Here is a 57,671-nt window from a genome sequence, read left to right as displayed (position 1 = left end):
ATGCTTCGCACGGAGCGTATGACGAACAGATCAAACCTCACGGAAAATCTTTACAGGGAGAGCATACAGCAAAATATACGCTGGATTTTCATGATTTCTCGATCCGGAAAATAGATGCTGAATTTGAAATGCAGATAGCCGGTTATGAGAAAAAATTAACCTTCAGGCTGGAAAAATTAACAGAATAGCCTGGAAATCATTAAATAAATCAACACAGATGTTATGTCAGAAAACAGATCAGCCCATGAGGGCAAGCATTTCGTTATTCAGAAAGGGAAGGCTCAATGTGATCAGGGCAGTCAGTTTCCCCGGTTTAAAGTAACCTCTCATCGGAAGCATTACTGGAACAGTCAGGAAGTATTACCGGATTATCTTGCGGTGACGGAAGATGATGTTCAGTTCAACCCTCCGGGACCCAGTTTTGGAACCTGCAGGCTGAAGCCTTCTCCGGGCGGTTATTTGCCCTGTACATTCGCTCCTGCAGGAAAATGGCAGAAAACGTATGAGAGCACAAAAGTGATGGGGAAAAGCTGTCTTTCCGAAATTGCTGAACTGATGTGCAGTACAGGCGGAAAGATTACAGTGAAAGATCACGGGCAGACTTCCGTGATGAACAGACAGAATATCACTCTGGCCGATTCCAGGGATTATCATATGATTAATCCTTTTATGGATTTGAGGGAGACTCAGGAAGAATTGGACGAACAGGATCAGATTTATGAATAATTATCTTTAAAACCGACAGCCATGACAAAATTAACGATTACAGGAAATACCCGGCCTGTTGTTGGAAATACAGAGGTTTATTCACTTTTGGTGCTGGATCATGCAATGACCTCCGGTCCATTTTCTGTTCCTCAGCCGGAAATACGGTGGAATATTTATGTACAGGACAGAAAGGGCTGGAGAATAGCCAATGGAAATGGAAAAGAGGGAGAGCGGGTTACTTACAAGTTTACGAATAAAAGTCTCAGGTATAAAGCATTAAAAATTGAAGCGGTCCGGGGAAAGGACAGAGGCGAGCTGTATATAAAACCAGGAGAAGCAGAAGAGCCTAAAATACTCAGTGTGGAACTGCTGGACATTAATTCTGCAAAACTCTCCAGGGGAAAACCGCTGCATTATACGGATACCATTGTCGCTAAAGCCTATTGCGTAGGAATGCTCGGATATAAAGTGTGTTTTACATTGTGGGAAGATGATGCTGTGGGAAAAGGGCATGATCCGGTTATTAACAGAATGAACAGAATCAACCTGGTTCCTCTGGTTGCGGAGGTGGATGATGAAGGAGTTGCCAGAGGGGTTTTCAGACTTCCGGTGTATACTATGGCAGCCCGGATCGCCAATATGGGAATTGCAGAGGGAGACAGGGATGAAGGCAGAACCCATGAATACTACGTGACTGCGGAAGTGATATCAAAGCATATCAGCAAAACAAGTCCCAACGTGAATGTAGTCAACCCTGCCTATATTCCTCCATCAGGTGAAAAGCCTGGGAGAAAAGAGAATACTCCTTCAACCGGAAACCTTCCGGCAATACCGGGAAAGCATGGTGCAAAATACAATAGACCGAAACCTGAAGACCAAACGGCCAAGTTTCCGCAGACTTCTGCTGCAAAAAATCAGGCTGACCCTGATGGCAAAATTCTGAATGCGGAATTTACAGACTCCACAGGAAAACCTCTGAAGAATGCACTTACAGGAAATGTGGTCTCCATCAGAATAACCTCCAGGAATATGAAAGGACAGAATGTAAAAGTAAGGATCTGGGAAGAAGACCTGTCCCGTTACAGCAATGACCTTCTGTACGAAAAATCTGTCATGCTGGCTTATCCTGCTACCAATTTTATCAATGGAATCTACCTGACAAAAGAGATGTATGCCCAAAGCAGTGATTGGGGCGAAGGAAAAGACCGTGAATATTTCATAGAAGTGGAACATCTCAACACTTCAGTTACTTCCAGGGTAATCCGGGTAAGCCCTGATGCGGAACCTGTGAAAGCAGAGGCAAATGATTCTGTTGCGGTTATTAAAGAAAATAAAAGAGACCTGAAAAATTGTGGTGGTACATACTGTATTGATAAAAACTCCCCACCAGGCGAACTGATCAGAGAAATCAATATACGGTTGGCCGGTTTCGGAGGAAACGTACCCACTGATCAATTTACGGACAGGACTGAAAAGATGATAAAACAGTTTCAAAGGGATTATATGAAAGTTCCTGAAACAGGAAGGGTTTGTGGGAATGTTCTGAAGGCAATTGATGAATTTCAACAAAAATATATTATAGATTTTGATGATGTAAAATGTTCTTGTGGAAAATGTAAGGGATTTGGGAACGATAAATTTCCGGAACAAAAACAAAATTCAAAAATTGCAGAACTTAAAAGAAAATACGAGTATCCGGGAATTCACAGGAGCTTAATTTGGGCATTAAGAGCTGCAATGTTTTATACAACGGTTATTGAAAAAAACATGAAATATTCTGTTAAATGTATTTTTTCGGGATATAGATGCTGGGTAGATAATGATATTCATAATAGGAGTTCCACGAATCATATGGGTAAAGCTTTGGATCTGCATTTTAACAAAAATGGAAAACGAACACAGATACTTAAAGAAGTAGAAGAAATAAGACAGAAAATATTTGTTAAATATTTAGGAAATCAAGTTAGATGGAACGAAACCAATAAATTTTCATTAGAACCGGGAGTGGCAGCTTACAAAGGAGAGTTTATAGCAAGCACCTGGATTCATTATGATGTGAGGCAATTTGAATTAAAATATTTAGCAGACCAATATTTAGCAAAGAATATAAATCAAGTTAATGGGGAGAGCATTATCACTGTGGCAAGCAAGATATATCCCAATATATGTAGCTGTATGGGAGAAGGAGAGGTAAAGCAAAATTCATTCTTCAGCAGTTGTGCCTAAAAAACAGAATAATGGTTTTACAATTAAAGATGCCGAAGCTGCATTAAAAATTATAAATGCTCGCTACGGAAAAGAAATGGCGCAAACAATAGAAATGATTTATAGATGGGAAACAGGACATTTTAAATCCGGACAATATGTAAACTGTGGTTCTCCTGGAATGGAGGCGTTTGGAGAGGCTTCCAGCTATGGGTGGAACAGCGAAATTTATACTGAATATCCTGAATATATTCCTGTTGGGTTATGGGAAAGATACGAAAATAAAGGCAAAAGCGGGCAGGGAGGTAACAAACAAATTACAGACAGAGCTAAGAAATATATTATGTTTCCATCCGTAGAAGCAGGAATGTCTTATATCGCAGAGTTTATTTTAAGGTATAACGGAAATGTAGGAAGGTGGCACTCCAAAGATCTTACAATTCAAAAAAATTATATTAAAGATATTAATACAACGATACCTAAAATTTCTAACAATTTTTAAAATGATAAGTAAAAAAACATTTACTATTTTATTGCTGATATTGTTAAACAATATTTTAAGCTGTAAACAAAATTCTGATAAAAGGTTGTCTGATATTCCTGAAAAGGAAAAAGGAGCCATAAACACACACAAATTGACATGTCAGGAAATAGTTGAAAAAATAGTAAAATCAAGTGATTTGAATCTTAAGGATTACAAAAATTATTTTATTGATATAGATAAAATCGAGAGTGATAGTATTTCAATTCATGTTTATTTTGAAAATAACCTTTCTGATGATCCTGAACAAAAGCAAATTGTTGAAAGTACAATTGCCTGGTTGCTGCTGATTCCCAGTGAGCAGATTTTGTATAATGTAACCGTAGATCCAGAGAAACCGGTAGCCTTAAAATTTGATAAACACCTATTGGCTCAGAATGATATTTTTCGGGCATGTGAAATATCAGAAAAAAAATTTCCTCTAAAAGGTGATATAAATGATAAAGCAGCCATTTTACCTTTTAATTTTGAAGATTTTTATGCGGTTTGTGTTTATCCTTCTGATGAAAAAAAATGTAGTGAAAATTATCCCAAATATGATTATAATGAAAAAAGTGAATTATTTAAAATTATTGGAAGTGAATTTTATTTTTCAGAATATATTTATTTGCCGGCAATAAATGATTTTAAACCAGTTATATTGTGCGATAATACATCAGATATTGAGAATTACTATTTAATTGTTATTAAGGATGGAAAAATAATATCTAATTTATTAATAGGAAAAATGGATGGTGAGGGTATTCAGGATTTTAACATATTGAAAAATTATAACATTACACTATATAAAAGGAAAAATAGAAAAGATGCCAGAAAAGAAACGGGAAAATACAAAATATCAAATGATGGAACTATTATAAAACTATGAGTTACTAATTGACCGTTTTTATAGGTAATTATTTCAATCCTTAACTGAAGCTGTATGCAATCAAACTCAGCAATGATGCAAAAGGTTGTGTATATTAAAGGTCTAATACCGTAATATCATTACAAAAAACAAAAGATTTTGGAAGCATGCCTTTTGATGGAACCAGGTATCTTTGGAAATGCCCCTATATTGATGAAAGCTTTACAAAAGGGAAAAAGAATACGTATGTTTTGAAAAAGAACAGCAGCCGATAAGATTAATAAAATTCAGATCATTAAATATAATTTTTTAAATCCGGAAATACAGAAACAGAAAAAACGTTTTCCTGAGTATCCAGCTTTCCGAAACCATATTCACAGAAGATGAAATCCAGGTTATTGGATTTTGCTGAACTGTAATCTGTCTGTGTATCGCCGATATACACCGCATTTTCTGTATTTATCCCGTTTCTTTCCATGATGAGCTGTATATTCTCTGCTTTCGGTTTTCCCGTACGTCCGTGAGATTCAAAATCGGTAAACAGGCTGCCGAACCGGTAGAAATCCAGGAAGGCTTCAATATATCCGTCCTGACAGTTGCTCACAATGAAAAGGTTGTGGGTTTCAGACAGGCTTTTTAACGTATCTTCAACTCCTTCATAAAGAATTCCGCCCCGGGTACGCAATACTTTGCTTTCCTGTTCCGAAATTTCGGCAAGAATCGTTTTCACGTCCTGCCCGGTAATTCCCGGTGCGATTTCTCTGACGATGTCGTCTGTCAGCAATCCCATATACTGATCCATATCCTCCGGCTTCAGCTCTTTTTCAATAAGCCGGTGCCGCGTGAGAACCGTATTCCATATATTAATAATAGAAGCCCTGGAATCCCACAGCGTTCCGTCTAAATCGAAAATTAAATTTTTATATTTCAAAATATGGTATTTATATTTTAAGTTCTAATCATAAACTTGTCTGCGGCACATTAAAAGCATAAAATATGTCTTTTAAAACTCATTTTAAAATTAACCGCAAACCGAAGGTCCTGCATAGTCAAAAGACCAAAATTTTTATTTAAAATACTTTAGAGAGTATCATAACCTCTGTACAAACAGCTTTGTGCCTTATCATAATGAATGCGATAGAAACTACAAAATCATGCTTAGTTGAACTCTTTTTCTCGCCTCATCCACTTCCGTCACTTTTACCCTTACGTGCTGGTGAAGTTTTACTACTTCATTCACATCAGATACAAAACCGTCTTTCAGCTGGGAAATGTGTACCAGACCGCTTTCTTTGATACCTAAATCCACAAAGCATCCGAAAGCTGTAATATTATTCACGATTCCCGGAAGGATCATGCCTGTTTTTAAATCTTTAATGCTCTTGACGTTCGGGTCGAATTCAAAAACTTTAGCCGCTTTTCTTGGATCCAGCCCCGGTTTTTCAAGCTCTTTCAGAATGTCTTTGATCCCTAAAATTCCTATTTCTTCCGTGATATAGGCTTCCGGTTTTACCAAAGCTATTTTTTCTTTATTGGCGATCAGTTCATGGGTTTTAATGCCGAGATCTTTAGCCATTTTTTCCACGATCCCATAGGCTTCAGGATGTACGGCAGAATTGTCAAGCGGATTCTTAGCATTAGAAATTCTCACGAAGGCTGCAGCCTGCTGAAAAGCTTTCTCTCCCAGTCTCGGTACTTTTTTCAGTTGTTTTCTGTCTTCAAAAGCACCGTTTTCAGCCCGGTAATTCACAATGTTTTCGGCCATTTTCTCTCCGATCCCGGAAACATAACTTAATAACGATTTACTGGCCGTATTCAAATTGATCCCTACGGAATTTACACATTTCATTACCGTGGAATCCAGTTCATTTTTAAGCTGAGTCTGGTCTACATCATGCTGATACTGCCCGACACCAATAGATTTAGGGTCAATTTTCACTAATTCGGCCAACGGATCGGAAAGCCTTCTTCCGATTGAAACCGCACCACGAACCGTCACATCATAGGTAGGAAACTCATCCCTTGCAATTTTACTGGCAGAATAAACAGAGGCTCCCGCTTCCGAAACCACAAAAACCTGCAATGGTTTATCAAAAGCAATCTTTTTAATAAAGAACTCGGTCTCACGGCTTGCTGTCCCGTTTCCGATAGAGATCGCTTCGATATGATAAGCACTGACCATTGATCGGATCTTTTTCATAGCCATTCCGCTTTCATTCTGAGGAGCGTGAGGGTAGAGGGTCTCATTGTGGAGAAGATCTCCTTTCTCATCAAGACATACCACTTTACAGCCACTTCTGTATCCCGGATCTATGGCCAGAATTCTCTTTTCTCCCAAAGGCGGGGCCAACAGCAATTGACTTAAATTTTCAGAAAAGATCTCAATTGCTTTCTGATCCGCTTTTTCCTTAGCTTCCTGCAGGGCTTCATTGGAAATGGCAGGTTCTAAAAGTCTTTTATAACTGTCTTTTATCGCCAATGCGATCTGCTCAGAACTCTCATTATCCGATTTAATAATGGCTTTTTCTATGAAATCAATTGCTTCTTCTTTGTCAATTCCTACATTCGTTTTTACGAAACCTTCCGCCTCAGCTCTCAGCATAGCCAAAAGCCTGTGGGAAGGAGTTCTCCCAAGATTTTCTTCCCATTCAAAATACTGAGAAAATTTCTGTGCATCTTCTTCATCCTTTTTAGCCTTTACAACCTTTGAAGTTACCATAGCTTTACGCTGGAATATCCGGCGGAGGTTTTTGCGGACATACATATTTTCATTGATCCATTCCGCCATAATGTCTCTCGCTCCCTGAAGAGCTTCTTCCTCAGAGGCAACCTCATTGTTCAGGTATTTTGAAGCCAGAAACAGAAGGTCATTATTCTTCTGACTCATGATGATTTTGGCTAAAGGTTCCAGTCCTTTTTCTTTGGCAGCATCCGCTTTGGTTTTCTTACGTTTTTTGAAAGGCAGGTAAAGGTCTTCCAGTTCCTGAAGATCAAAACTGTCTTCAATTCTCTGTCTGAGCTCGGGAGTTAAAGCACCCTGTTCTTCTATGGATTTTAAAATAGATTCCTTTCTCTTTACAATCTCTTCAAACTGTCTGCTGATTTTTGCAATCTGCTCAATCTGAGTTTCATCCAGATTCCCGGTCTTATCCTTCCGGTAACGGGAAATAAAAGGAATCGTACAGTCTTCTGCTAATAATTGTAAAGTATTGCTGATGCTCTTCTCAGAAATATTGAGCTGCTTCTGTATAAATGCTACGGTCGTCATTGTTCTGTTTTCGGATGGCTAAAATAGGGTTTTGGAATGAGAAAATCCAGTCCAACCCAACCCATAAAGCAAAAAAAATCCCCCGTATTGGAAGACGAGGGGGCTTAAATGTTTTCACAACGGAATAATCCTTATTGTGAATTGCTTTCAAAATTTATAAGTCAAAGATAATAAAATACATTTAATACCGCAATGCGGAAACCCGTAATTCAAATTATTTTTTTCTTCCTATTTTTATGTAATTATGAAAAACTAGATCATTATGACTAAAAATATACTTGGATTGGATTTGGGGACAAATTCTATTGGCTGGGCTTTGGTTCAACAGGACTTTGAAAATAAAAAAGGAGAAATTCTTGGGATGGGAAGCCGGATTATCCCGATGTCTCAAGACGTTTTGGGAGATTTTGGAAAAGGTAATTCTGTTTCTCAAACAGCTGAGCGGACGGGATACAGAGGTGCCAGAAGATTAAGAGAACGGTTTTTATTACGAAGAGAAAGGCTTCACCGTGTGCTTAATATCTTAAACTTTTTGCCGGAGCATTATGCTTCTCAAATTGATTTCGAGAAAAGATTCGGGAAGTTTAAAGAGGAAACAGAACCGAAACTGGTCTATAATAATGGTGGATTTATTTTCAAGAACTCTTTTGAGGAAATGCTTACTGATTTTAAAAATCATCAACCTCAACTTTTAGAAACAGACAAAAAGATTCCATACGACTGGACGATTTATTATTTGCGTAAAAAAGCACTTTCTCAAAAAATTGAAAAAGAAGAATTGGCTTGGATTCTTTTGAACTTTAATCAGAAACGTGGATACTATCAATTGCGTGGTGAAGATTTTGAAGAAGAGAAAGATAAAGTGTTTGTCAGACTGAAAGTAGACAGAGTTATTGATTCTGGAGAAAATGTTAAAGGAAGGATTCTTTATGATGTATATTTTGAAAATGGATGGAAATATGAAAAACAGATTGTAAAAACTGAAGATTGGGTAGGACGTACAAAAGAGTTCATTGTTACAGAATCTATTCTAAAAAATGGTGATACAAAGAGAACCTTTAAAACTGTGGATTCTGAAAAAGATTGGATTGCAATAAAAACAAAGACTGAACAGGAAATCGACAAATCCCACAAAACTGTTGGAGCATACATTTATGAAACACTTCTTCAAAACCCGAAACAGAAGATCAAAGGAAAGCTGGTTCGTACTATTGAAAGAAAATTTTACAAAGAAGAGCTCAAACAGATTTTAGAAAAACAGAAAGAATTTCATGCGGAATTGCAGAGTGATGATTTGTACAGTGATTGCGTGCGTGAACTGTACCGGAATAATGAAGCCCATCAACTGACTTTAAGTAAAAAAGAATTTGTACATCTCTTTATGGATGATATTATTTTTTACCAAAGGACTTTGAGAAGTCAAAAGTCATCTATTTCCAATTGTACTCTGGAGTTCAGAAAGTACAAAGATGAAAATGGAGTAGAGCATAAACAATTTTTAAAAACCATACCAAAATCTAATCCGTATTACCAGGAGTTTCGTATCTGGCAGTGGATTTTTAATCTGAATATTTATAAAAAAGATGATGACTCAAACGTTACAAAAGGATTTTTAAGCACAACCGAAGATTTTGAAAATCTATTTGAGTTCTTGAATAATAGAAAAGAAATCGAACAGAAACCGCTGCTTAAATTTCTGTTGGAACAAAAAGAATTTAAAGGAAAATTACTAAATGCTGAAGTTGAAAAGTTTCGCTGGAACTATGTAGAAGATAAAAAATATCCTTGCAATGAAACTAAGGTGATGATTTTGACCAGGCTGGAAAAGGTTGAAAACTATCAGCCTGATTTTCTTACAAAAGAAATGGAACAAAAGATCTGGCATATTATTTTTTCCGTGAATGATAAAGCAGAATATGAAAAAGCATTAAAATCCTTTGCGAAAAAAAATAATCTGGATGAAAGTTCATTTTTTGAAGCATTCAGAAAGTTTCCACCATTCAAAAGTGAGTATGGCTCATTTTCTGAAAAAGCTATTAAGAAACTTTTACCATTGATGCGTGTGGGGAAATATTGGAAATGGAAAAATATTGATATGAAAACTCAGGATAGAATTAAAAAAATCATTACCGGTGAATTTGATGAAAATATAAAAGATAGAGTTCGGGAAAAAGCTTTACATCTCATACAGGAAGATCACTTTGAGGCTTTACCATTATGGTTAGCTCAATATGTCGTTTATAGTCGCCATTCAGAAGCTTCGGCTGCTGGTAAATGGAATTCTGCAGATGATCTGGAAGAGTTTTTAAAAGAATTTAAACAGCATTCACTGAGAAATCCAATTGTAGAGCAAGTTGTAACGGAAACATTACGTGTGGTGAAAGATATTTGGACACAGTATGGAAATGGTAGAAAAGATTTTTTTAATGAAATTCATATTGAACTTGGGAGGGAAATGAAACTTCCGGCAGTAGAAAGAGAGAAGATGACACGTAAAATCTCAGAGAACGAAAATACCAATCTCCGTATCAAAGCCTTATTGGCTGAAATGATGAATGATAACGAAGTGGAAAATGTTCGTCCTTATTCTCCAATGCAACAGGAAATTTTAAAGATTTATGAAGATGGAATTTTAAAATCAGATATAGAAATTGACGAAGATATTCTAAAAATCAGTAAAACAGCTCAGCCTTCTTCATCCGATTTAAGGAGGTACAAACTTTGGCTGGAGCAAAAATATAAATCACCTTATACAGGACAGATTATTCCATTAAATAAGTTATTTACACCGGAATATGAAATTGAACATATCATTCCACAAAGCAGATATTTCGATGACAGTTTTAACAATAAAATCATTTGTGAATCAGCAGTTAATAAATTGAAAGATAATTATATTGGTTTAGGATTTATTAAACAGTTTGGAGGAACGATTGTTGAATGTGGCTTAGGGAAAAGTGTAAGGGTTTTTGAAACCGGAGAATATGAAGATTTTGTAAAAAAACATTATGCCAATAACAGGGCGAAAAGAAGTAAGCTTCTTTTAGAAGAGATTCCTGAAAAAATGATTGAACGTCAACTGAATGACACCCGGTATATCAGTAAATATATTTCTGGAATTCTGTCTAATGTTGTTCGTGCAGAAGATGGAACTGATGAAGGTATAAACTCTAAAAATATTGTTCCCGGAAACGGAAAAATTACAACGGAACTGAAACGGGACTGGGGATTGAATGATGTATGGAATGAATTGATACTTTCCCGTTTTGAAAGAATGAATCAGCTGACCAATTCAAACGATTTCACAGTGTGGAATGAGAAGCATCAGAAATTTTTGCCAACAGTTCCGGTCGAATTTTCAAAAGGGTTTTCCAAGAAAAGAATAGATCATCGTCACCATGCTATGGATGCCTTGGTTATTGCCTGTGCTACAAAAGATCATATCAATCTTCTTAATAATCAATCGGCAAAATCTGATATAAAAAGATATGACTTAAAAAGAAAATTGATGAAGGTTGAAAAAGTCGTTTACAGCCATCCGCAAACCGGTGAAAAAGTCGAAAAAGAAGTTTCTAAACAGTTTTTGAAACCATGGGATAATTTCACTGTTGATGCTAAAAGCAAATTAGAGATGATTATTGTCAGTTTTAAACAAAACTTGCGGGTAATTAATAAGGCTACTAATAATTACGAAAAATGGGTTGAAAAAGATGGGATTACAACAAAAGAATTAGTAAGGCAGGAGGGAACAAACTGGGCGGTCCGAAAACCTATGCATAAAGAGACTGTTTCAGGAAAAGTTGATTTACCCCGGATAAAAGTTCCGAAAGGAAAAATATTAACAGCAACCAGAAAAAGTCTTGATACTTCTTTTGATCTGAGGACAATAGAAAGTGTTACAGATACAGGTGTTCAGAAAATTCTGAAAAATTATCTTGAATACAAAGACAATAATCCCGAATTAGCATTTTCGCCTGAAGGAATTGAAGATATGAATAAAAATATCGAAAAATTTAACGATGGAAAAGCTCATCAGCCTATCAGTAAAGTCAGAATTTTCGAATTGGGAAGTAAATTTCCTGTTGGACAAACAGGCAATAAAAAAGATAAATATGTAGAAGCGGCTAAAGGTACAAACCTGTTTTTTGCTGTGTATGAAAATAAGAAAGGGAAAAGAAGTTATGAAACAATTGCATTGAATGAGGTAATTGAAAGACAAAAGCAGGGATTATTGTCTTGTCCCGAAACTAATGAAAAAGGGGAGAAATTGTTATTTCATTTGTCACCAAATGATTTGATCTATTTAGCTCAAGAAGGAGAAAGGGATAATATAATTGACTTTGAACAGTTTAGTAAAGAGCAAATTAATAATTTATATAGAATTGTAAGTTTTACAGGTAGTCGTCTTTATGTTATTCCTTTGTGTGTTGCAATAGCTATAGTAAACAAAATAGAGTACAGTCAGCTCAACAAAATTGAACTTACCAAAGAAAAAGAATTAATTTCTAAGCTCCGATTTGATAGATTGGGAAATATTATAATTTTTACTCCAAATGATGTCAGAAAAATTTTTTACAGTTAATAATATTGGTTCTGAGAATATAAAGTATTCACTTGATACAAATATTTTAGTTTATGCATATGAAAAATCAGATTATAATATTTCAGAAATAGCAATTAATTTAATCCGACCGGAAGCATCAATTTCCAATTATGTTTTTCAAGAATTTTTATTTAAGTTGACAAAAAAAGGAATTTTAAAAAAAGATATTTCTAAAATGGGAATTGCTTTATTAAGCATATTGAATTTAAATAGAGTTGATAAAGACACCTATCGATATGCTTATTACTTAATGGTTAAACATAATTTTCAATTAGGGGATTCTATTATTTTAGCTGATGCAATTTTAAATGATTGTAATGTTTTATATTCCCAAGACGATATGGGGCATCATGGATTAATTGATAAAAAATTAAGAATTATAAATCCCTTCAAATGATTATTTATGATAACCCGCTCTATTTATATTGGAAGTTCTGCAAATTTAAAGCTCAAAGACGGACAAATGAAAATCCTTTGTCCTGAAACAAAATCAGAGAAAGGAAGTGTTCCTGTTGAGGATTTGGGTTTATTAATGTTGGATCATTTTCAGATTACACTTTCACATCAGCTGATTCAGAAAATGATGGCAAATAATGTAGTGGTGGTTAGTTGTGATGCTCAGCATTTACCGCATGGGATTATGCTACCTCTTTACGGACATACCGAGCATTCTGATAGAGTTAAAGACCAATTAGAAGCAAGTGAACCACTGAAAAAGCAACTTTGGAAACAGACTGTTGAATGTAAAATTGAAAATCAGAAAGAAGTTTTAAAACGCTTAGGAAATTATTATGAACCTATGGTTGATTACGAGAATAATGTGAAAAGCGGTGATATTACGAATATGGAAGGCATTGCAGCGCAACATTACTGGAAATACCTCATCAGCCTGGATTTTCTGAGACAGCGTTTTGGTGATTCTCCCAATCAGTTTTTCAATTTTGGGTATTCGGTTCTCAGAAGTATTGTCGCAAGATCGATTGTAGAAACCGGATTGCTTCCCGTTCTCGGGATTTTTCATAAAAATAAATACAATCCTTATTGTCTGGCTGATGATCTGATGGAGCCGTACCGTCCTTTTATCGATTTATTGGTAGTGCAATGGCTTACAATCAATTCAGAAACTGAAGAATTAACTAAAGAATTTAAAGCTTTCATTTTACAGATTGCGACCAAAGACGTGAAAATAGATGATAAAACCAGACCATTGCTGGTGGCAGTAAAAACAACAGCTGCATCACTGTATAAATGTTATACGGGAGAAAAACGCCTGATCTCTTATCCTCAGCTGATATGAATGCCGAAAGGTTTAATGCTTACCGAATTATGTGGGTTTTAGTATTATATGATTTGCCGACAGAGACTAAAGCCAATATGAAAGATGCCAACCGCTTTCGTAAATCTTTACTTGACGATGGTTTTACATTGTTTCAGTTTTCAATGTATGTAAGGCATTGTCCCAGTCGTGAGAATGCAGAAGTACATATTAAAAGAGTTAAGTTTATGCTCCCCAAAGCAGGAAAAGTAGCTATTATGTGCATTACAGATAAGCAGTTTGGTGATATTGAGATCTTTTTTGCCAGAAATAAAGAAGAGCCGCCTCCAACCTTCCAACAGCTCGAATTATTCTAATTTTTAAATTCTAAATAAACAATAAATCCGTTGAATTTCAACGGATTAAATTTTGAGGCTGTGACTAATCACGAAGATAATAAATTTTGAAAGCAATTCACAACCGTGTGTATGCCTATTCGGGCGATCATGCCGCTGTGACTAATCACGAAGATAATAAATTTTGAAAGCAATTCACAACGCTCCGATATAGGCAATATGTTCCTTCAGAGCTGTGACTAATCACGAAGATAATAAATTTTGAAAGCAATTCACAACTGCGTTCTATGTGCCCTATCGTATCCTCTAGCTGTGACTAATCACGAAGATAATAAATTTTGAAAGCAATTCACAACAGTATGACGGAGAGATATATTCATCCTCTCGCTGTGACTAATCACGAAGATAATAAATTTTGAAAGCAATTCACAACTGGAGTATATTCACTATCGGCGGTATATTTGCTGTGACTAATCACGAAGATAATAAATTTTGAAAGCAATTCACAACGCACCGCTTCCCGGGCCGTTACTATTTTGGGCTGTGACTAATCACGAAGATAATAAATTTTGAAAGCAATTCACAACGTGCGCTTCGTCATTGAATAGCGCAAACGTGCTGTGACTAATCACGAAGATAATAAATTTTGAAAGCAATTCACAACTTTAGGCTGATCTTTAGACGCCGGTAGCGGGCTGTGACTAATCACGAAGATAATAAATTTTGAAAGCAATTCACAACTGGACGTGAGGAACTAAAGAGAATTAGATCGCTGTGACTAATCACGAAGATAATAAATTTTGAAAGCAATTCACAACCACGATCTTCGGCGGACAAACCTTCACCAAGCTGTGACTAATCACGAAGATAATAAATTTTGAAAGCAATTCACAACCGTCGCTATCTCTAGCGTTTCGTTAAATCGGCTGTGACTAATCACGAAGATAATAAATTTTGAAAGCAATTCACAACGTTTTACAAGCTGTCAGAATCAGAATTAGGGCTGTGACTAATCACGAAGATAATAAATTTTGAAAGCAATTCACAACAGTGCCATCGAATCGCCAAGCTCTAAAGAGGCTGTGACTAATCACGAAGATAATAAATTTTGAAAGCAATTCACAACCATGCTCTTAGCGATCTGACGCGAACACCAGCTGTGACTAATCACGAAGATAATAAATTTTGAAAGCAATTCACAACCGCTGATATGGACAGGCCTACGGAGTTCCAGCTGTGACTAATCACGAAGATAATAAATTTTGAAAGCAATTCACAACGCTATTATCATTCCTATTGCAAAGCCTACTGCTGTGACTAATCACGAAGATAATAAATTTTGAAAGCAATTCACAACGCTACTTCTTTTATCCCATCTGTTAGATAAGCTGTGACTAATCACGAAGATAATAAATTTTGAAAGCAATTCACAACCTATGTCGAAAATGAAGGAATAGATGACAAGCTGTGACTAATCACGAAGATAATAAATTTTGAAAGCAATTCACAACAACGCCACTGCACAACATATTGAGCAGTCAGCTGTGACTAATCACGAAGATAATAAATTTTGAAAGCAATTCACAACGATATACGCATTAACACGCTGCATACTTCTGCTGTGACTAATCACGAAGATAATAAATTTTGAAAGCAATTCACAACCTATTAATTAACTAATTTTATTTGTTGTGAGCTGTGACTAATCACGAAGATAATAAATTTTGAAAGCAATTCACAACTAAGAATAAGTTTAACGAAATTTTGGGAACGCTGTGACTAATCACGAAGATAATAAATTTTGAAAGCAATTCACAACCGCTGATATGGACAGGCCTACGGAGTTCCAGCTGTGACTAATCACGAAGATAATAAATTTTGAAAGCAATTCACAACGCTATTATCATTCCTATTGCAAAGCCTACTGCTGTGACTAATCACGAAGATAATAAATTTTGAAAGCAATTCACAACGCTACTTCTTTTATCCCATCTGTTAGATAAGCTGTGACTAATCACGAAGATAATAAATTTTGAAAGCAATTCACAACCTATGTCGAAAATGAAGGAATAGATGACAAGCTGTGACTAATCACGAAGATAATAAATTTTGAAAGCAATTCACAACAACGCCACTGCACAACATATTGAGCAGTCAGCTGTGACTAATCACGAAGATAATAAATTTTGAAAGCAATTCACAACGATATACGCATTAACACGCTGCATACTTCTGCTGTGACTAATCACGAAGATAATAAATTTTGAAAGCAATTCACAACCTATTAATTAACTAATTTTATTTGTTGTGAGCTGTGACTAATCACGAAGATAATAAATTTTGAAAGCAATTCACAACCGTCGCTATCTCTAGCGTTTCGTTAAATCGGCTGTGACTAATCACGAAGATAATAAATTTTGAAAGCAATTCACAACTCTCTCAATTCCAGCTCGTTTTTTTGGCGGGCTGTGACTAATCACGAAGATAATAAATTTTGAAAGCAATTCACAACATGCCGGAGGATATGGAGCGTTTCCGAGTGGCTGTGACTAATCACGAAGATAATAAATTTTGAAAGCAATTCACAACAAGCCGAATATTACGGTATACAACGGGGATGCTGTGACTAATCACGAAGATAGTAAATTTTGAAAGCAATTCACAACGCTCCCAGAACCGTTTCCACAGAAGAAGGTGCTGTGACTAATCACGAAGATAATAAATTTTGAAAGCAATTCACAACAATCTCCGGGATATGATGACTAACGTAGCTGCTGTGACTAATCACGAAGATAATAAATTTTGAAAGCAATTCACAACTTTATTCCGAGCGTCTTCAGAAAGAAGCCAGCTGTGACTAATCACGAAGATAGTAAATTTTGAAAGCAATTCAAAACATGGAATGCACAGGTAAAATGCATACAAAACTGTGACTACTCCCCAAAAATAACAACTTTTAAAACAAAAAGCTGCAAAAAAAAATGCAGCTTCACCTCCTGAAACTGCATTGTATTTTTTATGTATTAGGATTATTGAACGGTTTTCCATGTAAAGCCGTAATTCTCAGTAAGACCGTTGGTGTGCTGATATTGGGCGGTGATAGGATAGTGGTCTGCATCATAGATGTATTCTGCTGTAAATCCGTTAAGAGCTCCTGTGGAAACATTTTTATAGAGAGAGGATTTGATGTTGTGCTCATTCTGATAAACAAACGGATCAAGGACTTTACCCCACCCGGGAGCATTGTCTTTGATTAAAGTATAAACCTCTGTTTTCGATCCTGAAGCATTATAGATATTGCTGAGGCTGCTTCCATTGCTGTCGGTATAGGTAATATCGCTGCTTGAAAGAGGATTTCCTGATCCGTCATAATATTTTATACTGATTAAATTATTACTGGATTTAGAAAGATCATTCGTATAATCTGTGGAACGGATTAAAGTTTCCTGACCTAAATTATTCACTGAGTAGATCTTCCTGTTTGAAATCAGTTTCCCCTGATAAGTATATTTCTGACATCCTGATAAAATATTACCGGGACTGTATTGATACCTTGCTGTCTGTAAGCCGTCTGTATACTCTACATAGGTGGTAGTCTGGAGAGTTCCGCCGGAGTACGTCTGTATTTCTGAAATACCTTCATTGCTGTAAGTGAATTTATATAACAGCTGGTTATTCAGGGTTACTTGAGTAATTCTTTTTTGAGGAATCTCTTTTACAGGATCTGTAATGATTACCGGCTCGTCACTGTCGGAACTGCAGGATACAGAAAGGCTTGCAGATAGGGCCAGAAACAGAAATTTTTTCATGATTATATTTTTGCTGCAAGGAAATTACTTTTAAATGAAATATAAATAAGACCGGTGCCGGAATATGATAAAGATCATTAAAATAAACAGGCTGTATTCTGCACAGGATGCCCCATTCCAGTGATGATGTGATGATAAGGTTCATAAAAATAATATATTTTGATTGATCTTTCAATTAATTGTTGTTTTGTTAATTCGGGTTGATTTTAATTGAAGATGTAAGCTCGTTTTTGGTCTGGATAAAGAATTTTTTTAATAAATTGTAGGTCTGAAAACATTTTAAATAATAACCAATGAAAGCCTGTTTAATCGTATTTATCTCATTTTCTTCATTTATTTTCGGGCAGAATTCCAGTTTTATCTACGAACTGAAATACAGGCCGAATTCAGACAGTGCCAGGACTGAAAAGCTTACTTACTATCTGGATGTAAGAGAGAAAGAATCTTTGTTCCGTTCCGCTAAATTCCGGAAATCGGATTCATTAAGGGTAAAAAGAGGATATCCTGAAGGGTATGATACCCAGTTCAATAACAGACAGCTTTATATCAGAAAGGATTTCACTTCCGGCCAGACCAAAAGGTATGTATTTGTTCCCATAGTCTATAAAACCTACGCTATTGACATCACAGATGTACTGGACTGGAAAATTTCCGATGAAAAGCAGATGATCGGGAGCTACAACTGTCAGAAGGCTGAAGCCAGCTACGGAGGAAGAAACTGGCAGGCATGGTTTACTACGGATATAGCCATTTCTGACGGACCTTATATCTTTAAAGGATTGCCAGGGCTGATTGTAAAAATAGATGACGAAAAATCCGATTTCCAGTTTAATCTGGTTCAGATAAAAAATTTCAGCTGGAAAGAACTGTATCCTGAGAAAATTGAAAAAATGATCACCTGGAGCGATTACGAAAAACTTCAGCGTGATTTTTACAGCGATCCGCTCTCTACACTGAAAAAATCGGATGTGATCAACTATGACGACGGCGGGAATATCGTGAAAACTGACTTCAGAGAAATGAGAGAAATGATGAAGAAACATATCCGCGAAAAAAATAATCCTATTGAACTCAATCATAAAGTAGAGTATAAATAGGTAAAGCTGAAAATGAGTCAGTATCGTTAATAGAGATGGTTTCCGTTATTTTTTACTATTTTAGATGCTTTATTCGGAAAAATCAGAGGGAAAAAGTATTTCTTGATGTATGTTAAGATGATTATAGGGAGAGGTTTTCTATTTTTGAAATCTCAAAATGAAGGATTTTGAATATTTTTAAACTTAAGTAAAAGAACATTTTTTAAACAAACGAAATAGTATGAAAAAACTTAGCGTAATTGCATTGGTAGGAGTAGGATTGCTTGCAGCATCATGTAATAAAGAAAAATCTGCGGAAACTCCGGGTGCGGCCCAGGAGCAGACTGTTGCAGAAAGCAAGGGAGAAGTACTGGCAGTAGATACGGTGGCTTCTGTGGTAAACTGGAAAGCTTTCCACAAAGGAGGTTTTGCTCCGCGTTGGGGAACACTTAATGTGAAATCAGGAGATTTAAGCGTTGAAAACGGCCAGGTTGCAGCAGGAAATTTTGTAATCGATATGAACTCACTGAAAGTTGACCCGGCTTCAGTAACTGAAAAAGATAAAAAACCTGAAGATCTGGTAGCTCACCTGAAAAATGAAGACTTCTTCAATGTTGAGAAAAATCCGGTTTCAGACTTTAAAATTACAAGCGTAGCTGACCTTAAAGAAGCACCTAAAGATGCCGTGGCAGGAGCTAACAAAACAGTAAGCGGAAACCTTACCCTGTTAGGAAAAACAATGAATGTAACTTTTCCTGCTAAAGTAGATGTAGCAGAAGGTACAGCTGCTATCCAGGCTAAATTCACTGTAAACAGAGCAGACTGGGGAATCAAGTTCGGTACTTCAGAAGCAGATCCGGCAGAATGGATGATCAGCAAGGATATTGAGATTGCTGTTGATGTGAAAGCTAAAAAATAAATCAGCCAGATATAACTGATGACAGGGCCGCTTAACTCTAAGCGGCTCTTTTTATTGTCTGAAATTTAAATGAAAACCGCTCGCGGATATTATTTAATAATCATCTATCTTTGCGGAATATGAAAATGGGAATGTTTTTATTTGTAATAATAATCAATCTTATAACATTCGGTGTTTTTGGGTGGGATAAACTGAAGGCCGGGAAACAGGGCCGGCGGATTTCTGAAAACACTCTTTTAGGCCTTTCTCTTTTAGGTGGAATCCTCGGGGCCGCTTCAGGAATGGTCCTCTTTAACCATAAGACTTCAAAAAAATCATTTCTCGTTAAATTTTTTCTGGTCGTTCTGGTCGATCTTGTGCTGCTGTACCGGATGATAAGACATTGATCACTGCTGTAAATCCTCTTTTTTATTCCTCACTTCTGTCTTTATTCTCCAATGCCCCAATAAGATTTTCTGAGCAGATCGGTCATATGTTTGCGGAAAATTATGGGATTAAATCATAAAATGAATAAATAACAGAACCCGATGCCCACTATCTTTTCCGGAGATTTTAAAGCAGAATGATCTAATTTTCTCATTATGAAATTGTTAAATATTACAGAAACTTTTTAATTAATTCATTTAAAATCACTATTTTTGCACCCGTAAAAATCCTATATGCAAAACATTAGAAATATTGCGATTATCGCACACGTTGACCACGGGAAGACGACTTTGGTTGACAAAATCATCCACGCTACCAATATTTTCAGAGAAAATCAGGAAAGCGGGGAATTAATTATGGATAACAATGATCTTGAAAGAGAAAGAGGGATCACCATCTTATCCAAGAATATTTCTGTTACTTATAAAGACACAAAAATTAACGTAATCGATACTCCTGGTCACGCCGATTTCGGTGGGGAAGTAGAAAGAGTATTAAAAATGGCAGACGGGGTGATCCTGTTGGTGGATGCGTTCGAAGGACCCATGCCACAGACAAGATTCGTGCTTCAGAAAGCTTTGGAATTAGGCTTAAGACCATTGGTGGTTATCAATAAAGTAGACAAGCCAAACTGCCGTCCGGATGAAGTTCACGATCAGGTTTTTGATCTTTTCTTCAACCTGGATGCCACAGAAGAACAGTTGGATTTCCCAACATTCTACGGTTCTTCCAAACAAGGCTGGTTCAACACTTCATTGGAACAGACGGAAGATATTTTACCACTATTAGACGGGATTTTACAGTATGTACCTGCTCCAAGTGTAACGGAAGGAAACCTTCAGATGCAGATTACTTCCCTTGATTACTCTTCTTTCTTAGGAAGAATTGCGATCGGGAAAGTAACAAGAGGTGAGATCAAAGAATCCCAGTGGATCGGTCTTGCTCAGGCAGACGGTAAAATTGCAAAAGGAAAAGTAAAGGAACTTTACGTTTTCGAAGGACTTGGAAAGAAAAAAGTAACTGAAGTACAGGCAGGAGATATCTGTGCCGTAGTAGGTTTCGATGCATTCCAGATCGGAGATTCTTTCGTGGATCTTGAAAACCCTGAACCGTTGGAAAGAACAGCAATCGATGAGCCTACCCTGAACATGACGTTCTCTATCAACAATTCACCTTTCTTCGGTAAAGACGGTAAATATGTAACGTCTAACCACCTGAAAGAAAGATTAACAAAAGAATTGGAGAAAAACCTTGCCCTAAGAGTTCAGCAGACGGATGATGCCAACACATTCCTGGTATTCGGTAGAGGTATTCTTCACTTATCCGTTCTTATCGAAACCATGAGAAGAGAAGGTTATGAAATGACGATCGGGCAGCCGCAGGTGATCTTAAGAGAAATCGACGGAGTAAGCTGCGAGCCTTATGAATCTTTGGTGGTAGACGTTCCGGAAGAGTTCGCTTCAAGAGTTATCGATTTGGCAACTCAGAGAAAAGGAGACCTTCACATTATGGAAACCAAAGGAGAGATGCAGCACATGGAATTCGAAATCCCTTCAAGAGGATTGATCGGACTGCGTTCCCAGATGTTGACGGCTACTGCAGGAGAAGCTATTATGGCGCACCGTTTCACAGAATATAAGCCTTTCAAAGGAGCGATTCCTGGAAGAAACAACGGAGTACTGATCAGCAAAACAACAGGTCCTGCTACCGAATATTCAATCAACAAATTACAGGACAGAGGTAAATTCTTCGTTGACCCGGGTGAGGAAATCTACACAGGAATGATCATTGGAGAGCAAAACAAACCCGGAGATCTTGTTGTAAATATCGTAGAAGCAAAACAGCTGAACAATATGCGTGCCGCAGGAAAAGATAAAGATACGGGAGTAGCTCCGAAAATCTTATTCTCCCTTGAAGAATGTATGGAATATATCCAGGGGGATGAAGCCATTGAAGTAACACCAAACTTCATCAGAATGAGAAAGAAGATCCTTTCCGAAGAAGAAAGAAAAAGAGTGGAAAGATCTGCAAAAGCTTAAGAAATTTCTTACTATAAAATCAAAGCCTCGATTTTTCGGGGCTTTTTTTCTAAGAAAATGTTCCCAAAATGTTTATTTTGGCATAATAATCTCTGAGAATAAAAAAATAAAATTTAAAATAGTTTCCCGGACTATGAGAATGAATATCATAAAACTTATCGTTTTAACAGGAGTTTTCGCCTCTTACAGCAGCTGCTCGGTGCAAAGCAATACCGTTAAAACCACACCTCCTAAAAATACAACAAAACCCAATACCCCGGTAACCAGGCCAAAAGAACCGGTGGCCGTTAAGCAGCCGTCCAATCCGCAGACTGAAGAAAACTTCAGAACCACACTTCCGGAGGTTAAAAGAGAATTCCGGGGAGCCTGGATTGCCAGCGTAGCCAATATCAACTGGCCTTCCAAAAATAACCTGACCGTTGACCAGCAGAAAGCAGAAGCGATCAGCATGCTGAATATGCTGAAAGACAATAATTTCAATGCCGTCATCTTCCAGATCAGACCCTCCGCGGATGCTTTATACACCAGCAGCATCGAGCCGTGGTCATATTTCCTGACCGGACAGACCGGAACCGCTCCCTATCCCAATTACGATCCCCTGCAGTTCTGGATTGATGAATCCCACAAAAGAGGCCTTGAACTTCACGTATGGCTGAATCCTTACCGTGCCCACCATTCCAACGGAGGTTCCGTAAACGCCCACTCAATGGCCAGCAAACTGTCTGATATTGTGGTGAAGCTGAAGAACGGAATGTACTGGTTTGATCCGGCGAATCCTAGAACACAGGGGCATGTTTCCAATGTGGTGAAAGATATTGTAAAAAGATACGATATTGATGCCGTTCATTTTGATGACTACTTCTATCCTTATGCTGTTTACAACAGAGGAGCGGATTTCCCGGATAATGCATCGTGGAATGAATACCAGAGAAACGGGGGAACACTGTCCAGGGCAGATTGGAGAAGAGACAACGTCAACCGTTTTGTAGAAAGGATATATAAAGAAATCCACGCCGAAAAAAATTACGTGAAATTCGGGATCAGCCCGTTCGGAATCTGGAAACCGGGATATCCTGCCGGAATTGTAGGATCTTCCCAGTATGACGAGCTGTATGCAGATGCCAAATTATGGCTGAATAAAGGCTGGGTAGATTATTTCTCCCCACAGCTATATTGGTCCATAGACTCTAAAGGACAGGGGTTCGAAGCCTTACTGAACTGGTGGAAATCAGAAAATACGATGAACCGCCACTTATGGCCGGGACTGAATACCGTAGAGATAAAAGTAGCAGACCGTCCCACAGAAATTAAAAACCAGATCGAAATCTCCAGGCAGGTCTTAAAGAATGACGCGGGAGAAATTCACTGGAGTATTGCAGGACTTACCAAAAACCCGAATATGCTTCCTGTCCTGAAAAACGGACCTTATAAGGAAAAAGCCCTGGTTCCGAAATCCCCCTGGATCAAAGCTGCCCCGCTGCAGACTCCCACACTGTTTATTACTGATAGTGGATATACAGTAAAGGCCGGATGGAGTACCCAAAATATCGGCGGCGTTTTCCAATGGGTTCTTTTCACCCAATACAACGGAGTCTGGGAAACCGAGATCCTTACCCTTGACACACTTTCCAAAGACATTCCAAAGAATAAGAACGGACAGAAACTGACTGCTGTGGCCATAAAAGCAGTAGACAGATTAGGAAACGAAAGTGACTATACGGCAAGAAAGATAAAATAAACCCGGTTAAAAAAAAGCAAAGCCGCTGAATAATGCAATATTCATAAAGTACTTTGCCTGATTATACATCTGCTTCATTGGTGAGGGTTTTCCCCCTAATGAGGCAGATTTTTTATTGAACACTAAGCAAAAAAATCTGCTCAATCTGCCGGATCAACGAGAAAAAAATACCCATAAACATCTGTGAAATCTGTGCGATCTGTGGGAAATTCAATTCATATTGATAAGATAACCCGCACTTTTTTTAACCCCGGGTTTTCATCTGTTTATCCCGTAAAGCCCGGAGAAAGAGCCAGCCGGATTTATTTTAGAATAACTATAAATTATTAACTTAAAATAGTGAAATTCAGTAAAATATAAAGGTTGGTGGCTGGATTTCATGAATTATAAATGCTTATCGGAACCATTTTTGCATGAATAATTCTATAATCACCAAAATATAACATTATGAATACTAACCGACTTTCCGCGAAGGTGGAAAAAGCACTTAGTGATCAGATGAATAAAGAAATTCATGCATCACACGTTTTCTTGTCCTATGGAATCTGGGCAGATGATAAAGGATACCAGGGAATTGCCAATTTCCTTTACAGACATGCACAGGAAGAAAGAAACCATTCCGTTAAATTCATGGAATATATTCTGAACAGGGGAGGAAAGCCTAAAGTGGATGCTATTCCCGCACCGCCGGCCGATCCTGAAACTTTATCAGCATGTTTTGACGGTGTTTTTAAACATGAAGTAGACAACACCACGGCCATTTATAAAATCGTAGATCTTGCACTGGAAGAAAAAGACTGGGCAACATGGAATTTTATGCAATGGTTTGTACAGGAGCAGATTGAAGAAGAAACTCTGGCTCAGAACCTCATTGATAAATTGAAAATCGCAGGCGGCGACCGTGCTACCGACGAATCCCTGTTTACACTGGATATGGCCATGCAGAACGCACCGAATGATGTTCCGCTGGCACAGGAGGCCACGGGTGATAATCCATAGATCTCCTGATAAAAATAAATTATTTAAATCTGTCAGCAAACTGGCAGATTTTTTTATTATGAAACTCGTTCCAAAATCACTATCTTTGCACACTCGTAATTCAAGGTTCCCAATGAAGTATTTAAAACTGAAGAAACCCTGAATTGCCCTAAACCCTAAACTTTGAATTTTACAATATGAAATGTGGAATCGTAGGCCTTCCGAATGTAGGTAAATCAACACTTTTTAACTGTTTAAGCAACGCAAAAGCTCAATCAGCAAACTATCCTTTCTGTACTATTGAACCGAACTTAGGTACGGTATCGGTACCGGATCAGAGACTGTTTGAACTGGAAAAAATAGTAAAGCCGGAAAGAGTATTGCCGGCCGTTGTGGAAATCGTTGATATCGCCGGCCTTGTAAAAGGAGCCAGCAAAGGAGAAGGACTGGGAAATCAGTTCCTGGCCAACATCCGTGAGTGTGAAGCCATCATCCACGTTTTAAGATGCTTTGATAACGGAAATATCGTTCACGTTGAAGGCTCCGTAGATCCGTTAAGAGATAAAGAAATTATCGATATCGAACTTCAGCTGAAAGACCTTGAAACCGTTGGTAAAGCCGTAGAAAAAGCTAAAAAATTCATTAAGTCGGGGAAAAAAGAAGACATCCTTACCTATGAAACCCTTCAGAATCTGCAGAAATTCCTGGAAGACGGGAAGAACGCAAGAGAATTTGCAGTGGATGATCTTACAAAATCTATCATCGGTGAAGTACAGCTTTTAACCAACAAACCGGTTCTTTACGTTTGTAATGTAGACGAAAACTCTATCAAAAACGGAAACGAATGGATTGGTAAAATCGAGGAAATGGCTAAAAGTGAAGGAGCGGAAGTAGTGGTTTTAGCTGCTCAGATTGAAGCCGACATCAACGAACTGGAAACTTACGAAGAAAGAGAGATCTTCCTTGACGAGCTGGGTCTTCAGGAACCGGGAGTAAACCGCCTGATCAGAAAAGCATATGACCTTCTGAAACTTCAGACCTATTTCACAGCCGGAGTAAAAGAAGTAAGAGCCTGGACGATCGGACAGGGATGGACCGCTCCTCAGGCTGCCGGAGTAATCCATACGGATTTCGAAAAAGGATTCATCCGTGCAGAAGTAATCAAATATGACGATTACATCACGTACGGCTCAGAAGTCAAGATAAAAGAAGCCGGAAAGCTTTCCGTAGAAGGAAAAGAATACATCGTAAAAGACGGTGATATCATGCACTTCAGATTCAACGTATAAGAAAATATTAAAGTTAGTTATAATTGAAAAACGCTTCCATGAAAATTTGGGAGCGTTTTTTGCATTCATGTATCAAACTTTAACTATGAAAATTTTATTCTTTGCTATCCCTCTGCTCTTTTTTTCGTGTGCAAAATCCGTGGAAGACAAATGTTTTGTAGACAGCGTAGACCAGCTTTACGGCCAATATGAGGAGCAGAAACCTTATACTGTACAGCAGATTCTCAATGAAAAACCGGCTCATCTTGAAATCGTAACGCTCACGAAATACCGGGATTTTAAAAAAGACAGCACAGTAGCCCACACGTACGATCAGGAATACGAAGAAAGCTTCAAAAGAAAAGAAACTGAGTTTAAAATATTCGATGAACAGTTTTCCAAACAGTTCTGGTATACGGCTCAGCAGCAGGTGGGAAATGTGCTTTATGCTCTGGCCAGCAATAATCTGGGATACTGGCTTCTGAAGATTGAAAATAATAAACCTTCCGCTTACTTTCTGGGCCTGAGTTTCAGCCATTACTATATCAATAGAATTCAGCAGCAGCCCATTATTCAGGGAGAATACTTTCAGGCGGAAGGCAGCCTGGTAAAAATTATAAAAGTTGCAGGGCTCCCCGGTTATGACGATTATTCCGCAATGGAAGACGGAAAATTATTCAGAATAAAACTGAAAGATCTGATCAAGGATACGGATAAAGACGGCTATAACGATATTTTTGAGAAAAGCTTAGGTCTGAGTCCTGATAACAAAGATACAGATGGCGACGGTATTGATGATTTTGAAGATATGAACCCGATGTATAAGTCGGAGAAGAACAAATTTACACAGCTTTATGAACTGCTGCTTTTAAACAACGGATATGGAGAAGCAGATCAGAAAAAACGGAATTATTCTTTCCTGGTGTATGAAAGCGACTGCGATTATTTTCACCAGGCCAGTCCTGAATTCAGGGTATTGTTCATTCCTGAAGACAGAAGAAAACAGACTGCCTACGCAAGGATAACGGATCTTACCGATGGAAGTATTTCCAGGATACATAAAAATGCGAAAAATCCTGAGATATTCTACATTTACGAATCTGGAAACAGTTCTTCTGATAATTATTCTGCGGAGTACAAAAACGGAAAATGGGTAATACAGTGGGGAGGAGGAACTGTTGTTTAATTTGATTTTCCGGGGGCTTTCAGTACATATAACTAAAAATTAACCTCAATTCGGGAGAAGAAAATCAGCCTTATTTTAGGTGCTATAACTTATCAGGTTATAAATTTTTGTAAAAAAATAGGATGTTATCTGAACTTTTTTAAGTGCTCCGTAAGAGTACTCAGTTCATAGAATTTGACAGATAATCGAAGGAGAGCTCCGTAGGAGCGACCTGATAATGATATTCATTAAGATGTTGTTCCGATAGTTTTGATAGGTTGTTCCTTAATCCTAACTCAGGCTAAAAACAAAAAGATTAAACACAAAGTTGATTCCAGTCTTTGCTCCCTTTTTAATCAGCAGTTTCAAAATTTGTACAGTTGCGCATAAATTCTTTTAATTAAAACATACATTAAATAAAACGCACCCGGATTCCGGATGCGTTTTTGTATAAATGACCATTGATCAGGTCTTTTTTTGAAAATATTATGGATATAGCGGATCCGGTACATATCTGCACTCAGGCTCTGCGCATGCGATTCCGGTAGTGGTACATCTCCGCGTTTCCGGATTAAGGCATCTCATGAGACCTCCTGTAATTATTCTCAGTTCTTTTTTATTAAGCTTTCTGCCATTTTTGAAATCTTTCATAGCAAATAGTTTAAAGAATTATGGAATGATTTCAATCGGCACTCTGCACTCTTTCTGTGCACATTTAGGAGAATACATGGTGCATCCGTTAGGATCTGAAGAAGGTTCACACGGAGGGTTGGTACACAGTACCGGTTCCATACAGTTAAGAAGTCCTCCTGCAATCGTTCTCAATTGTTTTTTACTAAGCTTTTTTGCGCCTGATAAAATCTGATTTTTCATTGTTTTGATTTTTAGTGTGTTAATAATAACGAATGTAAAAAAAATAAATGAAATATATCACCTGGTATGGAAAAAATAATAAAAAAATATAAATTTCTATTCTGTACAGTTCGTATATTTGAATAATACAAATTGTCTGAAATGCAGAAAACAGCCCATACCTCCCTGGAAGACTTTTATAGAGAAATGACCGCCAAACTTGGAAAAGATCTTGAAAGTATTTTCCCGAAGGGCCTTCACAAAGATATAGGACATTTTAATGTATTTGATATCCGGCAGACCATAGAAAGGGTAAAAACCACTTCAGAAATGCCCTACAACAGAAGGAAATATTATAAAATAAGCCTGATCAGAGGACAAAACAGGGCTGAATACGCCGATAAGATCATTGCCATTGAAAAAAATGCCTTACTGTTTGCCACTCCTAAGGTTCCTTACCACTGGATTCCCCAGGACCCCGACCAGTCCGGAAGTTTCTGCGTATTTACAGAAGATTTTTTCGTTAAATCCCAATCCCGGTTCTCCCTGGAAGACCTGCCGATCTTCCAGCCCGGAAATATACCGCTGTTTGAAATAGAGGATGAGCTGGCTGATGAAATAGAAGCCTTATTTACAAAAATTAAAAAAGAAATAGATTCCGATTATATCTTTAAGTACGACCTTATCCGGAATTATGTGCTGGAACTCATTCATTACGGACAGAAATTACAGCCGGCTGCCAAAATTTCAGCAGCTAATGATGCCTCATTACGGGTGGTTTCTTTATTTATAGAACTCCTGGAAAGACAGTTTCCGATAGAATCCTCAGAACAGCGGCTGCAGCTGAAGACCGCAAAAGACTATGCAGACAGACTGGCTATACATGTGAACTATCTGAATAAAAAACTTAAAGAAAGTACCGGGAAAACTACCACAGAATTTATCGCAGACCGCCTGATACAGGAAGCCAAGATCCTGCTCAGACAAACCCGGTGGAATGTTTCCGAAATTTCCTATGTACTCGGTTTTGAAGAAATCGCTCACTTTTCCAACTTCTTTAAACGAAAAACATCATTCACTCCGCTTCAGTTTCGGTCCTGATTTGAATTTTGCAAATTTCAGATTGATTCAGGCAAATAATTTTTCCCGGAAATGCTTCAACTTTGTATCATTAAATAAAACAAAATGGCAACAAAAACAAAAATAGCTTTAGTAACAGGAGGAAGCCGGGGGCTTGGTAAAAACGCAGCCCTTAAAATCGCTCAGAAAGGACTGGATGTGATCATCACTTACAAAAACAGTAAAGAAGAAGCAGAAGCAGTCGTTAACGAAATAAAAGCTTCAGGCCGGAAGGCCGCAGCCTATCAGCTGGATACCAGGGATGTAAAAAGCTTCGGTGCATTCGTGAAAGAAGTAACGGAGCACCTTGAAAAAGAAACAGGAAGCCCGGAAATAGATTTCCTGATCAACAATGCAGGAACCGCTTTATACGCTCCGATCATGGAAACAACCGAAGAGCAGCTGGATGATATAGTTGATGTACACTTCAAAGGAGTATTTTTCCTCACTCAGAAAATGCTTCCGTTCATCAGTGACGGGGGAGGAATCATCAATATTTCTTCAGGGCTGGCAAGATTTGCATTACCCGGATCATCCGTTTACGGCTCCATGAAAGCAGGCATTGAAATGCTGACGAAATATATGGCTAAAGAGCTCGGACCAAGAAGAATTAAGGCCAATGTTATTGCTCCGGGAGCAATAGAAACCGACTTTGGGGGCGGGAGAACCAGAGACGACAAAGAGGTCAATGCCACCATATCAAATATAACGGCATTAGGCAGAGCAGGGCTTCCTGATGATATCGGAGGTATAGTCGCATTTCTGTGTACAGACGATGCCGGCTGGATCAACGGGCAGAGAATCGAAGCTTCAGGAGGAATGTTTTTATAAAAAATTCTGAATACAGCCTCATAAATAACAAAAGGATCCATCATACCGTAATGGGTCCTTTTTTATGCGGATGCACACATTTTCCTGATCCTTTTTCCTATCTTTAAGATCACAACCTCACAACCTTATTCTGATGCTTAAAGAATTCCTCGATCAGTTTCCCTATATTCTGCCCGCACTTGAGGTTTTATACCTTCTGGGAACAGTTTTTCTTGCCGGAAAGATCATTATGGATACACAGACCACCAGCAAAACACTGGCTTATCTCATGCTCATCATCTTTCTGCCTGTCCTGGGAATCATTATATACTTTGTTTTCGGGGTCAATTACAGGAAGAATAGGTTCTATACCTTTAAAGTTGAACATAATGAAGAAATTTACAGCACCATAGCCGGGTATATTCAGAAAACCCATAGCAAGTCCCTGGAAGATCATAAAGAAGAAGTCCGGAATTTTATAACAACCATCAATTTCCTGTATCATGCCTCCCATTCGCCGCTGTCTCAGGGAAATGAGACCGAAGTACTGGTAAACGGGGAAGAAAAATTTGCCAAAGTATTTGAAGTGCTTCGAAAAGCAAAGCATCACATCCATCTCGAATATTATATTTATGATAATGATACAATAGGCAACAGGCTTGCTGACCTTCTGATAAAAAAAGCGGGGGAAGGGGTCAAAGTACGTTTTCTGTATGATGATATGGGAAGTGGAAAAATAGGAAAGAAACTTTTAAAAAGGCTGAAGGAGGGGGGCGTAGAAGTATCGCCTGTCAATAAGATCAGGTTCAGGATTCTGGCCAACAGGGTCAATTACAGAGACCACAGGAAAATTATTATTGTGGACGGATCTGAAGTCTTTACCGGAGGAATCAATGTTTCGGATAAATACATCAATCCTAATCCTGAACAATACTGGCGGGATATTCATCTGTACATCAAAGGGGAAGCCGCCTTTTATTTCCAGTTCCTGTTTTTAAGCAGCTGGACTTTTGCTACGGAAAAATTTCCCGAAATATCACGTGATTATTTTGATTATAAAAATACCGGTGAAGGAAGCTCTCTCGTACAGACGGCGGCCAGCGGACCGGATACCAGGCCTTCCATTATGCTGAGTACCCATTCAGCCATTCTTGCGGCCAAAAAAAGAATTTATATGGTTACCCCTTACTTCATTCCGGTGGAAACAGTACTGAATGCCATTAAACAGGCAGCTCTGTCCGGGCTGGACGTAAGACTGATGGTTCCTGAGTCCGGAGATTCCGTGATCGTGAATGCGGCAGCCTATTCTTATTACGGGGAACTTCTGGAAAATAATGTCAGGGTTTTCTTTTATAAAAAAGGATTTATCCACGCCAAAACCATGCTCGTAGATGACGACTTCTCAAGCATCGGAACAGCGAATATGGATGTCAGAAGCCAGGAACTGAATTTTGAAGTCAATGCACTGGTATTCGATAAAAAGATCAATGAGAAACTTCACCGTATTTTCATCGGGGATATGAAGGACTGTGAAGAGATTTTTCCTGATACATGGCGGAAAAGACCCCGGTATAAAGTCTTTTTTGAACACCTGGCGAGACTGCTTTCCCCGCTTATATAAAAGGCTGTACTTTTGAAAGATTTTCAATCGCCTTTTCCAGAGTCTCCTGCTTTTTCGCGAAACACAGCCTGATCACATGATCATTCCTTTTATTCTGATAAAATGATGAAAAAGGAACGCTGGCTACCTTATGACGGATGGTGAGTTCACTGGCAAAATCAAAATCATTCTGATCCGAAATGGCATCATACTTCACTGCCTGGAAATAGGTGCCTTCACAATCCAGAAGCTTGAATGAGGTTCCGGCCAGACCTTTTCTCAGGAAATCTCTTTTTTCCTGAAAAAATGCATTCAGGTGAAGGTAGTGCTCTTCATTTTTCATATATTCTGCCAAAGCCAGCTGGACAGGCGTATTTACACAGAAAACATTGAACTGGTGTACTTTTCTGAACTCATCGGTCAGGTTTTTAGGAGCCGCACAATAGCCGGTTTTCCAGCCCGTAACGTGGAACAGCTTTCCGAATGAAGCCACCAGAAGACTTCTTTCCTTAAGTTCAGGATACCGGCAGATGCTTAAATGCTCTTTTCCGTCAAAAATAATATTTTCATAGACTTCATCACTCAGAATAAGGATAGAAGTATCTTTTACCAGCTGAATAAGTTCCTGTATATCGCGCTCTTTTAAGATTTTCCCGGAAGGGTTGTTCGGATTATTCAGGATAATCATTTTGGTTTTATAGCTTACCAGGCTTTTTACTGCATTCCAGTCGATTTCATAGTCCGGAGCTTTCATTTCAAAACGTCTGACAATTCCGCCGAAAAGCTCTACGGTTGGTTCGTAGCAGTCATAAGCCGGTTCAAAGATGATCACCTCATCATCTTTTTTTACAAATGCGGCAATAGCTGTAAAAATGGCCTGGGTACCGCCGGCTGTTACGGTTATTTCCGAGTCAGGATGATAAACCGCATGGTGGCTGTTCTCTATTTTCCGGGCAATTTCTTCTTTCAATACCGGCATTCCTCCCAATGGAGCATATTGGTTAAAACCTTTTTTAACAAAATAATCTACATGATCCAAAAGCTCAGAATCCGGCATGAAATCCGGAAATCCCTGGGATAGATTAATAGCTTCATTTTCGTTGGCCAGTTGAGTCATCTGGCTGAAAATAGTTGTTCCCACATTGGAAAGCTTGGATAAAGGAAGTTGTATCATGTGAAAAGTTTTGTTTCCCCGAATTTAAATTATTTTTTGCAATCCATAGTTATTCCCGTATAAAAAAGACCGCCTTTTGAAGCGGTCTTACTTAATAGTATAACGGATGAGATTGCAGATCATCCCAGGGATGGCAGAGCAATCAGCAGATCTCTTATTGGGTAATGATCAGTTTCTGGGAGCTGGTAGTTCCCTCTGTCTGCACTTCTGTAATATAGGTTCCGCCGACAAGTTTTTCAGTATTCAGTCTGATATGCTGCCGTCCGCTCTCCAGATTTTCCGATTTTTCAAGAACTGTTCTTCCTGACAGATCCGTCAGTTTTACAGATACCGTTTGTTTTTTGTCCAGATTCATCTGTATATCTGCATAAGATTGGGCGGGATTAGGAACAAGCAGGAAATTATTTTTCAGATTACCGAGTTCGGCTTTAGAAATAGCTTTCAGATCAGGCATTCCGGATGGCACTTCACTGCTGTTTTTTCTTGGAAGGATATTATCCTGTGAATAGCAGAACAGAAGGCATTTTCTGCATATTTCCTTACCGTTTTTATCAAATTCACTTACACAAACCTTGTAAGAGCCGGGGTTAAAATATAAATGTGACTGGAAAATAGAGCCGCTTGATCCGTCACCCCAGTTAACCGAATACGTGGAAGCAGGATTGTTATTATCAAGTGTAACATAGGCACTTGGTGTATTGCTCGTGGTGCTGAAAAAAGTAGCTATGCTGAAGTCTGCCGAGCAGTTTCCGCAGGATTTTATACAGATATTGTCATAAAGAACAATCTCGGACGGGCTTGAGGTGTAATCCGGAGAAACCATCAATGCCGTTGAGTTATTCATAATATCATTGAAATCCGAAGGTAATCCGGGACTTACGACCGACCATGAGCCTTCAGGGCTGCTTGGAAGAGTAGACCCTGATGCCAGAGCTATCGGAGCCCGTACACGTACCCATCCGCTTCCTTCAGTAACGGTTATATTGGCCGTAAAGACAGCCTGGCGGTTCCCCGACAGTACATAAATGGTTGGATGAACAGGCTGATTATAGCCGCCGTCATCTACTAAATAAAAATCAAAATAGAGACACTGCCCAACGAAGCGTTGTCCGATATTTTTGAAATCTACCAGGTTACTGAACCATGATCCTCCTGAAAGATCCCTAAGCATTACATATTGTGAGCCGTCCAACGTATTGGGGCTGCCAAATGAAGCTGTTACCCGGTCATTGGGATAAGGACCCGGTTTCCAGTTTCCCATGGAACTGTTGAAATCCGTACACAGAGCCTGTGCATTGAGAAAACTTCCCAATAGAAGGCAGAATGAGAGAAAGTATATTCTTATCATGATACCATATTGATTTTATATATCAAAAACCAATAAAAACTTTAATGATTAATAATTTGTATTTGATCTTTAGTAAAGATAGTGGGGTAGAAGAATTTTTCTCAGTCGGAATTGATAAGTGAATACATTTTGCTAATAAACGTTTTTATTTTTCTTTTAATTGTGATAAAAAATACAAAGCTGAAAAATCTCATTTTTTTCTGTTGAAAAACAGATTATCTTTGGTAGAAAGAAGCAGCGCTTAATTTTACACGGCAGCCATGAAGATCAGAAAAACAGCATTTCCGGAAGCATCCGTTCTATCCGGAGATAAAAAATCATTTGACTATACAGACAGTTTTAAAGGGGAAATCGCTAGCGGAAACATCAGCAGTTCCGAAATGGGAGAGGCTTTTTTTACCAGCGGGCCACGCTGGGGAAAGAAAATGTTTGCTTTCAGAAATAAGATGGTCAGATTGTTCGGATTGAAAACGGGAAATGAAAACGGTAAAATACCGGAATTTAAAGATATGGCATGTGAAGTTGGTGATCAGATTGGTCTTTTTAAAATATTTTACAAAACCGGCAATGAAATCGTCCTCGGAGAAGATGATAAACATTTAGATTTCAGGGTTTCTCTTTTATACAGTAAAGAATCCGGCCATCAAAATTTCCTTACTGTTTCAACTACTGTGAAGTATCACAACAGGCTGGGGAAATTATATTTTTTGCCGGTACGCCCTTTTCACAAACTCATCGTTCCGGCCATGCTGAAAAAGATGATCACCAATCTGGAAATGAGGTAGTAGAATTATTCCAGGGTTTCAATTTTCAGGAGAAAATCATTCTTTTTACGGACAGAAACATCCAGAACAGACTGGTCTGCCATAATCACCTGCCCGCCTTTTCCTTTGATGTATTCCTTCAGGTGGGAAAGATTGATCAGGTGTTTATGATGAATCCTGAAAAAATTATATCTGGAAAGATGTTCTTCAAACTCATGCAGGGTTTTGGAAACAATAATCTTTGTTTTATCGGTAAGGTAGAAAGTGGTATAGCTGGAATCGGCTTCACAGCGGATAATGTCGCTGATGTTGGTAAGCCTGAATCCCTGGAGTGTCGGAAGGCTGATCTTGTTCTCGTTTAAACTGATCCCTGTTGAACTTTTGTTTTTCCTGATGTTTTCCAGGACCTTTTTTACGGCTATAATAAAATCCATTTTACCGATCGGTTTCAGAAGATAATCTGCTGCACCGTTTTTGATGGCCTGAATGGCAAAGTGTTCAAATGCGGTGATGAAAATAATCGGCGAATCCATTTCTCTGAACTGCGACAAAAGATCAAAGGCAGTTCCGTCTTTCAGCTGCACATCCAGAAAAAGAATATCCGGTGTATTCTTAGAAAGGTAAAGATAGGCATCCTCAACACCTGATGCCTGATATGCGATCTGGATATCAGGAAATTCATTTTCCAGAAGAAGAGCAATATAATCTCTTCCGTCTTGTTCATCATCAATAATGCAGGCTTGTATTCTGTTTTTCATAAGGTGTTATATAAAGTTTGATGCGGGTTCCCGGTCTTTGCTCTTTTTCAGAAAGATCAGCGATCTCTAAAATAATATTAGTCTCAAAAAGCTGCTTAAATGTTTCAATTCTTTTCCGTGATAATTTTACCCCGAAAGAGCCGGCTTTAAACCGGCTGTTGCTGCCGATGCCCAGGCCGTTGTCTTCAATGGTGATACACAGAGAGGCATCAACATAGTCGAAGATGACTTCGATTTTCCCTTTCCGGTCTTTTAAATCTGCCACCCCGTGTTTGATGGCATTTTCTACGAAAGGCTGTACCAAAAGGGAAGGAATAACCCAGTTTTCGTCCACTTTTTCAGAAATGCGGATGTGATAATCGAACAGGTCTTTCAGGCGCAGATTTTCCATATTCAGATACAGGGAAAGGTATTCTGCCTCTTCTTTCACCGGCATGAATGTTTTTTCAGAATAATGAAGGGTTTTCCGGATCATCCTGGAGAAGATCCTGAGATAATTTTCTGTTTCTTCATAATCTTTTTTGTAGACAAGAAACTGTATGGAGTTGAGACAGTTATAAATAAAATGCGGATTGATCTGTGCTTTGATGGCCTGAAGCTCCAGTTCTGCAATTTTCTTTTCATAATAAAGGGTTTCCAGTTTTTTGTTCCTTTTTTTCTGAAAATAAAGGGTAATCACGATGAATAAAGAAAGAACTCCGAAAACTCCCATCAGCAGCCTGAACCACCAGGTCTGCCAGAATTGGGGACGGATCTCAAAATCAAGATCCGTTGAGGAATAAGACTGCTTTCCGTTATAGCCCAGACCGAAAACTTTAAAAGTGTATTTTCCCGGAGGTACGGAATTGAAGATAATTTTCGGGGAGCTGCTCGTCTGCCAGCCTTCGCTCAGTCCTTCGATCTTATATTTATAGCTTATTTTCCCCTGTGAACTGTAATCGGGAAAGCTGAGGTTGAAAATAATATCATTATCGGGAGTCTGGGCGGTCAGAGGCTGTTGATGATCTGAATATTCCTTGTTTCCGATCGTAACGGAGTTAATGATCACTTTTTTAGGGATAAATTTCTGCTGGGTAAGAAGATCTTTAACCGGGAGTATTCCCAGGCCTTTAGAAGTTCCTGCATAAATGGTATCGGAAACAATAACACATCCTGCCACCACATTGGAGGGGAGCCCGTCTGTCTGGGTGAAATTACTGATCTTCAATCCGGATGATGCCAGTTCAATTCTGCTGAGTCCATAGTTGGTACTTGCCCAGAAAATATTTTCGTTCTCTACTTCAATTTTTTTAATCTGATTCGTTGGCAGGCCGTCCCTTTCGGTAATCCTCCGGAGAACTTTATGATCGTTAAACAGGGTAATACCGCTCAGGTTGGTGGCTCCGACATAAAGCCCGGAACGCAGTTTTTTCAAATCGGTGAAATAGTAACCTTCCAGGAAAAGGGTTTTCTTCCGGTTGACGGTATTCACTTTGTAAAGATCTTTGAAACTTCCGGCAAAGAGACTGTCCTGATGATAGGGTAAAGCCGTATAACACCTTTCTTTGTTAAATATTTCGGTAAACTGATGCGTAATGTAGTTATAGGATCCCAGTCCGCCGGCAGAGCAGAGCAGAACGGAACCTTTGGTATAGGGGATTACATTTTTCAGGACAAATACGTTCAGAGTACGTTTTTCTTTTGTCCGGGTATCATACAGAATGCCTCCATTAGTAAGGCCGAAAATAATATGATTTCCGTCGGCAAAAATAACCTTATGCTCTACTTTGATGTTTTTTTCCAGGATAAGATCGGTGATTTTCCGTGAGTGGTAAATACCGCTTCTTGCTTCATTGTATCCCAGATAAATTTGGTTTCCGTCTCTTGCAATGGCGGTAATATAAGATGAATTATTTTTAACGGAAAGATGGGTGTAGTTCCTGAAAAGCCTGTCAGCAATGAAAAAAATACCATTGTTACGGGTAGAGAACCATACATTATCATCCCTATCTACCATAACGTCATGAATATAATAGTTATTCATGAGTTTGATGGGACCGGAAAGCTTTTCCTGCCCGTTGACCGGCTGTTTGAAATACAGGACCCCTCCGTTTTCCAGACACAGCCAGATTCTGAAATCTTTATCGATAATGATATGGTAAGGGGTTTCAGGAAGTGGGTAAGTCTGCAGTTTTTTAAAATGAAATTTATTCTGCAGCTGATATACTTCGATAGCATTCTTTTTCGTAAAAATATAGTAGTCATCCTTAACGTAGACCATTGTATTTTTGTTCATCCGGATGTTGCACAGTTTTTTTTCCCGGGAAGAAAGATCATAAGCCTCAATATTGGTTTTCCAGTTTCTATTGGAGATGTAAAGCAGACTGTTCGGGATATCCAGTGAAAGAGCCGAATAGTTATCTGAAGGTTTTTCACTTAAAAATAGCGGAATACGGGTAACTTTTTCATTTTTATAAATAAAGATGTTATCGGGATGATAGCTGGAGAGCATATATAAACTGCTTCCGTCTGAATAGACCCCTGAAGTATGCCTGAAGTGTAATTTTTTAAGCTCTTTATTGGAATCCGAATTGATGATTCTGTTGTTCTTCAGATAGGCAAAATCATTGAGGAAAGGAGCAATAAAGATCTCTCCGCCGGCCAAAGGAAAAGAAGACAGTACTTCAATATTCTTTAATCCGTTCTTATTGTTGAACTGTTTAAACTCCTTTCCGTCAAACCGGAACAGTCCGTTGTCACTTCCTATCCAGATAAATCCGGTTTTGTCCTGGCTCAGTGAATACGTATACGAACTGTTCAGCCCGTTTTCTTCATTATAATTAACCAGCCCGGGAATCTGCGCTGAAAAGAAGACCAGAGCTGCCGGGAAAATAAAAAATAAAGAAAAAAGAATTGTTTTTTTCACAGGCCATTGAATAATAGGGTAAATATAGAGTTTGGCTGATAATAATCCAATACATAAGCCGCAGATGCTGAATAAAATAAAATGAAAAAGATTTTTTAGCTGATATTTTTCTAAATGAAGAAACAGCAGAAATCTGTGATCTCTACTGCTTCATATTGGATTTTTATATTGCAGTATGGGGAATGCAGATAGAATACATTCCGTCATCCCGATCAATGGCATATTAATCCGTTTTTCCTATTTTGTAAAGGAAGTCGCTTTTTCTGCGGAATGAGACATCCAGCACAGAGCAGTCACTCATTACAACCTGCCCGCCTCTTCCTTTGATGTATTCCTGCAGATGGGCGATATTGATGAGATGCTTGTGATGGATCCGGAAAAAGTTATGCCCCAGAAGCACCGGTTCAAATTCATGAAGCGTTTTCGATACCATGATTTTGAGTTTATTCACGAGATAAAAGGTTGTATAGCTTGAATCGGCTTCACAATGCACAATGTCGGCAATATCCACTATTTTGAACCCCTGAAGGGTGGAAAGAATAATTTTCTGATCCTGAAGTACACTGTTGGGGGGAGCAGGCTGCATTTTTCTTATATTATCCAGAGCCTTGTTAACGGCAATAATAAAATCAATTTTTTTAATAGGCTTCAGAAGATAATCCGTAGCTCCGTTTTTAATAGCCTGGATTGCAAAATGTTCGAAGGCAGTGATGAAAATGATCTGAGAGGTAATTTCTTTAAATTTCGATAACAGGTCGAAGGCCGTACCATCACCCAGCTGAATATCCAGAAATAAAATATCCGGTGAATTTCTGGTGAGGTAAACGTAAGCTTCTTCTACACTGGAAGCTTCGAAGCCGATCCTGATTTCGGGGAATTCTTTGTTCAGCAGCAGGGAGATATAATCTCTGCCGTGCTTTTCGTCATCAATGATGCAGATTTGTGTTTGGGTCTTCATAAGGTGTAATGTAAAGTTTTATTTGAGTACCCTGTTTTCCATATTTCTCAGAAAGATTAATGACTTCCAGGGTGATGTTGGTTTCAAAGAGCTGTTGAAAAGTCCGGATTCTTTTTTTGGATAGTTTTAGCCCGAAAGAATTTTCCCCGGCAAAAGATCCGTTTTTGGCCTGAATTCCGCGGCCATTATCTTCAACCGTTATGCAGAGGGCAGAATCTGAATGATCAAAAGATATTCTGATAAAGCCTTTTCCTGATTTTAAACCGGAAACCCCATGCTTGATGGCATTTTCCACGAAAGGCTGAACCAACAGGGAAGGGACAACCCAGTTTTTGTTTACCCGCTCGGAAGTATGAATCTCATAATCAAAAAGTTCATTCTGGCGAAGCTTTTCCATATCCAGGTATAGAGACAGGTATTCTATCTCTTCCCATACAGGCATAAAGGTTTTTTCAGAATAATAAAGTGTTTTTCTGATCAGCTGGGAAAATATATCCAGATAATTTTCTGTTTCTTCATAATCTTCCTTGAACAGCAGATACTTGATGGAGTTCAGGCAGTTGTAAATAAAGTGCGGATTAATCTGAGCTTTAATTGCCTGAAGTTCCAGTTCTGCCATTTTCTTCTCATGGTAAAATCTTTCCAGCCTTTTATTTCTTTTTTTCTGAAGATAGGAGGTGAGCAAGACGGACAGGATAGCTATGCCGACGGCTGCCAGTAATAATTTAAACCACCAGGTCTGCCAGAATTTAGGTTCAATCTTAAAAGCCAGATCGGTAGAAGCATAAGACTGCTTTCCGTTATAGCCCAGCCCATAGACCCGCAAAATATAGTCTCCCGGAGGAATAGAACTGAATATGAGTCTGGAAGAACTGCTTACCTCCCACGAATCATTAAGGCCCTCGATCTTATACTTATAGCTTATCTTTCCCTGGGAGGCATAATCAAGAAAGCTGAGGTTGAAAATTACGGTATTATGGGCGCTGGCCGTAAGATCTTTTTTCAGATTAAAATGTTCCTGATCCTCAATGGTTACGGAATTGATGATTACCTTTTTCCGGATGGACTTTTCCTGAGCCAGCAATTTTTTAATGGAGAATATCCCCAGCCCGCGGGTGGTACCGATAAAGATAGTATCATTTTTTATGACAGATCCGGTGACGGCATCAGAGGGAAGACCGTCTGTTTGTGTAAAATTATTGATACGCAGGTTATTACCGGCTAATTCCACTCTGGATATCCCGGAATTCGTACTGGCCCAGAATGTGTTTCCGTTTTCAATCTCTATTTTTTTTACCTGATCATTAATCAGCCCGTTGTTTTTTTCAATCCTTCTTATGATGCCTTTATCGCTGAACATGATGATCCCGTGGAGGTTGGTGGCTCCCAGGTATGTATTCTCCCTTAATTTTTTGATATCCGTGAAATAATATCCTTTTAAAAATAGCGTCTTTTTTTTCGTTCTGATATTGAATTTATACAAATCGATGAAGTTGCCGACCAACAGGTTGTCCTCATCATAAGGAAGAACGGTATAGATGCGTTCCTTGAGAAGGGAGGTCAGTTTTTCATTTTTTAAGCCATATACGAGCAGATCTTCTGCGGTGCATATAAATACAGAGTCCGGGGTATAGGGAACAATGTTTTTTACAGAAGCAGACACTTGTTTGTGAGTGTTTTTAGAAAGATGATGAATAATAGCCCGGTTTGAAAGTCCGAAAATGGCTGTATTATTATTGATGTAAACCGATTTATTCTCATCCTTATAATCCTTGTCGAGGATAATATCCCGCATTTTACCGTTCTTATCAATAATCGCCCCGGATGCGCTGTTGTATCCCAGAATAATGGAATGCTCATCCTTTGCAATCGCTTTGATATACTCGGAATTGTTTTTTACAGAAAGATTGATATGATTGGCAAAAAGAGCTTTGGTGATAAAAAATACACCGTTGTTTCTGGAATTGAACCAAACATTATCATCCTGGTCTACGAGAATATTGTTGATGACATGACTGCTTAATATTTTCACAGGCCGGGTAGGGTTGCTACTGTTTTCAGACAGCGGCTGGTTAAAATACAGGACACCACCTTTCCGTAAATTAAGCCATAATCGGTTGTTTTTATCAATATAGCCATAGTAGATAAGTTCGTTTGTGGCATATGAAAAGACTTTTTTAAGGGTGAGATGATCAGTCAGCTCGTATACATTTATCTTTCCCTTATCCTCAAAAACAAGAAACTGATCTTTTTCACAGATAAAACTTCCTTTATCTATTTTTATTCTTTTTTCTCTTTTGCCGGGAAGGTTATAAACCAGAATTTCAGCATTTAGATCGTTTAAATCATTATATAAAAATAAATTTTGTGTCCGGGAATCAAACTTTATAATTCCCAGTTTTTTGTTGCCGTAATCTATGGGAACCGGAAGTTTTTTTACTTTTCCGTTTTCATAAGTAAAAATATTCTGAGGACTGGTGGTTCCGTATAAATAAAGTTTGTTACCGTCACGGGTAACTTTCGGTATTGAACCTGAAAACTGGTTTTTTACATACTCATTAATATTCAGATTGATAACCCGGCCGTTTTTCAGGTAGGCAAAGTCATTCAGGAAGGGAAGAATGAAAACTTCGCCGTTAGGAAGAGGCTCACAGGAAATAATATCAATATTTTTCAGTCCCTCTTTTTTTCCGTATTGCTTAAATTCCTTTCCGTCGAATCTGTACAGTCCGTTATCACTGCCAATCCATATGAATCCGTTTTTATCCTGTCTCAGGTGATAGAGGTAGGAACAGTTTAATCCGTCTTCTTCCGTATAATTAATGAGCCCGGGAATCTGTGCTGAAAATGAAAACAGAACAGCCTGGAGAATAAAAAATAAACAGAAAATAGAGCTTTTTTTCACGGGGTATTGAATAATAATGTAAATATATCATTTGGGAAATAAATAATACAAGGTTTAAGGGAAAATGTTAAAAAACAGCTTTAAAAAATTCGGATAATTTTGTACAATTTCGTATTTTTGTATGTTTGCTGAAATCATATATGTCACAAGAAATAAATCCAACCTACTCAGAAGATAATATCAGAACCCTCGACTGGCAGGAGCATATCCGTCTGCGCCCCGGAATGTACATCGGGAAACTGGGGGACGGCTCCTCTGCCGACGACGGTATTTACATCCTCCTGAAAGAGATCCTGGACAACTCCATTGATGAGTTCAGGATGAAAGCAGGAAAAAGAATCGAAATAAAACTGGATGACGGAAAAGTTACCATCCGTGATTTTGGCCGTGGAATTCCTCTGGGAAAGGTGGTAGATGCCGTTTCCAAAATGAATACGGGAGGAAAATACGACAGTAAAGCCTTCAAAAAATCCGTAGGTCTGAACGGAGTCGGTACCAAAGCCGTAAATGCCCTTTCAGATTACTTCCGGGTAAGGTCTTTCCGTGACGGAAAAATGAAAATGGCCGAGTTTTCCAGAGGACTCATTAAAGAAAACTATGAAGAAAAAGATACTTCGGACCGAAACGGAACCGAAATATCCTTCATTCCCGACGGAGACATCTTCCTTCATTTCAAATACAGAAAAGAATATATTGAGAGAATGCTGCGCAACTATGCGTATCTTAATCCCGGACTTAAAATTCTTTTCAACGGAGAAACCTATTATTCTGAAAACGGTCTTAAAGACTTACTCGAAGAAGAACTCGAAAGCGAAATCCTCTATCCGATCATTCACCTGAAAGATAATGATATAGAAGTGGCGATCACGCATTCTGACAAGTCCCAGACAGAGACTTATTTCTCTTTCGTTAACGGACAGAATACCACGCAGGGAGGAACGCACCTGAATTCTTTCCGTGAAGCCTATGTAAAAACCATCCGTGAGTATTTCAACAAGAGTTTTGATGCATCAGACATCAGGAAGTCAATCATAGCTGCCATTTCCATCAATGTAGAGGAACCGGTATTTGAATCGCAGACCAAAACAAAGCTGGGATCTAATGATATGGGACCAAACGGGCCTACCGTAAGAACATTTATCATCGATTTCCTGAAAAGCAAACTGGATAACTTTCTTCATAAAAATCCTGAAATTGCAGAAGCCATTCAGAGAAAGATCCTCATCTCCGAAAGAGAGAGAAAGGAGCTTTCCGGAATTCAGAAACTGGCCAGGGAAAGAGCCAAGAAAGTATCCCTTCACAACAAAAAACTGAGAGACTGCAGACAGCATTATAACGATCAGAAAGCCGAAAGAAAAGGAGATACCCAGATCTTCATCACCGAGGGAGACTCTGCATCCGGATCCATCACAAAATCCAGGGATGTGGAAACCCAGGCCGTATTCTCCCTGAAGGGAAAACCACTGAACTGCTACGGTCTGACCAAGAAAGTGGTATACGAAAATGAAGAATTCAACCTTCTTCAGGCTGCCCTGAATATTGAAGAAAGTCTGGAAGATCTCAGATACAATCAGGTGATTATTGCTACCGATGCCGATGTAGACGGAATGCACATCCGTCTTCTGATGATTACCTTCTTCCTGCAGTTCTTCCCGGATCTCATCAAGAACGGGCATCTCTACATCCTGCAGACCCCGCTCTTCAGGGTAAGAAATAAAAAAGAAACAAGATACTGTTACTCGGAAGCAGAAAGAATAAAAGCACTGAACGAGCTGGGCAGAAATCCTGAGATAACCCGATTCAAAGGACTTGGGGAAATCTCTCCGGACGAGTTCAAACACTTCATCGGGAAAGACATCCGCCTGGAACCTGTGGTAGTAGGGAAAGACCAGACCATAGAACAGCTGCTGGAATTCTACATGGGGAAAAATACACCGGACAGACAGGTGTTTATCCTTGAAAACCTGGTAGTAGAAGACCCGGACATCGATAAAAAAGAAATTTTAGACGAAGCAACAATCAGCTGAAAGCTGACAACATAAGACACCAAACACACAAACCACAATGAGACTAAGCAACCGCAACAAAGCATCTGTTTACAACTTTGTAAACACATTGCTGCTGATGATGGTCGTATTTGGAATCTCTGCGTTTCTACTGAATGAATACAGATTTCATGCCGTAGGAAAGATAAGCTATCTACTGCTGATCGTTCCTGTTGTAATCCTCGGAATCTTTTATCTGAACGGAAGGCAGATCTTTGAATACGACAGTGATGGCGAAGCGCTGAATTTTAAAAACAGGAATATCATTCCTTTTTTGGATAAACCTCTTCATGATGAATTTCCAAAATATAAACTGATAGAATATGAGATCGTAAGTATTTTTTTACTGAAAAGACTGTACGTAAGAATTAACAGCAAGAACAGCGGTTCTACCATGCTTAAATATGATATCTCATATCTGACAAAAAAAGAAGTAAACGATTTAAAACTCTCTCTGAATAAAGTAGTAAAAGCTAATAAAGAGAAAAACGATTATAATAACAGATGACGACAGAAGAATTCTCCCATGAAGGAGAGAGCTTAAAAAAAGTCTCCGGACTTTATAAAGACTGGTTTCTGGATTATGCTTCCTATGTAATCCTGGATAGAGCAATTCCTTCGATATTTGACGGGCTGAAGCCTGTTCAGAGAAGAATTATGCACTCTATGCGCGAACTGGAAGACGGCCGTTACAACAAAGTTGCCAATATCGTAGGGAATACCATGAAGTACCACCCCCACGGTGATGCCTCCATTACCGATGCTATGGTACAGATCGGGCAGAAAGAACTCCTGATTGATACCCAGGGAAACTGGGGGAATATCTACACCGGAGACTCTGCTGCGGCGGCAAGATATATTGAAGCCAGACTGACTCCTTTCGCTCTGGAAGTAGTCTTCAATCCTAAAACAACAGAGTGGGCAAAATCTTATGACGGAAGAAATAACGAACCTATCGACCTTCCCGTAAAATTTCCGCTGCTTCTGGCACAGGGAGTGGAAGGAATCGGGGTAGGACTTTCCACAAAGATCCTTCCGCATAATTTCAATGAGCTGATTACGGCTTCAGTAGCTTATCTGAAAGGGAAAAAATTTGAACTGTTTCCTGATTTTCTTACTGCCGGTTATCTGGATGTTTCAGAGTACAATGACGGCCACAGGGGCGGAAAAGTAAGAGCAAGAGCCAGAATTACCCAGACAGACAAACATACGCTGGTGATTTCTGAGCTTCCGTTTTCCAAAACAACCAGCGATCTGATCGATTCTATCCTGAAAGCTAACGAAAAAGGAAAGATCAAGATCAAAAAGATCGAAGACAATACCTCAGATTCCGTAGAGATCCTTATCCATCTCCATAATGATGTCTCACCGGATAAAACCATTGATGCGCTTTATGCCTTTACAGACTGCCAGGTAACAATTTCCCCTAATGCATGCGTTATTGTGGGAGACAAGCCGATGTTCATGAATGTTTCGGATATTCTGAAAATGAATACGGATCATACGGTTTCCCTGCTTAAAAAGGAACTTGAAATAGAACTTCACGAGCTTCAGGAAAGCTGGCATTTCTCTTCTTTGGAAAGAATTTTCATCGAAAACAGAATCTACCATGATATTGAAGAGGTAAAGAGCTGGGAAGAAGTTCTGAAAACCATTGATAAAGGGCTGAAACCTCACACCAAACATCTTTTAAGAGCAGTAACGGAAGAAGATATTTTAAAACTGACCGAGATCAGGATCAAAAGAATCTCAAGATTCGATTTAGATAAATTTAAAGAAAATATTGCCGCGCTGGAAGGTAAAATAGAGCAGGTAAAATACAACCTTGCCAACCTGATCGCTTATGCTATCGACTATTACCTGAATATTCAGAAGAAATACGGAAAAGATAAACAGAGAAAAACCGAACTGAGAATTTTCGATACCATTGATGCCACCAAAGTAGCCGTAGCCAACGAAAAATTCTATGCCAACTTTGAAGAAGGCTTTATCGGAACCTCCCTGAGAAAAGATCAGTATATGTTCGACTGTTCAGATATTGATGACATCATTACGTTCAGAAAAGACGGAAGCATGAAGGTGGTGAAAGTGGAAGCCAAGACCTTCATCGGAAAAGATATCCTGCACGTTGCCGTATGGAAGAAAAATGATAAGCGTACCGTGTACAACATGATCTACCGTGAGGGTAAAGAAGGACCGTATTACATGAAACGTTTCTTCGTTACCGCGGTAACCAGAAATACGGATTATCCGCTCGCCTCTGATAAAAAAGGGTCGGAAGTACTGTATTTTTCGGCCAATCCGAATGGTGAAGCGGAAACAGTAACCGTACTTTTAAAACCCAACCCAAGAATCAGGAAAAATAAAATGGAGATCGATTTCTCTGATCTGGCCATCAAAGGAAGAGATTCCAAAGGAAACCTGGTGACCAAATATTCTGTGAAGAAGGTTGATATGAAAGAAGAAGGTGTCTCTACACTGGCTCCGAGAAAGATCTGGTTTGATGATACCGTGAGAAGACTGAATGCAGACGGAAGGGGAACTTTACTGGGAAGCTTCAAAGGGGATGACAGAATTCTGACCATCAATACCAACGGCGAAGTAAAACTGGTATCTTTCGATCTTGGGAACCGTTTCGATGACGAATACCTGGTGCTGGAAAAATGGAAACCGCAGCAGCCGGTAACCTGTATTTATTTTGACGGGGAAAAAGATATTTATTTCATCAAGAGATTCCTGCTGGAAAATACAGCCAATGTACAGACCTTTATGCCTTCTGAGCATTCAAAATCATTTATTGAGAATGTAATTGTAGCCGACGGAGCATCTGCGGAGATCATTTTTGCCAAAGACAAAGGAAAAGACCGCGATCCTGAAACGATCAACATTGATGAATTCATTGCTGTAAAAGGAATAAAAGCCATCGGAAACCAGTTTACAAAATTTAAAGTAAAAGCCATCAATATCACCATCCCCGAACCTCCTGAAGAAGAGCCGGAAGTATATGAAGAACCGGAAACCGGAGACGGAATTGTAGATGAGGACGGAGGCGTAATAGGTGACCTGTTCCGGGACGGAGAATCTGAAAATTAAGAATCAAGAAGATGAGTATACCTGTTTTAGTCATTATTGCCATAACCTGTATGTTTAGTTACAGGGGCTTTAATGATGTCGCTTTATTTGAGAAATATAAATTCAATGTAGCAGCGATTGAGAACCGTAAGGAATATATAAGACTGATCAGTTCGGCATTTCTGCATGCAGATTTCATGCACCTGTTTTTCAATATGCTTTCCCTGTATTTCTTTCAGGCTGTTGTGATCAGTTTTTTTGGGAACATAGGCTTCCTGATCATTTATTTCGGGTCTATGATCCTCGGGAACCTGTTCAGTCTTCTGATCTATAAAAACCAGCCGTGGTATTCTGCCATAGGAGCTTCAGGAGCTGTTTCAGGAATTATATTCGCAGCTATTGCAATGGCTCCGGACATTATTGAAGTCAACTTCCTGCCGGGCTGGATCTTCGGAACCCTGTATTTCGGGTATTCCGTTTACATGATGCTGAATCCTAAGCAGTGGGATAACCTGGGGCATGCTGCCCATCTCGGAGGGGCATTCTTCGGTCTTGTATACGCCGTGGCGATAAATCCGGATCTGGCTATGAAAAATATCCTTTATCTGGGGGCCATGTCACTTCCATTGATTTATCTGGCTTATCAGATCTTTATAAGGAAAAAAATAAGATAAAAAGCTATCTTTGATTAAAATAATATCAAAAACCAATGAGCACATCAGAATTAAACAGTTTTATTGTTGTCTTAATCTATGGCTCATTGGTTTTGCTGTCTCTGCTGAAGCTTTCCAACCCGTTAAAAGTTAACCGGAAAGCCAATTTCTGGTTCGGGATATTCCTTTTTCTGTGGTCCAGTTTCTGGCTCGATGAGGTGTTGACACTGGTAAAAGGAGCTCCCGTGGAAATTCACTCCATATTTTCGGTCCAGATTATACAGTTTCTTACCCCGATCATGTTCTATCTGAGCGTTCTGTTTTTCACCAATCCATCTTTTAAATTTAAAATAACAGATCTTAAATACTTCATTCTTCCCGTTATTTTCCTGATCAATCTTCTGTTGCCTCATTTAGGGGTTGACAACAGCTCTTTTTTTCAGGTTGTTTTTATCGGGCTGATCCTGTTTCAGGCACTGTTTTACACCGGGCTGTCTTACGTTACCATCAGGAAGCATCAGAAAAGAATACAGCAGTTTTCTGCCAATACAGAAGGGATCAATCTGAACTGGCTGGAATACATCATTCTGATTATTTTCCTGATCAATATTATTTATGTGGTGTATAATCTGTCTTATAATTCCACTTCCCTGAACTTCTTTATTAACGGAGTCTTTTTGCTGGTGATTTATTTTGTAGGTTATTACTCCCTGAAGCAAAAAGAGATTTATCCTGTGGAAGAGAAACAGCGCGAAGAATTTATATCAATCAGCAGCGATTCTGATGCTGAAGAGGTTAAAAGGAAACTGATTTCCGATGACGAGCTGATCAGGATCAAAAAACAGCTTGAAGACGTTATGAACAGGCAAAAACCTTACCTGGACAGTGAGCTGAATCTGGTTAAACTCTCAGAGCTTCTTTCAGTTTCTACCCATCAGCTATCCTATGTGATCAATACCGGATTCGGAAAGAATTTTTTTCAGTATGTGAATGAATACCGTATTGAATATGCCAGACAACTTTTAAAAGATCCGGACAGTAAATTATCAATCCTGGGTATCGCTTACGAGTCGGGTTTCAATTCCAAAACTTCTTTTAATACCACTTTTAAAAAGCTGACCAATCAGACTCCTTCCGGGTATAAAAATGGTTCGGATTTATAAAGTCATACGTTCGTTTTTGTGTAAATGTCTGGTTTTTAATTATTTGAATTTCAGTTGATCTGATTTCTAAAATAGGTTCACTCAGATAATCCTGAACATTTGAGGGCCTGCTCTGAGATAGCTTTGTACCATAAAATTTAAGTTATGGATACTAAAGAATCATATGCAGTGGTTACAGGAGCAAGCCAGGGACTGGGAAAGTCATTCGCTGAAAACCTGGCAAAAAATAAGATCAATCTTATCCTGGTCAGTTTACCGGGACAACAGTTAAAAGAACTTTCCGAAGAGCTTGAGGAAGTTTACCGGATCAGAGTTCATTATTATGAAGTAGATCTTTCCGTGAATGAAAATGTCATGAAACTTACAGACTGGCTGAATGCTTCTTTTGAAATCCATATTCTGATCAATAATGCAGGGCTGGGAGGAACCAAGAAGTTTGTTGATGCCACTCCTGATTATATCAATACCATTCTTCAGGTGAATGTTGCAGCAACCTCACTGATTACCCATCAACTGCTTCCCAACCTTTTAAGGCAGCCCAAAGCTTATATATTAAATGTTTCCAGTATGGCTGCATTCTCTCCGATTGGTTTTAAAACAGTATATCCGGCTTCAAAAACCTTTATCCATTCCTTTTCCAGAGGGCTGCATGAAGAACTGAAAGACACCAGCGTATTTGTAAGCGTAGTGAATCCCGGAGCAATGAAAACCAATACCGATGTATGCCGGAGAATAGAAAAACAGGGAATTTTAGGAAAGCTTACGCTGCTGGATCCTGATAAAGTGGCGGCATACTGCATCCGTCAGCTCTTTAAAAAAGATTCCGTTATTATGGTTAATCCGGTGAGCTGGCTGATGATGAAGATCCTTCCGATCTGGATCAAGCTTCCCCTGATGACCAGTGCCATCAAAAAGGAAATTGAAGCATGAAAAAAGTTTTTGTAACCGGAGGCTCCGGGCTTCTGGGAACCAATACCGTTATAAAATTATTAGAATATGGTTATTTTGTTACTGCTCTGGTGCGCAAGAAAAGCAGCTGGATGGGCGAAGAAAATGAAAACCTCAGGCTGATAGAAGGAGATCTGTTTTCAGATATTTCGGAGTGTCTGCAGGATGTGGAGACGGTAATTCATATCGCCGCAGAAACTGCTCAGGATCTGCTGCATTATGACGATTACAGAACAGTGAATTACGATGCATCCGTTCATCTGTTCTCACAGGCAGATGCAGCCGGTGTAGGAAAGTTCCTGTTTGTAAGTACAGCCAATACCTTAGGGTATGGCCATAAGGAAGCCTGGGGGAGTGAAAAAGCGCCCCAGCTTTATCCCTTTACCCATTCATTCTATGCTAAAAGCAAACTGGAAACAGAAGACTATCTTCTTCAGCAGAACAGGACGACAAAGGTGATTATTGTGAATCCCACTTTTATGATCGGGGCCCATGACCATAAACCCAGCTCCGGCAGGATTATTTTCTGGACCCTGAACAAAAAAATGGTTTTCTACCCGAAAGGAGGTAAGAATTTTGTACACGTTGAAGATGCCGCCAACGGAATTATAAAAGCTATTGAAAACGGGCAGAACGGTGAAAAATACCTGCTGGCCGGAGAAAATCTGAGCTATAAGGACTTTTTCAGGAAAGTCAACAATTTCACCAACGGAAATCCTTTGATGATTCCTATTCCCGACACAGCACTGGTACTTCTTGGATATCTGGGAGACGGCCTCCGGAAACTGAAGATCAGGACCAGCCTCAGCTCACCCAATATGAAGGCTCTGAGGATCAGTAATTTTTATTCCAACCGCAAATCTGCTGAAGAACTGGGGCTCAGTTATCAGACCGTGGATAAAGCAGTGGAAGATGCGGTGCGTTTTTTTGAAAAGAAAGTTAAAATACCTTTCGGAAGGTATTAGATTTCCTCAAGTTTGATCTTGTCAAAAATATATTTCGGAAGTTTTTTTACGGAATCTTTCAATTTAATGCTGTTCATTTTCTTCTCTTTTTCATCTTTAGTGTAGTGATTACAGTTAAGATAGAAAAAGAAGGCTATTGACCTGTTATAATCGTCCAATGAATCATCTTCAATCATAGACAGCAGTCTGGATAAGAATAATTCCTTGTCTTTAGACTCGGAAACCGCTCTTCCCAATCTGGCTATACTTCCGGAATAATGATTGTTGACAGGATTTTCAATACGAAAAGCTGTACCTAAGATAAGGTCCGGAACATTAATATTTAATTCTTCTAATTCTCTGATATAAGTTTCTCGTTCCTGTTGTGCATAGCTTGCATCAGACATCCTTTGGAATCTATCATTCACCTCTCATTTTTTCGAGGAGTTGTCCCTTTTTCTTTTTAGTTAACTTCTGCCAATTGGCGGGAAGGTCTATGGTAGGCTCTTTTAAAGTATTTTTAAATTTAGTGGAAGAGGTATCAATAAGACAGTCAGAATAAATAATCTGTTTATTATATTTCAGATCCAATGGAATACTTCTAAAATTTTCTGGAAAATAGAAGGCAAACATCGATTCTTTTGAAGGAGATTCGTTCTTATTATACTGATAAATCCATGTGTTCTTGGCGGGTTTATTGTACTTTTCCTCTGAATAATTTTCCTCTAGATCATACCCGTAACGGTCTTCAAAGCTGATTTCTCTTACGTTAATAATATCTTTTTCCCGATAATCTTTCTCCTTTGATTTTACAAACAAAATGTCTTTCTCAACCTTGGCATTAGGGTATCTGGAAATAAAATTTTCAAAGGAAATATTTTGATCAATGTCTTTTTTTGCCTGAACCACATTTCCTGAATCCAGATGGATCATATATCCTTTGGTTTGCATCTGGGAATAAAAAACCTTACTCAGATCACAAGTTTTATACTTTAAATTAAGTGAATCTACCACTTTTCCAAGCTGGGCCATCGCCTCTTCACTGTAGATGAGACCATTTTTATATTGGGTAAATTCCTGTGCGGAGAAAAAGGAACAGAGAAGGATTCCGGATAATAAACTTATTTTTTTCAGCATTACAGATGGTTTGGTTTTCCCTATAACGGAAGGCTGAACAAATTATTTTCCGGATCAGGATTTTCTGTTATTCCGATAGCCTTTTCAGGGCATCCTCAATGGTTTCTGCAAAGTTGATATGTTTGGTTTTGTTGCTTTCAAAAATAAAATCCCTGATACTTTTACTTTCATATGAGCTGAAATCTCCTACAATGGCAAGTCCCATACGGTAATTGGAGAATTTCTGCAGGATTTCGCCTGCGATCCTGGTTTTAAGATCAAAAAAATCAGGGGTGATATTCTTTTCATACATAATAACCTTGTCAAAACCCTGATAATAAATATTTCCTAGAAGGTCCAGCCCGTCTTCAGCCGAGTTGATTATCACTATATCAGAGATAATTTCAGCTATTTTCAGATCCTTGATAGGGTGTGCAATAATTTCCATCTGTTATTTTCTTTCGATTTTTACCAGTCCCTGGCGTGTGGCAAGGTAAAGGTTTCCATTATTGTCAAATTTCATAGAAGAGATGTAGGACGTTGGAATGGGGGAATTTTCATTATGATAATTTTCCCAGTTTCCTTTCAGGTCAAAGCGTACAAGGCCAGCTCTGTCCGTGGAAATCCAGAGTGCTTTTTCCTTTTTATCATACAGAACAGAGGTCGCGTGATTGAAGGGCATTCCTGAATTATCTGTGGTAAACTGCTTAATCGTTCCGTTATTATACCTGATGGCAATACCTTCGTTATTATTAACCTTTTGCTTATCTGCCCGGTTAAACTCATATAAAGTAAAATATAAATTACCTTCTTTATCCTCATCCATAGAAGTTATACATTTACCTTTTAAGGCCGTATCCGAATTTTCAAAACCGGTGGGCTTACCGTTTTCGTCAATCATTACCGAGCCGCTGAATGTTCCGATCCATAGTCTGTTTTTAGAATCTCTTTTCGCAAATGAAATCCTGTTGGATGGTAATGCATCAATTTTATCTTTGTTGATATTTGACCAGGTATTGCCCTTTAAAATGGATAATCCTTCATCTGAACAGAAAAAGACTTCACCGGTTTCAGCATTATTGATGATGTTATAAACGTTAATAACGCGTATGGCTATTGGATCATAGATAGTCCATTCTTGATCATTAAAGCTGTAAAGACGGTCTTTTCCGTAAACCCATTTTATATTATGATTGTCGGATTCAAGTTGAGAATAGGAAAAATATTTTCCTTTATCTGTAATGTTCTGTTCAGCACCGGTAAAGGTATTTCCATCAAATTTTACCAGTCCTTCATCTACCGTCAGCCATATCAGGCCGTTCTTGTCTATGGCAATATGGTCGGTCATATTGTTGGGCAGATCAGAGTTTTTGGAGTTCCATACCGTTATTTTATAACGGCTTAAATTTTCGTTTTTATAGTGGTATTTTTTATTGAATATTTCCGGTTTTACAGGTCTGTCAAATGATTTTTTAAAAGCGTTCATATCCACACGCTCCACCTGTCCCGTAATTGAATTGTCTTTTATTAAAAAAGCAAGTGTAATAGAAGTTTTTTCTTCTGCCTTATTATTGGTAACAGCAGGTTTCCAATCTTTAAAACGGTTGAGCTCATCGATAATTTTCTGAGTGATGATATTGTTGGACTGGTCGGTATGGCTTAGAACACACGCTTTTCCTTTGGAATCTACAAGAACCTGGAATTTTATTCCGCCTGAAATTCCTTTCAGGTTTAGAGAGGAGTTCAGTCTGTTATTCAATACCTGAAACTCTTTTTCGGCATAACCGGCTTTGGTATCGCCACAGTCGAGACAGAATTTTTCCGTTTTGCAGTTGTCCAGTTTAACAGGGAAAATGTTTTGCGAATATATATTGCCGGAGACAAAGGCGAATGATAATGCGATAAGAGTTTTTTTCATGGATTCTGAATGGTTAGTTTTTCAGGATTAAATTATTTTATTCCAAAAATAAAGCGGTCATTGTCTGAAAGATCTCTGATAAGCCTGGCTTCTGTGAAATATTCATACAGTTCTAAAGTTTCAGGACCGAGTTTCTGATTGATTTCTAAAAACAGAAGTCCACGGTCTTTTAAATGTTTTTTGGAGTCCTCAGCAATTTTTCTGTAAAAGACCAGCGCATCGGAAACAGGGGAGAAGAGGGCCATTTTGGGTTCAAATTCCTTCACGGAATCCGCAATTTCAGTTTCTTCTTCTATTCCGATATACGGAGGATTGGAAATGATGATGTCATAGCTTTCCGGCAGCTCAAAATTAAGATAATCCGCATGAATGAACTTAATTTCCAGCTGGTGATATTCTGCATTTTTCCCGGCGGTCTGAAGGGCTTTTTCTGAAAAATCAACTGAAGAGATCTCAGCATCCGGAAAATGCTTTTTCAAAACCAATGGAATTACGCCGCTTCCGGTTCCTATATCTAGGATTTTAGCCTTCTCCAACCCTGAATGCTTGATCTTATGAACTGCCATTTCAAGCAGTTCTTCTGTTTCTGGGCGAGGAATCAGGACATTTTCGTCCACGAAAAAAGTCATTCCGTAAAATTCTGTTTCACCCAGGATCTGCTGATAAGGTCTCCCGGTTTTTAATTCCTGTATGACGTTGATAAGCTGTTCCTCATCAGCAGTAAGAAGTTCCTGATCAGAAAATCTTCTCTGGTGAAATGAATCAAAACCCACCGTTTTCTGAATAAAAACGGAGGATAGAAAAGCACTTTCCGAATCGGTATACCAACCGGAAAGTTCAGTGCTGAAATGTTTTTTAAATGCTGACAGGGTCATTTTATCTTGTAAAAACCAGTTTAGTATCCGTTGACTTTTCTTCATCGATCAGGTAACCTTCATAGTTGAAAGCTTTAACGTCATCAAGGGTCTGCGCATTGGTCTCTGCACAGAATCTTACTACAAGTCCTCTGGCATGCTTGGTATAAACAACGATAGTTTTCAGCTTTCCGTCTTTCAGTTCATAAAAATCGAAATCTATAACGGTGTGGCTCAGTTTTTTCCTGTCGATCACTTTGCCGTATTCATTACTGGCCAGATGAAGAAGGATTTCCCCTTTTTTCATCTCGGAGTTCAGCTGTTCTGTAATCTTTTCCCTCCAGAATTCGTATAGGTTTTTATATTGGTCAAATTCAAAAGGACGGCCCATTTCCAGTCTGTACAGCATGACTTTATCGGATGGCTTCAGAAGACCATACAGCCCCGAAAGCATTCTGTAATTTTTCTGAAGATAATCCACTGCTTTTTGATCCAGCGTTTTAGCATCAAGACCTCTGTATACCTCTCCGGTAAATGCGAACATGGCCGGAGCAGATTCTTTAGCTGTTGGTTTTGTTTTCCATTTCTGATTTCTTTCCCAGTTTTCATCAGCCAGCTTAGGCGAAATTTCCATCAGCTCGGAAAGATATTTCGGGGATTTTTCTTTTAAATAAGATTGTATGAATGCAGCGTCTTCGATGAATTTCGGTGTTGTAGATCTCAGAAGATCCGTTGAATTCTCAACATTCATCAGTTTCGCGGGAGACGTTATAATTTTCATAATGTTAAAATACAGATATATGTTTAAAATCAATAAAATTCAGAAGCATCAGGGAGATAAAATCAATCATAAAATGACAGATGATCAGAATTTTAAGGTTTGAATATTTTTTATAAAATACAGCAAAAACAACTCCAATAAAAAAAGGTACGACAACCTGGCTTACTGTTCCGTAAGTGCTGTGCAGGATTCCGAATAAAACGGCGGAAACCAGAATTCCTGCAGCCGGACTGTTGTAAAGCTTTTCAATTCTGGGCTGTATGTAGCCACGCATCAGAAATTCCTCAACTGCTCCGGCTGTAAAACAGGTAAAAACAATTAACAAATAATTATCCTTAAAAACCGAAGAAAGCTGTATCAGCTTACTGCTGATCTTTTCATCCGTTAAAAACCGTAACAATACATTCAGAAAAGAACCGCCAAAAGCACAGATAAAATACAGGCCGATGACTGCTTTTGCGTACAATGAAAAGCTGTACTGTTTTTCTTTCCAAAGCAGAAAGGGCATTTTTTCTATAAAAAGTACATACAGAAATACAATTCCCAGAACAATCCATATCGCAATTCTGCTGATAAAAAAAACATTGGCTGTTACGCTCTTTACTCCTGTTATCATACCAATGACAGGGAAGATATAAAGCATTACAGCAGCCAGGAGTACAAAAGTAAGCAGAATTCCTGCAGAATATTTTCCGTTAAGCCCCATAACCGTCAACCTAAACCCTAAATTTCATCAGCTAAACCATTCCTTTCCCCTGACGGATAATCTCCGGTTCTCCGGAGGTAAGATCCACAATAGTGGAAGCTACATTGTCTCCGTATCCGGAATCAATGACAATATCTACAAGATGATCATATTTTTCAGCAATCAGCTCAGGATCGGTAGAGTATTCAATGATTTCGTCGTCATCTTTGATGGAGGTAGAGGCAATGGGATGGCCCAGCTTTTCTACGATAAGCTGCGGAATCGGGTGGTCCGGTACACGGATACCGATTGTTTTATGATTTTTATAGGCCAGCGGAAGGCTCTTATTGGCTTCAAGGATGAAAGTGAAAGGGCCGGGAAGGTGGCTTTTCAGAAATCTGAAAACTGATGTTTCTACGGGTCTTGTAAAGTCTGAAAGGTGGCTCAGATCATTACAGATAATAGAGAATTTAGCCTTTTCCAGCTTGATTTTTTTCATCTGGGCCAGTTTTTCCATAGCTTTAATATCAAAAATATTACAGCCCAGGGCATAGACGGTATCAGATGGATAGATGATCAGCCCGCCATTGTTGAGTGTTTTAATAACCTCATTCACAAGATTTTCCTGTGGGTTGTCCGGATAAATTTTCAATATTTTTGCCATAGAACAAAGATACAAATAATAAAATAGTTTTTATAAAAGTCCTTTATTTAAAAGAAAAATTAGGATTTTAAAGAAAAAGTCGTACATTTGCAATCCAATATCGCGGGATGGAGCAGTAGGTAGCTCGTCGGGCTCATAACCCGAAGGTCATCGGTTCGAGTCCGGTTCCCGCTACTAAGACAGTGTTTTCGGTAAACACTCTAAAAATACACCGCGGGATGGAGCAGTAGGTAGCTCGTCGGGCTCATAACCCGAAGGTCATCGGTTCGAGTCCGGTTCCCGCTACTAGGACAGTGCTTTCGGTAAGCACTCTAAAAATACACCGCGGGATGGAGCAGTAGGTAGCTCGTCGGGCTCATAACCCGAAGGTCATCGGTTCGAGTCCGGTTCCCGCTACTAGGACAGTGCTTTCGGTAAGCACTCTAAAAATACAC

Annotated in this window: 47 protein-coding genes, 3 tRNA genes and 1 CRISPR repeat array (1 of these 51 cut by a window edge); of the genes, 31 read left to right on the top strand and 19 right to left on the bottom strand. The window is 38.7% G+C overall.

Annotated elements, in window-relative coordinates; translation table 11 throughout:
• The 5 genes in view from AC106S_RS02435 to AC106S_RS02415 are tightly spaced (at most 34 nt apart) and all read left to right on the top strand, a layout consistent with a single transcriptional unit that may run on beyond the window.
• Positions 1–188: the 3' end of a hypothetical protein gene (locus AC106S_RS02435; RefSeq protein WP_482437541.1), read on the top strand. The gene continues 934 nt to the left of window position 1, outside the view; the window shows 188 of its 1,122 coding nt (coding positions 935–1,122); its start codon lies off the left edge, out of view; the stop codon is at positions 186–188.
• Positions 189–222: 34 nt separating this feature from the next.
• A complete protein-coding gene (locus AC106S_RS02430; protein ID WP_482437540.1) occupies positions 223–726 on the top strand; it encodes a DUF4280 domain-containing protein in 504 nt (167 codons plus the stop codon).
• Positions 727–747: 21 nt separating this feature from the next.
• The gene (locus AC106S_RS02425; RefSeq protein ID WP_482437539.1) at positions 748–2,934 is read left to right on the top strand and encodes a peptidoglycan-binding domain-containing protein; all 2,187 of its coding nucleotides are present in this window, start codon (positions 748–750) and stop codon (positions 2,932–2,934) included.
• Positions 2,927–3,415, top strand: a complete 489-nt coding sequence (locus AC106S_RS02420; RefSeq protein WP_482437538.1) for a hypothetical protein — start codon at positions 2,927–2,929, stop codon at positions 3,413–3,415. The genes AC106S_RS02425 and AC106S_RS02420 overlap by 8 nt, the downstream gene beginning before the upstream one ends.
• A 1-nt stretch (position 3,416) precedes the next feature.
• Positions 3,417–4,322 (top strand): hypothetical protein, encoded by a 906-nt coding sequence (locus AC106S_RS02415; protein WP_482437537.1) that lies wholly within the window; start codon positions 3,417–3,419, stop codon positions 4,320–4,322.
• A gap of 274 nt (positions 4,323–4,596) precedes the next feature.
• On the opposite strand, the gene AC106S_RS02410 is transcribed toward AC106S_RS02415, so the two are convergent.
• The gene (locus AC106S_RS02410; protein ID WP_482437536.1) at positions 4,597–5,232 is read right to left on the bottom strand and encodes an HAD family hydrolase; all 636 of its coding nucleotides are present in this window, start codon (positions 5,230–5,232) and stop codon (positions 4,597–4,599) included.
• Positions 5,233–5,445: 213 nt separating this feature from the next.
• Positions 5,446–7,569 (bottom strand): Tex family protein, encoded by a 2,124-nt coding sequence (locus AC106S_RS02405; RefSeq protein WP_482437535.1) that lies wholly within the window; start codon positions 7,567–7,569, stop codon positions 5,446–5,448.
• A gap of 262 nt (positions 7,570–7,831) precedes the next feature.
• Here AC106S_RS02405 and cas9 point away from each other — a divergent pair, with 262 nt between their 5' ends.
• From cas9 to cas2, 4 genes are read left to right on the top strand one after another with little or no spacing between them, the layout of a single operon-like run.
• A complete protein-coding gene (cas9, locus tag AC106S_RS02400) occupies positions 7,832–12,151 on the top strand; it encodes a type II CRISPR RNA-guided endonuclease Cas9 (RefSeq protein ID WP_482437534.1) in 4,320 nt (1,439 codons plus the stop codon).
• On the top strand, positions 12,123–12,569 hold the full coding sequence (locus AC106S_RS02395; protein ID WP_482437533.1) for a PIN domain-containing protein: 447 nt from the start codon (positions 12,123–12,125) through the stop codon (positions 12,567–12,569). Before cas9 ends, AC106S_RS02395 begins: the two co-directional genes overlap by 29 nt.
• Positions 12,570–12,575: 6 nt before the next feature.
• Positions 12,576–13,469: a type II CRISPR-associated endonuclease Cas1 gene (cas1, locus tag AC106S_RS02390; RefSeq protein WP_482437532.1), complete on the top strand. Its 894-nt coding sequence runs from the start codon at positions 12,576–12,578 to the stop codon at positions 13,467–13,469.
• Positions 13,466–13,804: a CRISPR-associated endonuclease Cas2 gene (gene cas2, locus AC106S_RS02385; RefSeq protein WP_034678328.1), complete on the top strand. Its 339-nt coding sequence runs from the start codon at positions 13,466–13,468 to the stop codon at positions 13,802–13,804. Before cas1 ends, cas2 begins: the two co-directional genes overlap by 4 nt.
• Before the next feature lie 57 nt (positions 13,805–13,861).
• A CRISPR array of direct repeats spans positions 13,862–16,680; the repeat unit is 47 nt; unit sequence GCTGTGACTAATCACGAAGATAATAAATTTTGAAAGCAATTCACAAC.
• A 132-nt stretch (positions 16,681–16,812) separates the two neighbouring features.
• On the opposite strand, the gene AC106S_RS02380 is transcribed toward cas2, so the two are convergent.
• Positions 16,813–17,592: a hypothetical protein gene (locus AC106S_RS02380; RefSeq protein ID WP_482437531.1), complete on the bottom strand. Its 780-nt coding sequence runs from the start codon at positions 17,590–17,592 to the stop codon at positions 16,813–16,815.
• A 293-nt stretch (positions 17,593–17,885) separates the two neighbouring features.
• Here AC106S_RS02380 and AC106S_RS02375 point away from each other — a divergent pair, with 293 nt between their 5' ends.
• The 8 genes from AC106S_RS02375 to AC106S_RS02340 all read left to right on the top strand — a co-directional run bounded on the left by AC106S_RS02375 (position 17,886) and on the right by AC106S_RS02340 (position 27,222).
• Positions 17,886–18,689 carry a GLPGLI family protein gene (locus AC106S_RS02375; RefSeq protein ID WP_482437530.1) on the top strand — a complete coding sequence of 268 codons (804 nt, stop codon included), beginning with the start codon at positions 17,886–17,888 and terminating at the stop codon, positions 18,687–18,689.
• Between the two features lie 220 nt (positions 18,690–18,909).
• Complete coding sequence (locus tag AC106S_RS02370; RefSeq protein ID WP_482437529.1) at positions 18,910–19,587, top strand: YceI family protein; 678 nt, start codon at positions 18,910–18,912, stop codon at positions 19,585–19,587.
• 119 nt (positions 19,588–19,706) lie between these two features.
• Entirely contained in the window at positions 19,707–19,973 is a 267-nt protein-coding gene (locus tag AC106S_RS02365) for a DUF1294 domain-containing protein (RefSeq protein WP_482438411.1), read from the top strand.
• A gap of 273 nt (positions 19,974–20,246) precedes the next feature.
• The gene (gene typA, locus AC106S_RS02360; RefSeq protein ID WP_482437528.1) at positions 20,247–22,052 is read left to right on the top strand and encodes a translational GTPase TypA; all 1,806 of its coding nucleotides are present in this window, start codon (positions 20,247–20,249) and stop codon (positions 22,050–22,052) included.
• A 133-nt stretch (positions 22,053–22,185) separates the two neighbouring features.
• Positions 22,186–23,790 carry a glycoside hydrolase family 10-like protein gene (locus tag AC106S_RS02355; protein WP_482437527.1) on the top strand — a complete coding sequence of 535 codons (1,605 nt, stop codon included), beginning with the start codon at positions 22,186–22,188 and terminating at the stop codon, positions 23,788–23,790.
• Positions 23,791–24,237: 447 nt separating this feature from the next.
• Positions 24,238–24,789, top strand: a complete 552-nt coding sequence (locus AC106S_RS02350) for a ferritin (protein ID WP_482437526.1) — start codon at positions 24,238–24,240, stop codon at positions 24,787–24,789.
• A 176-nt stretch (positions 24,790–24,965) separates the two neighbouring features.
• Positions 24,966–26,057 carry a redox-regulated ATPase YchF gene (gene ychF, locus AC106S_RS02345; protein ID WP_482437525.1) on the top strand — a complete coding sequence of 364 codons (1,092 nt, stop codon included), beginning with the start codon at positions 24,966–24,968 and terminating at the stop codon, positions 26,055–26,057.
• A gap of 85 nt (positions 26,058–26,142) precedes the next feature.
• On the top strand, positions 26,143–27,222 hold the full coding sequence (locus tag AC106S_RS02340) for a hypothetical protein (protein WP_482437524.1): 1,080 nt from the start codon (positions 26,143–26,145) through the stop codon (positions 27,220–27,222).
• A gap of 465 nt (positions 27,223–27,687) precedes the next feature.
• Here AC106S_RS02340 and AC106S_RS02335 read toward each other — a convergent pair whose 3' ends face one another.
• Together AC106S_RS02335 and AC106S_RS02330 are read right to left on the bottom strand one after the other, a co-directional pair.
• A complete protein-coding gene (locus AC106S_RS02335; RefSeq protein WP_482437523.1) occupies positions 27,688–27,852 on the bottom strand; it encodes a hypothetical protein in 165 nt (54 codons plus the stop codon).
• An 18-nt stretch (positions 27,853–27,870) separates the two neighbouring features.
• Complete coding sequence (locus AC106S_RS02330; RefSeq protein WP_482437522.1) at positions 27,871–28,074, bottom strand: hypothetical protein; 204 nt, start codon at positions 28,072–28,074, stop codon at positions 27,871–27,873.
• 141 nt (positions 28,075–28,215) lie between these two features.
• Between AC106S_RS02330 and AC106S_RS02325 the strand changes: the two genes are divergently transcribed.
• The 3 genes from AC106S_RS02325 (at position 28,216) to cls (ending at position 31,603) form a co-directional block, all read left to right on the top strand.
• A complete protein-coding gene (locus AC106S_RS02325) occupies positions 28,216–29,154 on the top strand; it encodes a helix-turn-helix domain-containing protein (RefSeq protein ID WP_482437521.1) in 939 nt (312 codons plus the stop codon).
• 84 nt (positions 29,155–29,238) lie between these two features.
• Positions 29,239–30,003: an SDR family NAD(P)-dependent oxidoreductase gene (locus AC106S_RS02320; RefSeq protein ID WP_482437520.1), complete on the top strand. Its 765-nt coding sequence runs from the start codon at positions 29,239–29,241 to the stop codon at positions 30,001–30,003.
• Between the two features lie 133 nt (positions 30,004–30,136).
• Entirely contained in the window at positions 30,137–31,603 is a 1,467-nt protein-coding gene (gene cls / locus AC106S_RS02315) for a cardiolipin synthase (RefSeq protein WP_482437519.1), read from the top strand.
• Here the strand turns inward: cls and AC106S_RS02310 are convergent.
• Positions 31,596–32,756: a methionine aminotransferase gene (locus AC106S_RS02310; protein WP_482437518.1), complete on the bottom strand. Its 1,161-nt coding sequence runs from the start codon at positions 32,754–32,756 to the stop codon at positions 31,596–31,598. The two genes, cls and AC106S_RS02310, sit on opposite strands and share 8 nt — an antisense overlap.
• Before the next feature lie 154 nt (positions 32,757–32,910).
• Positions 32,911–34,104, bottom strand: a complete 1,194-nt coding sequence (locus AC106S_RS02305; RefSeq protein WP_482437517.1) for a T9SS type A sorting domain-containing protein — start codon at positions 34,102–34,104, stop codon at positions 32,911–32,913.
• A gap of 260 nt (positions 34,105–34,364) precedes the next feature.
• Between AC106S_RS02305 and AC106S_RS02300 the strand changes: the two genes are divergently transcribed.
• Positions 34,365–34,889 (top strand): DUF2867 domain-containing protein, encoded by a 525-nt coding sequence (locus tag AC106S_RS02300; RefSeq protein ID WP_482437516.1) that lies wholly within the window; start codon positions 34,365–34,367, stop codon positions 34,887–34,889.
• 5 nt (positions 34,890–34,894) lie between these two features.
• Here the strand turns inward: AC106S_RS02300 and AC106S_RS02295 are convergent, their stop codons facing one another.
• The 4 genes from AC106S_RS02295 to AC106S_RS02280 all read right to left on the bottom strand — a co-directional run bounded on the left by AC106S_RS02295 (position 34,895) and on the right by AC106S_RS02280 (position 42,394).
• Positions 34,895–35,626, bottom strand: coding sequence for a LytR/AlgR family response regulator transcription factor (locus AC106S_RS02295; RefSeq protein ID WP_482437515.1), 732 nt, complete (start codon positions 35,624–35,626; stop codon positions 34,895–34,897).
• Positions 35,595–38,531, bottom strand: coding sequence for a sensor histidine kinase (locus AC106S_RS02290; protein ID WP_482437514.1), 2,937 nt, complete (start codon positions 38,529–38,531; stop codon positions 35,595–35,597). The genes AC106S_RS02295 and AC106S_RS02290 overlap by 32 nt, the downstream gene beginning before the upstream one ends.
• Positions 38,532–38,754: 223 nt before the next feature.
• Positions 38,755–39,489: a LytR/AlgR family response regulator transcription factor gene (locus AC106S_RS02285; protein ID WP_482437513.1), complete on the bottom strand. Its 735-nt coding sequence runs from the start codon at positions 39,487–39,489 to the stop codon at positions 38,755–38,757.
• Positions 39,458–42,394, bottom strand: coding sequence for a sensor histidine kinase (locus tag AC106S_RS02280; protein ID WP_482437512.1), 2,937 nt, complete (start codon positions 42,392–42,394; stop codon positions 39,458–39,460). The genes AC106S_RS02285 and AC106S_RS02280 overlap by 32 nt, the downstream gene beginning before the upstream one ends.
• Positions 42,395–42,534: 140 nt before the next feature.
• Between AC106S_RS02280 and AC106S_RS02275 the strand changes: the two genes are divergently transcribed.
• The 7 genes from AC106S_RS02275 to AC106S_RS02245 all read left to right on the top strand — a co-directional run bounded on the left by AC106S_RS02275 (position 42,535) and on the right by AC106S_RS02245 (position 51,240).
• Positions 42,535–44,421, top strand: a complete 1,887-nt coding sequence (locus tag AC106S_RS02275) for a DNA topoisomerase IV subunit B (RefSeq protein ID WP_482437511.1) — start codon at positions 42,535–42,537, stop codon at positions 44,419–44,421.
• A 37-nt stretch (positions 44,422–44,458) separates the two neighbouring features.
• Positions 44,459–44,947 (top strand): hypothetical protein, encoded by a 489-nt coding sequence (locus AC106S_RS02270; RefSeq protein ID WP_482437510.1) that lies wholly within the window; start codon positions 44,459–44,461, stop codon positions 44,945–44,947.
• Positions 44,944–47,532 carry a DNA gyrase/topoisomerase IV subunit A gene (locus tag AC106S_RS02265; RefSeq protein WP_482437509.1) on the top strand — a complete coding sequence of 863 codons (2,589 nt, stop codon included), beginning with the start codon at positions 44,944–44,946 and terminating at the stop codon, positions 47,530–47,532. The genes AC106S_RS02270 and AC106S_RS02265 overlap by 4 nt, the downstream gene beginning before the upstream one ends.
• Positions 47,533–47,543: 11 nt before the next feature.
• Positions 47,544–48,185, top strand: a complete 642-nt coding sequence (locus AC106S_RS02260) for a rhomboid family intramembrane serine protease (RefSeq protein WP_482437508.1) — start codon at positions 47,544–47,546, stop codon at positions 48,183–48,185.
• Positions 48,186–48,220: 35 nt separating this feature from the next.
• Positions 48,221–49,327: a helix-turn-helix domain-containing protein gene (locus tag AC106S_RS02255; RefSeq protein WP_482437507.1), complete on the top strand. Its 1,107-nt coding sequence runs from the start codon at positions 48,221–48,223 to the stop codon at positions 49,325–49,327.
• A 144-nt stretch (positions 49,328–49,471) separates the two neighbouring features.
• Positions 49,472–50,257: an SDR family NAD(P)-dependent oxidoreductase gene (locus tag AC106S_RS02250; RefSeq protein WP_482437506.1), complete on the top strand. Its 786-nt coding sequence runs from the start codon at positions 49,472–49,474 to the stop codon at positions 50,255–50,257.
• Positions 50,254–51,240, top strand: a complete 987-nt coding sequence (locus AC106S_RS02245; RefSeq protein WP_482437505.1) for an NAD-dependent epimerase/dehydratase family protein — start codon at positions 50,254–50,256, stop codon at positions 51,238–51,240. The genes AC106S_RS02250 and AC106S_RS02245 overlap by 4 nt, the downstream gene beginning before the upstream one ends.
• Here AC106S_RS02245 and AC106S_RS02240 read toward each other — a convergent pair.
• The 8 genes from AC106S_RS02240 to AC106S_RS02205 all read right to left on the bottom strand — a co-directional run bounded on the left by AC106S_RS02240 (position 51,237) and on the right by AC106S_RS02205 (position 57,237).
• Positions 51,237–51,647, bottom strand: coding sequence for a hypothetical protein (locus AC106S_RS02240; protein ID WP_482437504.1), 411 nt, complete (start codon positions 51,645–51,647; stop codon positions 51,237–51,239). The two genes, AC106S_RS02245 and AC106S_RS02240, sit on opposite strands and share 4 nt — an antisense overlap.
• Positions 51,640–52,356, bottom strand: a complete 717-nt coding sequence (locus AC106S_RS02235; protein ID WP_482437503.1) for a hypothetical protein — start codon at positions 52,354–52,356, stop codon at positions 51,640–51,642. The genes AC106S_RS02240 and AC106S_RS02235 overlap by 8 nt, the downstream gene beginning before the upstream one ends.
• A 67-nt stretch (positions 52,357–52,423) precedes the next feature.
• Positions 52,424–52,783 (bottom strand): DUF4180 domain-containing protein, encoded by a 360-nt coding sequence (locus tag AC106S_RS02230; RefSeq protein ID WP_482437502.1) that lies wholly within the window; start codon positions 52,781–52,783, stop codon positions 52,424–52,426.
• 3 nt (positions 52,784–52,786) lie between these two features.
• On the bottom strand, positions 52,787–54,253 hold the full coding sequence (locus AC106S_RS02225; RefSeq protein ID WP_482437501.1) for a ligand-binding sensor domain-containing protein: 1,467 nt from the start codon (positions 54,251–54,253) through the stop codon (positions 52,787–52,789).
• A gap of 32 nt (positions 54,254–54,285) precedes the next feature.
• Positions 54,286–55,128: a peptide chain release factor N(5)-glutamine methyltransferase gene (gene prmC / locus AC106S_RS02220; protein ID WP_482437500.1), complete on the bottom strand. Its 843-nt coding sequence runs from the start codon at positions 55,126–55,128 to the stop codon at positions 54,286–54,288.
• A 1-nt stretch (position 55,129) separates the two neighbouring features.
• Complete coding sequence (gene yaaA / locus AC106S_RS02215) at positions 55,130–55,888, bottom strand: peroxide stress protein YaaA (protein ID WP_482437499.1); 759 nt, start codon at positions 55,886–55,888, stop codon at positions 55,130–55,132.
• A 4-nt stretch (positions 55,889–55,892) separates the two neighbouring features.
• Entirely contained in the window at positions 55,893–56,594 is a 702-nt protein-coding gene (locus AC106S_RS02210) for a CPBP family intramembrane glutamic endopeptidase (RefSeq protein ID WP_482437498.1), read from the bottom strand.
• 31 nt (positions 56,595–56,625) lie between these two features.
• Positions 56,626–57,237 (bottom strand): L-threonylcarbamoyladenylate synthase, encoded by a 612-nt coding sequence (locus AC106S_RS02205; RefSeq protein ID WP_482437497.1) that lies wholly within the window; start codon positions 57,235–57,237, stop codon positions 56,626–56,628.
• A 101-nt stretch (positions 57,238–57,338) separates the two neighbouring features.
• On the opposite strand from AC106S_RS02205, the gene AC106S_RS02200 reads away from it, so the two are divergent.
• From AC106S_RS02200 to AC106S_RS02190, 3 genes are all read left to right on the top strand, one after another.
• Positions 57,339–57,411, top strand: a tRNA-Met gene (locus tag AC106S_RS02200).
• Between the two features lie 38 nt (positions 57,412–57,449).
• Positions 57,450–57,522 (top strand) — tRNA-Met (locus tag AC106S_RS02195).
• A 38-nt stretch (positions 57,523–57,560) separates the two neighbouring features.
• Positions 57,561–57,633, top strand: a tRNA-Met gene (locus AC106S_RS02190).
• The last annotated feature ends 38 nt before the right edge of the window (positions 57,634–57,671 follow it).

This window comes from Chryseobacterium sp. FR054, from assembly GCF_056844565.1.
This window is presented reverse-complemented; position numbering and strand designations above follow the sequence as displayed.

What these genes read in the sequence shown, in the direction of transcription:
- AC106S_RS02270 (WP_482437510.1), top strand. Translation starts at nt 44,459, where the DNA reads ATGAGACTAAGCAACCGCAACAAAGCATCTGTTTACAACTTTGTAAAC.
- AC106S_RS02395 (WP_482437533.1), top strand. Translation starts at nt 12,123, where the DNA reads ATGATGTCAGAAAAATTTTTTACAGTTAATAATATTGGTTCTGAGAAT.
- AC106S_RS02350 (WP_482437526.1), top strand. Translation starts at nt 24,238, where the DNA reads ATGAATACTAACCGACTTTCCGCGAAGGTGGAAAAAGCACTTAGTGAT.
- cls (WP_482437519.1), top strand. Translation starts at nt 30,137, where the DNA reads ATGCTTAAAGAATTCCTCGATCAGTTTCCCTATATTCTGCCCGCACTT.
- AC106S_RS02285 (WP_482437513.1), bottom strand. Translation starts at nt 39,489, where the DNA reads ATGAAGACCCAAACACAAATCTGCATCATTGATGACGAAAAGCACGGC.
- AC106S_RS02370 (WP_482437529.1), top strand. Translation starts at nt 18,910, where the DNA reads ATGAAAAAACTTAGCGTAATTGCATTGGTAGGAGTAGGATTGCTTGCA.
- AC106S_RS02245 (WP_482437505.1), top strand. Translation starts at nt 50,254, where the DNA reads ATGAAAAAAGTTTTTGTAACCGGAGGCTCCGGGCTTCTGGGAACCAAT.
- typA (WP_482437528.1), top strand. Translation starts at nt 20,247, where the DNA reads ATGCAAAACATTAGAAATATTGCGATTATCGCACACGTTGACCACGGG.
- AC106S_RS02355 (WP_482437527.1), top strand. Translation starts at nt 22,186, where the DNA reads ATGAGAATGAATATCATAAAACTTATCGTTTTAACAGGAGTTTTCGCC.
- AC106S_RS02235 (WP_482437503.1), bottom strand. Translation starts at nt 52,356, where the DNA reads ATGCTGAAAAAAATAAGTTTATTATCCGGAATCCTTCTCTGTTCCTTT.
- cas9 (WP_482437534.1), top strand. Translation starts at nt 7,832, where the DNA reads ATGACTAAAAATATACTTGGATTGGATTTGGGGACAAATTCTATTGGC.
- AC106S_RS02330 (WP_482437522.1), bottom strand. Translation starts at nt 28,074, where the DNA reads ATGAAAAATCAGATTTTATCAGGCGCAAAAAAGCTTAGTAAAAAACAA.
- AC106S_RS02380 (WP_482437531.1), bottom strand. Translation starts at nt 17,592, where the DNA reads ATGAAAAAATTTCTGTTTCTGGCCCTATCTGCAAGCCTTTCTGTATCC.
- AC106S_RS02340 (WP_482437524.1), top strand. Translation starts at nt 26,143, where the DNA reads ATGAAAATTTTATTCTTTGCTATCCCTCTGCTCTTTTTTTCGTGTGCA.
- AC106S_RS02425 (WP_482437539.1), top strand. Translation starts at nt 748, where the DNA reads ATGACAAAATTAACGATTACAGGAAATACCCGGCCTGTTGTTGGAAAT.
- prmC (WP_482437500.1), bottom strand. Translation starts at nt 55,128, where the DNA reads ATGACCCTGTCAGCATTTAAAAAACATTTCAGCACTGAACTTTCCGGT.
- AC106S_RS02295 (WP_482437515.1), bottom strand. Translation starts at nt 35,626, where the DNA reads ATGAAAAACAGAATACAAGCCTGCATTATTGATGATGAACAAGACGGA.
- AC106S_RS02430 (WP_482437540.1), top strand. Translation starts at nt 223, where the DNA reads ATGTCAGAAAACAGATCAGCCCATGAGGGCAAGCATTTCGTTATTCAG.
- AC106S_RS02275 (WP_482437511.1), top strand. Translation starts at nt 42,535, where the DNA reads ATGTCACAAGAAATAAATCCAACCTACTCAGAAGATAATATCAGAACC.
- AC106S_RS02230 (WP_482437502.1), bottom strand. Translation starts at nt 52,783, where the DNA reads ATGGAAATTATTGCACACCCTATCAAGGATCTGAAAATAGCTGAAATT.
- yaaA (WP_482437499.1), bottom strand. Translation starts at nt 55,888, where the DNA reads ATGAAAATTATAACGTCTCCCGCGAAACTGATGAATGTTGAGAATTCA.
- AC106S_RS02225 (WP_482437501.1), bottom strand. Translation starts at nt 54,253, where the DNA reads ATGAAAAAAACTCTTATCGCATTATCATTCGCCTTTGTCTCCGGCAAT.
- cas2 (WP_034678328.1), top strand. Translation starts at nt 13,466, where the DNA reads ATGAATGCCGAAAGGTTTAATGCTTACCGAATTATGTGGGTTTTAGTA.
- AC106S_RS02335 (WP_482437523.1), bottom strand. Translation starts at nt 27,852, where the DNA reads ATGAAAGATTTCAAAAATGGCAGAAAGCTTAATAAAAAAGAACTGAGA.
- AC106S_RS02265 (WP_482437509.1), top strand. Translation starts at nt 44,944, where the DNA reads ATGACGACAGAAGAATTCTCCCATGAAGGAGAGAGCTTAAAAAAAGTC.
- AC106S_RS02250 (WP_482437506.1), top strand. Translation starts at nt 49,472, where the DNA reads ATGGATACTAAAGAATCATATGCAGTGGTTACAGGAGCAAGCCAGGGA.
- AC106S_RS02415 (WP_482437537.1), top strand. Translation starts at nt 3,417, where the DNA reads ATGATAAGTAAAAAAACATTTACTATTTTATTGCTGATATTGTTAAAC.
- AC106S_RS02305 (WP_482437517.1), bottom strand. Translation starts at nt 34,104, where the DNA reads ATGATAAGAATATACTTTCTCTCATTCTGCCTTCTATTGGGAAGTTTT.
- AC106S_RS02210 (WP_482437498.1), bottom strand. Translation starts at nt 56,594, where the DNA reads ATGGGGCTTAACGGAAAATATTCTGCAGGAATTCTGCTTACTTTTGTA.
- AC106S_RS02260 (WP_482437508.1), top strand. Translation starts at nt 47,544, where the DNA reads ATGAGTATACCTGTTTTAGTCATTATTGCCATAACCTGTATGTTTAGT.
- AC106S_RS02325 (WP_482437521.1), top strand. Translation starts at nt 28,216, where the DNA reads ATGCAGAAAACAGCCCATACCTCCCTGGAAGACTTTTATAGAGAAATG.
- AC106S_RS02255 (WP_482437507.1), top strand. Translation starts at nt 48,221, where the DNA reads ATGAGCACATCAGAATTAAACAGTTTTATTGTTGTCTTAATCTATGGC.
- AC106S_RS02375 (WP_482437530.1), top strand. Translation starts at nt 17,886, where the DNA reads ATGAAAGCCTGTTTAATCGTATTTATCTCATTTTCTTCATTTATTTTC.
- AC106S_RS02405 (WP_482437535.1), bottom strand. Translation starts at nt 7,569, where the DNA reads ATGACGACCGTAGCATTTATACAGAAGCAGCTCAATATTTCTGAGAAG.
- cas1 (WP_482437532.1), top strand. Translation starts at nt 12,576, where the DNA reads ATGATAACCCGCTCTATTTATATTGGAAGTTCTGCAAATTTAAAGCTC.
- AC106S_RS02205 (WP_482437497.1), bottom strand. Translation starts at nt 57,237, where the DNA reads ATGGCAAAAATATTGAAAATTTATCCGGACAACCCACAGGAAAATCTT.
- AC106S_RS02365 (WP_482438411.1), top strand. Translation starts at nt 19,707, where the DNA reads ATGAAAATGGGAATGTTTTTATTTGTAATAATAATCAATCTTATAACA.
- AC106S_RS02310 (WP_482437518.1), bottom strand. Translation starts at nt 32,756, where the DNA reads ATGATACAACTTCCTTTATCCAAGCTTTCCAATGTGGGAACAACTATT.
- AC106S_RS02300 (WP_482437516.1), top strand. Translation starts at nt 34,365, where the DNA reads ATGAAGATCAGAAAAACAGCATTTCCGGAAGCATCCGTTCTATCCGGA.
- ychF (WP_482437525.1), top strand. Translation starts at nt 24,966, where the DNA reads ATGAAATGTGGAATCGTAGGCCTTCCGAATGTAGGTAAATCAACACTT.
- AC106S_RS02320 (WP_482437520.1), top strand. Translation starts at nt 29,239, where the DNA reads ATGGCAACAAAAACAAAAATAGCTTTAGTAACAGGAGGAAGCCGGGGG.